Annotated in this window: 40 protein-coding genes and 3 pseudogenes; all 43 read left to right on the top strand. The window is 41.4% G+C overall.

All coding sequences use genetic code 11. From position 1 onward, the window contains the following. Positions 1-95 precede the first annotated feature (95 nt). Positions 96-221, top strand: a complete 126-nt coding sequence (locus AC1DVB_RS12495) for a hypothetical protein (protein ID WP_284145185.1) — start codon at positions 96-98, stop codon at positions 219-221. Positions 222-264: 43 nt separating this feature from the next. Next, positions 265-597 (top strand): putative DNA-binding protein, encoded by a 333-nt coding sequence (locus tag AC1DVB_RS12490; protein WP_034313718.1) that lies wholly within the window; start codon positions 265-267, stop codon positions 595-597. Between the two features lie 11 nt (positions 598-608). Continuing rightward, positions 609-1,949, top strand: coding sequence for a signal recognition particle protein (gene ffh, locus AC1DVB_RS12485; protein ID WP_477589457.1), 1,341 nt, complete (start codon positions 609-611; stop codon positions 1,947-1,949). Positions 1,950-2,101: 152 nt separating this feature from the next. Beyond that, positions 2,102-2,374 carry a 30S ribosomal protein S16 gene (gene rpsP, locus AC1DVB_RS12480; RefSeq protein WP_048684918.1) on the top strand — a complete coding sequence of 91 codons (273 nt, stop codon included), beginning with the start codon at positions 2,102-2,104 and terminating at the stop codon, positions 2,372-2,374. A 13-nt stretch (positions 2,375-2,387) separates the two neighbouring features. Beyond that, positions 2,388-2,618 (top strand): KH domain-containing protein, encoded by a 231-nt coding sequence (locus AC1DVB_RS12475; protein WP_048684915.1) that lies wholly within the window; start codon positions 2,388-2,390, stop codon positions 2,616-2,618. A 220-nt stretch (positions 2,619-2,838) separates the two neighbouring features. Then, positions 2,839-3,225, top strand: coding sequence for a YlqD family protein (locus tag AC1DVB_RS12470; protein WP_034313711.1), 387 nt, complete (start codon positions 2,839-2,841; stop codon positions 3,223-3,225). A 10-nt stretch (positions 3,226-3,235) separates the two neighbouring features. Further along, entirely contained in the window at positions 3,236-3,754 is a 519-nt protein-coding gene (gene rimM, locus AC1DVB_RS12465; protein WP_034313708.1) for a ribosome maturation factor RimM, read from the top strand. Further along, entirely contained in the window at positions 3,754-4,488 is a 735-nt protein-coding gene (trmD, locus tag AC1DVB_RS12460) for a tRNA (guanosine(37)-N1)-methyltransferase TrmD (RefSeq protein ID WP_477589454.1), read from the top strand. The genes rimM and trmD overlap by 1 nt, the downstream gene beginning before the upstream one ends. A gap of 130 nt (positions 4,489-4,618) precedes the next feature. Then, positions 4,619-4,966, top strand: a complete 348-nt coding sequence (gene rplS / locus AC1DVB_RS12455; protein ID WP_034313702.1) for a 50S ribosomal protein L19 — start codon at positions 4,619-4,621, stop codon at positions 4,964-4,966. Between the two features lie 218 nt (positions 4,967-5,184). Continuing rightward, positions 5,185-5,745, top strand: coding sequence for a signal peptidase I (lepB, locus tag AC1DVB_RS12450; RefSeq protein WP_034313700.1), 561 nt, complete (start codon positions 5,185-5,187; stop codon positions 5,743-5,745). Positions 5,746-5,762: 17 nt separating this feature from the next. Then, entirely contained in the window at positions 5,763-6,635 is an 873-nt protein-coding gene (gene ylqF / locus AC1DVB_RS12445; protein WP_048684908.1) for a ribosome biogenesis GTPase YlqF, read from the top strand. Positions 6,636-6,790: 155 nt separating this feature from the next. Beyond that, on the top strand, positions 6,791-7,573 hold the full coding sequence (locus AC1DVB_RS12440) for a ribonuclease HII (protein WP_223255880.1): 783 nt from the start codon (positions 6,791-6,793) through the stop codon (positions 7,571-7,573). 240 nt (positions 7,574-7,813) lie between these two features. After that, the gene (locus AC1DVB_RS12435) at positions 7,814-9,505 is read left to right on the top strand and encodes a hypothetical protein (RefSeq protein WP_477589452.1); all 1,692 of its coding nucleotides are present in this window, start codon (positions 7,814-7,816) and stop codon (positions 9,503-9,505) included. Continuing rightward, positions 9,502-9,774, top strand: coding sequence for an EscU/YscU/HrcU family type III secretion system export apparatus switch protein (locus AC1DVB_RS12430; RefSeq protein WP_057278413.1), 273 nt, complete (start codon positions 9,502-9,504; stop codon positions 9,772-9,774). Before AC1DVB_RS12435 ends, AC1DVB_RS12430 begins: the two co-directional genes overlap by 4 nt. A 478-nt stretch (positions 9,775-10,252) precedes the next feature. Next, entirely contained in the window at positions 10,253-11,413 is a 1,161-nt protein-coding gene (gene sucC / locus AC1DVB_RS12425; RefSeq protein WP_034313681.1) for an ADP-forming succinate--CoA ligase subunit beta, read from the top strand. A gap of 18 nt (positions 11,414-11,431) precedes the next feature. Further along, positions 11,432-12,334 (top strand): succinate--CoA ligase subunit alpha, encoded by a 903-nt coding sequence (gene sucD, locus AC1DVB_RS12420; RefSeq protein ID WP_057278412.1) that lies wholly within the window; start codon positions 11,432-11,434, stop codon positions 12,332-12,334. A gap of 118 nt (positions 12,335-12,452) precedes the next feature. Further along, entirely contained in the window at positions 12,453-13,319 is an 867-nt protein-coding gene (gene dprA, locus AC1DVB_RS12415; RefSeq protein ID WP_057278411.1) for a DNA-processing protein DprA, read from the top strand. A gap of 265 nt (positions 13,320-13,584) precedes the next feature. Further along, positions 13,585-15,660 carry a type I DNA topoisomerase gene (gene topA / locus AC1DVB_RS12410; RefSeq protein WP_095678848.1) on the top strand — a complete coding sequence of 692 codons (2,076 nt, stop codon included), beginning with the start codon at positions 13,585-13,587 and terminating at the stop codon, positions 15,658-15,660. A 401-nt stretch (positions 15,661-16,061) separates the two neighbouring features. Continuing rightward, a complete protein-coding gene (gene trmFO, locus AC1DVB_RS12405; protein WP_477589448.1) occupies positions 16,062-17,369 on the top strand; it encodes an FADH(2)-oxidizing methylenetetrahydrofolate--tRNA-(uracil(54)-C(5))-methyltransferase TrmFO in 1,308 nt (435 codons plus the stop codon). A gap of 59 nt (positions 17,370-17,428) precedes the next feature. Further along, positions 17,429-18,331: a tyrosine recombinase XerC gene (xerC, locus tag AC1DVB_RS12400; RefSeq protein WP_095678847.1), complete on the top strand. Its 903-nt coding sequence runs from the start codon at positions 17,429-17,431 to the stop codon at positions 18,329-18,331. A 20-nt stretch (positions 18,332-18,351) separates the two neighbouring features. After that, complete coding sequence (gene hslV / locus AC1DVB_RS12395) at positions 18,352-18,879, top strand: HslVU peptidase proteolytic subunit (RefSeq protein WP_477589446.1); 528 nt, start codon at positions 18,352-18,354, stop codon at positions 18,877-18,879. A 12-nt stretch (positions 18,880-18,891) separates the two neighbouring features. After that, a complete protein-coding gene (hslU, locus tag AC1DVB_RS12390; RefSeq protein ID WP_048684871.1) occupies positions 18,892-20,301 on the top strand; it encodes an HslU--HslV peptidase ATPase subunit in 1,410 nt (469 codons plus the stop codon). Positions 20,302-20,408: 107 nt separating this feature from the next. Continuing rightward, the gene (gene codY, locus AC1DVB_RS12385) at positions 20,409-21,188 is read left to right on the top strand and encodes a GTP-sensing pleiotropic transcriptional regulator CodY (RefSeq protein ID WP_057278408.1); all 780 of its coding nucleotides are present in this window, start codon (positions 20,409-20,411) and stop codon (positions 21,186-21,188) included. A gap of 960 nt (positions 21,189-22,148) precedes the next feature. After that, positions 22,149-23,206: pseudogene (locus AC1DVB_RS12380) on the top strand (protein-glutamate methylesterase/protein-glutamine glutaminase). Between the two features lie 26 nt (positions 23,207-23,232). Further along, positions 23,233-23,910 (top strand): annotated as a pseudogene (locus AC1DVB_RS12375) (Hpt domain-containing protein); the annotation flags it as partial. A gap of 4 nt (positions 23,911-23,914) precedes the next feature. Beyond that, positions 23,915-24,322 (top strand): annotated as a pseudogene (locus tag AC1DVB_RS12370) (chemotaxis protein CheD); the annotation flags it as partial. A 127-nt stretch (positions 24,323-24,449) separates the two neighbouring features. Further along, positions 24,450-25,214 carry a FliA/WhiG family RNA polymerase sigma factor gene (locus tag AC1DVB_RS12365; RefSeq protein WP_134783235.1) on the top strand — a complete coding sequence of 255 codons (765 nt, stop codon included), beginning with the start codon at positions 24,450-24,452 and terminating at the stop codon, positions 25,212-25,214. 261 nt (positions 25,215-25,475) lie between these two features. Then, positions 25,476-26,105: a hypothetical protein gene (locus tag AC1DVB_RS12360; protein WP_095678843.1), complete on the top strand. Its 630-nt coding sequence runs from the start codon at positions 25,476-25,478 to the stop codon at positions 26,103-26,105. Positions 26,106-26,259: 154 nt separating this feature from the next. Next, entirely contained in the window at positions 26,260-26,973 is a 714-nt protein-coding gene (rpsB, locus tag AC1DVB_RS12355) for a 30S ribosomal protein S2 (RefSeq protein WP_095678842.1), read from the top strand. Between the two features lie 308 nt (positions 26,974-27,281). After that, positions 27,282-28,166: a translation elongation factor Ts gene (gene tsf / locus AC1DVB_RS12350; protein ID WP_034313641.1), complete on the top strand. Its 885-nt coding sequence runs from the start codon at positions 27,282-27,284 to the stop codon at positions 28,164-28,166. 125 nt (positions 28,167-28,291) lie between these two features. After that, the gene (gene pyrH, locus AC1DVB_RS12345; protein WP_034313639.1) at positions 28,292-29,014 is read left to right on the top strand and encodes a UMP kinase; all 723 of its coding nucleotides are present in this window, start codon (positions 28,292-28,294) and stop codon (positions 29,012-29,014) included. Positions 29,015-29,017: 3 nt separating this feature from the next. Next, positions 29,018-29,575, top strand: a complete 558-nt coding sequence (frr, locus tag AC1DVB_RS12340; protein ID WP_034313637.1) for a ribosome recycling factor — start codon at positions 29,018-29,020, stop codon at positions 29,573-29,575. 400 nt (positions 29,576-29,975) lie between these two features. Continuing rightward, complete coding sequence (locus tag AC1DVB_RS12335) at positions 29,976-30,749, top strand: isoprenyl transferase (RefSeq protein WP_477589441.1); 774 nt, start codon at positions 29,976-29,978, stop codon at positions 30,747-30,749. 25 nt (positions 30,750-30,774) lie between these two features. Further along, complete coding sequence (locus tag AC1DVB_RS12330; protein ID WP_034315397.1) at positions 30,775-31,572, top strand: phosphatidate cytidylyltransferase; 798 nt, start codon at positions 30,775-30,777, stop codon at positions 31,570-31,572. A 43-nt stretch (positions 31,573-31,615) separates the two neighbouring features. Next, on the top strand, positions 31,616-32,776 hold the full coding sequence (gene dxr / locus AC1DVB_RS12325) for a 1-deoxy-D-xylulose-5-phosphate reductoisomerase (RefSeq protein ID WP_034313632.1): 1,161 nt from the start codon (positions 31,616-31,618) through the stop codon (positions 32,774-32,776). Between the two features lie 7 nt (positions 32,777-32,783). Then, positions 32,784-34,052, top strand: a complete 1,269-nt coding sequence (gene rseP / locus AC1DVB_RS12320) for an RIP metalloprotease RseP (protein WP_034313629.1) — start codon at positions 32,784-32,786, stop codon at positions 34,050-34,052. A 269-nt stretch (positions 34,053-34,321) separates the two neighbouring features. Further along, positions 34,322-36,022 carry a proline--tRNA ligase gene (locus AC1DVB_RS12315; protein ID WP_239860681.1) on the top strand — a complete coding sequence of 567 codons (1,701 nt, stop codon included), beginning with the start codon at positions 34,322-34,324 and terminating at the stop codon, positions 36,020-36,022. A gap of 165 nt (positions 36,023-36,187) precedes the next feature. Continuing rightward, on the top strand, positions 36,188-40,510 hold the full coding sequence (locus AC1DVB_RS12310) for a PolC-type DNA polymerase III (RefSeq protein WP_057278400.1): 4,323 nt from the start codon (positions 36,188-36,190) through the stop codon (positions 40,508-40,510). A gap of 193 nt (positions 40,511-40,703) precedes the next feature. Then, complete coding sequence (rimP, locus tag AC1DVB_RS12305; protein ID WP_057278399.1) at positions 40,704-41,177, top strand: ribosome maturation factor RimP; 474 nt, start codon at positions 40,704-40,706, stop codon at positions 41,175-41,177. A 43-nt stretch (positions 41,178-41,220) separates the two neighbouring features. Continuing rightward, positions 41,221-42,351 (top strand): transcription termination factor NusA, encoded by a 1,131-nt coding sequence (gene nusA / locus AC1DVB_RS12300; RefSeq protein ID WP_057278398.1) that lies wholly within the window; start codon positions 41,221-41,223, stop codon positions 42,349-42,351. A gap of 16 nt (positions 42,352-42,367) precedes the next feature. Next, entirely contained in the window at positions 42,368-42,643 is a 276-nt protein-coding gene (rnpM, locus tag AC1DVB_RS12295; RefSeq protein ID WP_034313617.1) for an RNase P modulator RnpM, read from the top strand. Between the two features lie 4 nt (positions 42,644-42,647). Continuing rightward, positions 42,648-42,953 (top strand): YlxQ family RNA-binding protein, encoded by a 306-nt coding sequence (locus AC1DVB_RS12290; protein ID WP_034313614.1) that lies wholly within the window; start codon positions 42,648-42,650, stop codon positions 42,951-42,953. Between the two features lie 19 nt (positions 42,954-42,972). Beyond that, positions 42,973-44,562, top strand: a 1,590-nt coding sequence (gene infB, locus AC1DVB_RS12285) for a translation initiation factor IF-2 (protein ID WP_477589437.1), incomplete at its 3' end; no start/stop codon positions are given.

Raw genomic sequence — 44,562 nt, 5'->3', positions numbered from 1 at the left:
ATGTTTATGGCCTTTTTGCTGATATCATCGATAAAGAAGAGGTTTAAGGGAAAATTGTAAGCCGGAAGAGTTCATTCTCTTCTGGTTTTTTTACCATGAAAATTGAAGGACCTATTGAAGAAAGGTCCAAAAAAGAAGCGGAAAATGAAAAAAATAATGCTTTGCAAACACGTGGTAAGGAGTTTAACTTGACATCAAATAAACAAGGCTTTACAATATAAACTTGTAAAGGGTTTTCACTTAACAGCAGGGAGGCTTGCTAAGATGCTTGAAAAGACAACGCGGATTAATTATTTGTATGACTTTTACCAATCGTTGTTAACAGAGAAGCAGCAGAGCTACATGTCCCTCTACTATCTGGATGATTACTCTCTTGGCGAGATTGCCGATGAATACGAAGTCAGTAGGCAGGCAGTCTATGATAATATAAAAAGAACAGAAGCGATGCTTGAGGAATATGAAGCAAAGCTATTGTTATTTCAAAAATTTCAAGAGCGTAACCAGTGGATTGCGAATATGAAGGGACTCATAGAAAAGGAATCCTTTTCAAAAGAGAAGCTGCTAGACGCAATCACAACGCTTGAGAAGTTGGATTAGGAGGCGGCAATATGGCATTTGAAGGATTGGCCGACCGACTGCAGAGCACGATGCAAAAGATCCGTGGAAAAGGGAAGGTCAACGAAGCGGACGTTAAAGAAATGATGCGTGAAGTTCGATTGGCCCTGCTTGAAGCGGATGTTAACTTTAAAGTCGTGAAGGATTTTGTAAAACGTGTCAGTGAACGTTCGGTAGGTCAGGAAGTGCTGAAAAGCTTAACCCCCGGTCAACAGGTAATTAAAGTAGTTAAGGAAGAATTGACTGAGCTGATGGGCGGCGAACAGARCAAGATTGCCGTTGCCTCGAAACCACCGACTGTCATTATGATGGTAGGTCTTCAGGGTGCTGGTAAAACGACGACCACCGGAAAGCTTGCCAATCTTCTTAGAAAAAAATACAACCGCAAGCCATTGCTCGTTGCGGCTGATATTTACCGTCCGGCGGCGATTAAGCAGCTCGAAACACTTGGCAAACAATTAAGCATGCCTGTTTTCTCCCTTGGGGACCAGGTCAGCCCTGTTGAAATTGCCAAACAGGCAATTGAAAAAGCTAAGGAAGAACATCATGACTATGTGTTGATTGATACCGCAGGCCGTCTTCATGTGGATGAAAACTTGATGGGCGAACTGAAGGATATCAAAGAGTTGACAAAACCTGATGAAATCTTCCTGGTTGTCGATGCGATGACAGGTCAGGATGCGGTCAATGTAGCCCAAAGCTTCAATGAACAGCTAGGCCTGACAGGAGTCGTTTTAACGAAACTTGATGGGGATACACGTGGTGGTGCGGCACTTTCAATTCGTTCAGTCACCGACACGCCGATCAAATTCGTCGGTATGGGTGAAAAATTGGATGCACTTGAAGCGTTCCATCCAGAACGGATGGCGTCAAGGATCCTCGGCATGGGTGATGTATTGACCCTTATCGAAAAAGCACAGGCCAATGTAGATGAAGAAAAAGCGAAAGAATTAGAGAAAAAGATGCGTACCGCCACTTTTACCTTTGATGATTTCCTTGATCAGCTTGGTCAGGTGCGGAATATGGGACCGCTTGATGATATTCTGAAAATGATTCCCGGTGCGAATAAAATGAAAGGGATGGACAACCTTCAGATCGATGAGAAACAGATCGGTCATGTTGAAGCTATCATCCGTTCAATGACAACGCATGAAAAGGAACATCCGGAAACCATGAATGCATCCCGCAAGAAACGGATTGCAAAAGGAAGCGGCAGATCGATTCAAGAAGTGAACCGTCTACTGAAGCAATTCGAAGAAATGAAAAAGATGATGAAACAGGTTACGAACATGCAAAAAGGAAAGAAAAAGGGATTCAAATTCCCGTTCATGTAAGGTTTATTTCAGGTTAAAACTGAGGCGAATACGGGTCGAAGCCATGTATTTCAACACTTTTTTTACCTGTTAAGAAAAAAACCTTTACAAACATGCAAGACATTTGATATTATACTATCTTGTGTGAAACTATTCGGAGGTGCTTATTTAAAATGGCAGTAAAAATTCGCTTAAAACGTATGGGAGCTAAAAAATCTCCTTTCTATCGTATTGTAGTTGCAGATTCTCGTTCACCACGTGACGGACGTTACATTGAAGTGGTAGGAACTTATAACCCGGTTGCTCAACCAGCTAAAGTTGAAATCAACGAAGAGCTTGCTCTTAAATGGTTACAAGATGGAGCTAAACCATCTGATACAGTTCGTAACTTATTCTCTACACAAGGCATCATGGAAAAATTCCATGTTGCAAAAAACAGCAAGTAATCGACGGTAGTTGATGAAAGCACTTATTGAAACGATTGTTTCAGCACTTGTGGATTATCCGGAAGAGGTCATTGTGACCTCCAAGGAAGAATCCGACCGGATTGTTTATATCCTCTCCGTTCATAAAGAGGATATGGGCAAGGTTATCGGTAAACAAGGGCGTGTTGCTAAGGCGATTCGGACTGTGGTATATGCAGCAGGATCTTCACAGCAGAAGAAAATCTATTTGGAGATTTCCGAATAAGGAGGGTTAATACCCCTCCTTTTTTTGTACTTCAAGATAGTGAAATTTCGACTTGGATCCTAATTGAATAGACCCGGACTTTAAACTTTACGCCTTTTAAGACGCATCTTTTATCGATTTACGTTATACTTAAGAGAATGACCCCCATTTCAAAAAGATTACCCCATCATACATATTTTTTGAAGGAAATAAGAAATCATAGATAATAGGAGGTGCTGGAATGAAAATTCTCCAAAATGTAATCGTTAACCAAGTATTAACGGAATCCAGCAAGAATCAGCTCCTCGAGAAATACAAGTCAAAACGCCTTCAGCTTCAAAAAGAGAGTGAACAGCTTCGCTTTGAACTGAAAAAACTTGAAAAAACAAGAACTCTCCAACCTGCTAGTCTCCGTGCTCATTTTGAAAAAGAAATAAACCAGAGGCAAGAAAAAATTAAACTGCTTGAATTTCAAATGGAGCAGTTGGAGATCCTTCCCGCAGGTAGTGAATTGAAGGAACGGGAAGTTCAAAGTATCATTGATGTGGAAATTGGGGCAGATTGGGACGAAATCATGGCAACGAAGACCATTGTCATAAAAGATGGAATCGTCTCGGAAATTCGTTAGAGGTGAAAGAATGGAAAAATGGTTTAATGTAGGTAAAATTGTCAACACACATGGTCTTTTAGGAGAAGTCCGTGTAATTTCTTCAACAGACTTTCCAGAAAAACGATACAAAGTGGGAAATACTCTGTATCTGTTTAGGGACACGGAGAAAAAACCCTTGCCCCTCATCATCAGGTCGCATCGCACCCATAAAAACTTTAACCTATTGACGTTCGAGAACTATTATAACGTCGGACAGGTCGAGGCATTTAAAAACGGGGTCCTGAAAGTGAAGGAAGCACAGCTTGGTAAATTGGACGAAGGTGAGTTCTACTTCCATGAAATCATCGGCTGTTCGGTATTTACGGATGAAGGAATGGAAGTTGGGGAAATCGTTGAGGTTCTTACGCCTGGTGCCAATGATGTTTGGGTCATTAAGAAAGCTGGCAGTAAGGACATCCTGATCCCGTATATTGAACAAATTGTTAAAGAAGTGGATATTTCCGCTAAAAAGGTCATTATTACACCGATGGAAGGACTTTTAGACTGATGAAAATCGATGTGCTTTCGCTTTTTCCAGAAATGTTCGAAGGGGTATTTGGTTCGTCAATCTTAAAAAAGGCTGCGGAAAAGCAGGCTGTTAGCTATAAGGTGACCAATTTTCGAGATTATGCAGATAATAAGCATTCGACGGTAGACGATTATCCTTATGGAGGCGGTGCCGGAATGGTATTAAAGGCACAGCCGATCTTTGATGCTGTGGAAGCTCTTAAAGGGCAAGGTGAGCTAACCCCAAGGGTAGTCCTCCTTTGTCCCCAGGGAGAGCGTTATACGCAGAAAAAAGCCGAAGAGCTTGCTGAAGTAGAACATCTCATTTTCATTTGCGGGCATTATGAAGGGTATGATGAGCGCATCCGGGAGCATGTCGTAACGGATGAAATATCTATAGGTGACTTTGTGCTTACAGGCGGGGAATTGGGCGCAATGGTCATTATTGACAGCGTTGTTCGCTTGCTGCCGGGCGTTTTGGGGAATGTTGACTCCCCGATCCTTGATTCCTATTCTTCTGGTTTGTTAGAGCATCCCCATTATACTAGACCTGCAGATTTCCGGGGGATGAAAGTTCCCGATCCGCTAATATCCGGGAATCATAAAAAAATCGATGAATGGCGGATGAAGGAATCTCTGCGCAGAACTTGGATTCGACGTCCGGATTTACTCGATAGTTATGAACTTTCGGAAGTTGAAAAAAAATTATTGTCCGAGATTAAAAAAGAAGACTGATGTCTATTGCATCGACGTTTAGAGTATGATAGGATATACCTTGTGACTTGGGCAAAATGCTCAGTCTTATAACGATGTTCCGCTGCAAACAATAAGTATTTGCAAGAGCGTCCAGGAGGAGTTGAAATCGATGCAAAATCTTATTAACGAAATCACAAAAGAACAACTTCGCTCAGATCTTCCATCATTCAGACCTGGTGACACAGTACGTGTACACGTAAAGGTTATTGAAGGAACTCGCGAACGTATCCAGTTGTTTGAAGGCGTTGTAATCAAACGTCGTGGCGGCGGAGTTAGTGAAACTTTCACAGTACGTAAGATCTCTTACGGCGTTGGAGTTGAACGTGCTTTCCCTGTTCACACACCAAAAATTGCGAAACTAGAAGTTATCCGTCACGGTAAAGTACGTCGTGCGAAACTTTATTACCTACGCGAACTTCGTGGTAAAAAAGCACGTATTAAAGAAATTCGTCGTTAATTCTTCGAATATCTTCATGCGGGTTTACCATGATCCACATAAGGTGAATAACCAAACAGTATCATGCAAAAAAAGGGAGCTTGTTTATCAGGCTCCCTTTTTGCACTTTAAGAAACGATGAATGCACATAGGGTGAAAGCTATATAGAATCCTGCTCGCTATAGCGTCTGCAACATGTTAAAATAATTGTTGATATGCTTCAAAAAGGGTGGATAAGGATGGCGAAAAAGAAAAATGAATTGTGGGAATGGACAAAGGCGGTCATAATCGCGGTTATAGCGGCGACGCTGATTCGTTATTTCCTCCTGGCTCCTATTGTTGTGGACGGCAATTCCATGATGCCGACATTAAAGGATACGGACCGCATGATCGTTAATAAAATCTCCTATTCGATTGGTGAACCCAAAAGATTCGACATTATCGTTTTCGAAGCTCCAGAAGGCAAAGATTACATAAAGCGGGTCATCGGATTGCCAGGGGAAAAAGTTGAATATAGAAATGATACTCTTTACGTGAATGGAAAAGCTTATGATGAGCCATACTTGGATGAATATAAAGAACAATTGATTGATGGCGGGGCTTTGACGGAACCTTTTACATTAAGTGATGTCATAGAACAAGGAACGGTGCCTGAAGATCACCTATTTGTCCTGGGGGATAATCGCCGTTTCAGCAAGGATAGCCGCCATATTGGTGTAGGTGTCGTTCCTTACGATAAAGTGTTAGGAAAAACTAAATTAGTTTATTGGCCGATCGAGGACTTTCGATTGGCGGAATAGTAGGAAGGTGGATTCCATTGACAATACAGTGGTTCCCTGGCCATATGGCCAAAGCAAGACGGGAAGTAACAGAGAAATTAAAACTGATCGACATTATCTTTGAACTTGTGGATGCCCGGATTCCGGCATCTTCACGAAATCCGATGATCGACGAAATCATTCAGCATAAACCGAGGGTCATCCTTTTGAATAAAGCTGATATGGCCGATCCGGCAAAAACGAATATGTGGCTGGAACATTATAAATCGCAGGGGAAAACGGCGATTGCCATTAACTCACAGGCAGGAAACGGTTTAAACCAGATTACAGCTGCATCCAAAAATCTTTTAAAAGAAAAGTATGAGCGGATGGAATCAAGAGGAATAAAGCCGAGAGCGATCCGTGCCATGATAGTTGGCATTCCGAACGTGGGGAAATCGACTTTAATCAATCGACTTGCCAAAAAGAACATTGCCAAAACAGGAAATACACCTGGAGTCACTAAAGCGCAGCAATGGATAAAAGTGGGTAAGGAATTGGAATTGCTCGACACGCCGGGGATTCTCTGGCCTAAATTCGAGGATCAAGAAGTAGGTTTGAAGCTTGCGTTGACAGGTGCGATCAAGGATACGATTTTAAACTTGCACGAAGTTTCATTATACGGCCTTCGCTTTTTGGAAAAAGAATACCCGGAAAGACTGAAATCCCGTTATAACCTGGATGTAATTCCACAGGAAACGCTCGAATTGTTTGATGCTGTCGGAAAGTTCAGGGGCTGTTTAGCATCTGGGGGCTTCATCGATTATGACAAAACCGCAGAGTTGGTCGTACGTGAAATCCGTTCAGAAAAGATGGGCCCGCTTACGTTCGAGGTTCCTTCGGATTATGAAAAAGATGATATCCCCGAATAAGATTAACATTGACTTGAGTGTTGTAATACGGAGCTGGAGTTGGATGTCGAAAAGATTTTTTCTTTTTGATGTCTCTTTTCCGCTCCGTATTTTTGTTTGAACTGTAGAAAGGAAGCAAGACTGCCGATAATTAAAATGATGGGTGATAAAAGATGATAACTGCAATGAGCATTAAGGAAATCTCCTTAAAGTTAAAGACGATAAGAGAGCCTGAAGATTTATTTTTACAGAAATGTCGGGAGGACGGTCGGAAGGGAGTAACCGACTTAGTAAACAAATGGCAAAGAACTTATGAAAAAGAACAACAGGTAAGGGATGCTTTCACGGAAATGACAGAGTTTGAAAGGCAATTAAGGAAACAGGGGTTTTCCATTCTCGCTGGCATCGATGAAGTGGGAAGAGGACCTCTGGCAGGACCGGTTGTGACAAGTGCAGTCATCTTGCCTGATTCTTTTTATTTGCCAGGGCTTAATGATTCTAAAAAGATTCCGGAGTCAAAAAGGGAACAGTTTTATGAGATGATTTTTAAGGAAGCGATATCCGTAGGTGTAGGTGTTGTACATAGCGAAGTAATTGATGAAATCAATATATATCAAGCTACGAAAAAGGCAATGGTGGCTGCAGTGAACGATCTGTCAGAACTTCCGGATCATTTGTTGATCGATGCGATGGAACTGGATGTGCCGATTCCCCAGCTTTCGCTCATAAAGGGTGACGCAAGAAGCATTAGCATCTCTGCGGCATCCATAATAGCCAAGGTGACTCGTGATAGGATGATGAAGGAATATGGTGAAAAATATCCGGAATATGGTTTTGAAAAGCACATGGGTTACGGGACAAGCCAACATTTAGAAGCGCTCGACATACACGGGCTTACACCTTGGCATAGAAGAAGTTTTGCGCCAGTTAAGGAAATCGCTGCACGAACGAAGGAATAAGGGGGGGTGAGTGGTGCAATCCATAGCAAGCAGTCAACCCGTAGCTTCACCCATTGAAATAAAAGGAACTGCGAGTTTGAAAACCGGCAAATCCTTTTCGGGAAGGTAAATAAGGTTTTTCTTAACCAAACGGCCGAGGTACAGTTTGGCCATCAAAAAATGGTTGCCACTCTTGATATCCCGCTTCGTACAGGAGTGAAGTATTGGTTTCAAGTGCAGCAACCAATTGAGGGGTCTGTCGTGTTAAAAGCTTTAGATTCCCCCAATTTGAACGTTTCTGGCTTAAAGGGAACAGTTGCACAATTGATCGCTCACCTCGGCATAAAACCTGAACCGGCCGCAACCAAGCTTGCCGAATACCTGCTGGCAAACCGCCTTCCGATAACCAAGGAGACTTTTCGATCCGCTTTGCAATGGTTAACAGCTGCTGATGCTGCAGAAGTTGGTCTGCCTGTAATAAAAACAATGTTCATTCAGCAACTGCCTTTTGTAAAAGGGGTATTTGATGCATTATTTACGCAGTCCAAAGGTGAACCTTTCCACAAACTCCTCAGTGGCTTCAGGCAGCAGCTGCAGGATGGTGGGGCAGTAACGGGGACTGCCTCCAAACTAAAGGAGGTATTGGACTCTTTACATGTTGTCAAACAGAACCAGCTTCAACAATTCGGTTTACAAAAACTTGTGACCACTTGGCTGAATTCCGATTCAACGCCAGAAATGAAATCCGGGGCATTTTCCCTGCTTCAAAAGACGGGTTTCGTTCCAAAGGGAATGACTGAATCCGTCTTTCTGGAAAGTTTAGTGGATGGAGCTGAGGTTAGGTCCGGTATTCCTAAAAATTCAGCGATTGATAAATTACACCAAGGATTGCAGCTGCTTTCCGAGGCTAAAGGCGGAGCATTTGCACATGTTGAAGAAATCGAAATGGCTATTAACCGCATATTGAATAGTCATGATCACGAGAAGGCAAAACTGCCGATCGATATCCACTCGATGCAGAGAAAAAACATTTCTGCAGAAAAACTCACCCCTCTTGCCTTTCATTTACTCCAGAATGCTTTTGCCGAAGCGATAGCTACAAAGGCAGTAGGCGGAAAAATAGAAGTGAATGACCTTATAGGCTACTTGAATATGGACACAGAGCAAGTAGCTGAGTCGAAGGGTAAAGCAGCTGAGTTACTGTTTAAGTCGCTTAATGAGCCTCCTGAGGCCCAATATGCTAGGATTAATGAGAAGCTGGTCCTTTCACATGTATTGGCAGCTGATTTTCAATCAATCGATTTTACCAATGGACCTTCTGTCGCACACCAACTGAAAGAAATGACCAAGATCCTTGGACTCCAGCTGGAACATGCACTCATTAATCTTCCAGGAGATGATATGGCGGATTTCCCCAATGATCTAGAGACACTTAAACCGCTGCTGCTTAAATTGCTGAATGAGCAAATTCCGGCAGCTATCAAGGAGATGGCAGAACAAATCCTGAATCGGATTACAGCGCAACAGATCCTTTCACAGGAAAACGGGCCGATTCAGAATTTACTCCTTACACTTCCACTCAATCTGGGGTCTACTCAAACGGATCTGACGTTACAATGGAGCGGAAGGAAGACAAAAGAAGGCAAAATAGACCCGGATTTCTGCCGAGTCCTATTTTATTTAGAATTGGAGGGCCTTGAAGAGACGGTCATCGACATGCAGGTTCAAAACCGAATCATAAAGGTGACGGTCATCAATGGGCATGGTGCAACCCTTGAAGAGGCGGCCGGTCAATATCTTAGCATCCTGAGAGAGAATCTTGGGAAAATGGATTACAGATTATCAGGAGTTTCGTTTGTAAATCCCGTATATGAAAAAGAGCGGGACCTTAGGGGGAAAGCGATTCCTTTTTCAGAAGCGGGTTCATATAGTGGAGTGGATATTCGAATATGATAAAAGATAAACGAAAAGAAGCCATTGCTTTAAAGTATGATCAAAAGACATCCAAAGCGCCCGTCATATTGGCCAAGGGGAAAGGGAAAACGGCTGAAACTATTATGGAAAAGGCCATGAAACACGATATACCGGTCCAAAGGGACGAATCGCTTGCTGCACTTTTAGGTCAATTGGATATAAATCAAACGATTCCGGAAGAATTGTATGGAGCTGTTGCAGAGGTATTTGCATTCATTTATAAAGTTGACAAGGGCATGAATCGGTAGGAGACTAACCATTTGGTTTCACCAATGGGTTTCTGTTGGTTTATGTAGAATATTAGGGAAATCACTGACGATTTTTCATTATATTAAAAAAATACTAAACTATTAGTTAAAGGACAAGGCCATGGCTTTGTCCTTTTGCTTTTCCTTTGAATCAAGACCAGGTTTTAACAGTAGTTTTTCATGAGGATATCTTTGGATCAAAAGATTGAAAAGGCTTTCATGGAAGTGTTTTTGATAGAAATATGACTCTATTTGTACTAGAATTGCAGATCCGAAATAAATGGTATTAATAAGAAAAAAACACAACGGCGCAGAAGGTTTTTTCTATTTTATTAAAGGATAAGGAAGTATATTATAATAATATTTCAAAAATTATGTGAAAGAATATTATGCACGAGGGAGAATTTTGTTGTAATATGATAGAGAAAACACGCATTAAATTTCAAAGTTGTTTTTTAGTAGATAAGGAGGATGGGAAATGAATATCCATGAGTATCAGGGGAAAGAGATATTGCGACAATACGGGGTATCCGTTCCAAATGGCCGGGTTGCCTTTACTGTTGATGAAGCAGTTGAAGCAGCGAAGGAGTTAGGTACGGAAGTTGTTGTCGTCAAAGCTCAAATTCATGCGGGCGGCCGCGGTAAAGCCGGCGGAGTCAAGGTAGCGAAGAATCTTGATGAAGCACGTACATATGCAGAAGAGATTCTTGGCAAGACACTGGTGACCCATCAAACGGGACCTGAAGGCAAGGAAGTTAAGCGTTTACTTATTGAAGAAGGCTGCGACATTACTAAAGAGTATTATATCGGGCTTGTCCTTGACCGTGCTACGGACAGTGTCGTATTGATGGCTTCTGAAGAAGGCGGTACGGAAATTGAGGAAGTGGCCGAAAAGACACCAGAGAAAATATTCAAAGAAGTAATCGATCCGGTTGTCGGCCTGACTGGTTTCCAAGCACGGAGGATTGCATTCAATATCAATATTCCGGCTTCACTTATAAATAAAGCTTCTAAACTGATGATTAACCTATATACAGCTTTCGTTGATAAGGATTGCTCAATCGCAGAAATCAACCCATTAGTGGTAACGGGCGACGGCGATGTAATGGCGCTTGATGCTAAATTGAATTTCGATGATAATGCGATTTACCGCCATAAGGACATCGCGGAGTACCGTGATTTGGATGAAGAGGATGCGAAAGAGATTGAAGCATCAAAACATGGCCTAAGTTACATATCGCTTGACGGAAATATCGGATGCATGGTTAATGGTGCCGGGCTTGCTATGGCGACGATGGACATCATTAAACATTATATGGGAGATCCGGCTAACTTCCTTGATGTTGGTGGCGGCGCCACTGAGGAAAAAGTAAAAGAGGCTTTCAAAATCATCCTTTCCGATCAAAATGTTAAAGGCATCTTCGTTAATATCTTCGGAGGAATCATGAAATGTGACATCATCGCTACAGGCGTCGTGGCTGCTGCCAAAGAGCTTGGACTGGATGTCCCTCTTGTTGTTCGTCTTGAAGGAACGAATGTGGACCTTGGCAAAAAGATTCTAAAAGAGTCAGGTTTAAATATTACGGCTGCTGAATCAATGGCAGATGGAGCACAAAAAATAGTATCACTTGTAGGATAATAGGCAGGGGGGAACATAATGAGCGTTTATATTAATAAAGATACGAAAGTGATCGTTCAGGGAATCACTGGTTCAACAGCATTATTTCATACAAAACAAATGTTGGAATACGGCACGAAAATCGTAGGGGGAGTCACTCCGGGTAAAGGTGGAACAGAAGTGGAAGGGGTACCTGTATACAATACAGTTTCCGAAGCTGTCACTGAAACGGGCGCGAGTGCATCTGTTATCTATGTTCCGGCACCATTTGCTGCCGATGCAATTCTTGAAGCCGTAGACGCGGAACTTGATCTTGCCATTTGTATCACGGAACATATTCCTGTACTGGATATGGTCAAGGTGAAGCGCTACATGGAAGGCAAAAAAACTCGCTTGATCGGACCGAACTGCCCGGGTGTCATTACTCCTGAAGAGTGTAAGATTGGTATCATGCCAGGGTATATCCACAAAAAAGGCCATGTAGGCGTAGTTTCCCGTTCTGGAACTTTGACATATGAAGCTGTTCACCAATTATCGCAAGCAGGCATCGGGCAATCTTCAGCTGTCGGTATCGGTGGAGATCCCGTTAACGGAACGGATTTCATTGATGTTTTAAAAGCGTTCAATGAAGATCCGGAAACACATGCGGTGATCATGATCGGGGAAATCGGCGGAACGGCAGAAGAAGAAGCGGCAATCTGGGTGAAGGAAAATATGACTAAGCCAGTTGTTGGTTTCATTGGTGGCCGTACTGCTCCTGCCGGTAAACGCATGGGACATGCTGGTGCCATTATCTCAGGAGGAAAAGGGACGGCTGACGAGAAAATCCGCGTCATGAACGAATGTGGAATTAAAGTTGCCGAAACTCCATCCGTAATGGGAGAAACATTGATTTCCGTTTTAAAAGAAAAAGATATTTACGAACCTTGTAAAACACATTGATTTAAGCTGGGCCGACCTTTTTGTGGGTCGGTCTTTATTTCCTCGAATTTCCTCGGGAGAGACCAAGTACATCACTATCAACCTACCTTTAAAAATATCCGATTAGGGGCGTTTCCGATTGAATAAAAAAGAAAAGTTAATCCATCTCCATCATTGCCGCGGAGCAGGATGGAAAACAATCCAAGCAATCATGTCCAAAGACCCATCATTATCTTCCCTGTTCACGACGAATTACGTTGAATGGGCAAAAATGCTCCCTATCCCTTCAAATAAGCTTAACCTCTTTCTCAAAGATTTACATTCACTCCATTCCATCGAAAAACTTAAAAAATACGAAGATAGCCAAATCCATTGTTTGACGATCTTCGATGATGAATATCCTTTTTTGCTAAAGCAAATATTCGATCCTCCGTGGGTTCTTTATTTTAAAGGTGATAAGAAGCTTTTAACAAGGAAGAATACTCTAGGTGTTGTTGGAACACGCAAGCCAACCTCGTATGGGCTGGAGGCCTTAAAAACGATTCTATTACCGCTTGTAAAGAAAAAGTTCGTGATCATAAGCGGAATGGCGGCTGGAATCGATGCAGAGTCACATAAGATCACATTAAGGGAAGGCGGAGATACGATCGGGGTTTTAGGCGGAGGGCTTAAGCAAATATATCCGAAATCCAATTTTACCCTTGCTGAAGAAATCATGAATAAAGGCCTGCTTATATCTGAGACTCCACCGGAAGTGAAGGCGGAACCATGGATGTTTCCACTTAGGAATCGAATCATCAGCGGATTATCACAGGGCGTATTCGTGGTGGAGGCAAAAGAAAGAAGCGGTTCCCTTATTACGGCACAAGCTGCTTTGGAACACGGCAGGGAAGTATTTGCGCTTCCAGGTAATGTTACGAGCCCTGAATCAATGGGTACCAATCAATTGATTTATGATGGTGCCAAACTTGTTTTTAGCTCCAGGCAGATCGAGGAAGAGTTTTGAACAATATAATATAGAAGATAGACGGAGAATCAAACGGGAAAATTGAAAAAATAGGTGCTTTTTTTGAAGGGTGGGTTGAATTATTAGACAAAAAGGTTGAAAATATTGTAAAACTGTTATAAGTTTTGCAAATGGCACCTCTTGTCAAAAAACTAGAAATAAATGAATCAGCATGCTTTGAAAAATAAAGAGGTGTTGACAAATGATTTTTGAATGATTAATAATAGTGAAGATTTATATTACCTCTTTGAGGAGGATTTATTGGATGTCAGAATACTTAGTGATTGTGGAATCGCCCGCAAAGGCGAAAACAATAGAACGTTACTTGGGAAAAAAATATAAAGTAAAGGCTTCCATGGGGCATGTACGCGATTTGCCTAAAAGTCAAATGGGTGTCGATGTTGAACATGAATATGAACCTAAATATATAACTATCCGCGGCAAAGGCCCGGTTTTAAAAGAATTGAAAACCGCTGCAAAAAAAGCGAAAAAAATCTATCTCGCGGCTGACCCCGACAGGGAAGGGGAAGCAATTGCCTGGCATTTGGCTCACAGTCTTGATGTTGACGTTAACTCAGATTGCCGCGTGGTATTCAACGAGATCACGAAAGAGGCTATCAAGGAATCATTTAAATCGCCTAGGCCAATAAATATGAAATTGGTTGATGCTCAGCAGGCAAGAAGGGTCTTGGACCGTTTGGTCGGATACAATATAAGCCCGTTATTGTGGAAAAAGGTGAAAAAAGGCTTAAGCGCGGGACGGGTCCAATCGGTTGCTGTACGGATGATCATTGACCGGGAGAAGGAAATCAAAGATTTTATTCCGGAAGAGTATTGGACAATCAAGGCTGATTTTGTAAAAGGGAAAGAACAGTTTGAAGGTTCTTTCTTCAGCCTTGGCGGCGAGAAGAAGGAATTAAATACCGAAGAGGACGTCAAAAAAGTGCTCGCTTCTTTAAATGGCGGCGAATTTACGATAGGAGCTGTGGCTAAAAAGGAAAGAAGGCGCAATCCAGCAGCACCTTTTACAACTTCTTCCCTGCAACAGGAAGCGGCACGTAAATTGAATTTCCGTGCGAAGAAAACCATGATGCTTGCTCAGCAGCTTTATGAAGGAATAGAGCTTGGCAAGGAAGGTACAGTCGGGTTAATCACTTATATGAGAACCGATTCGACCCGTATTTCAGATAGTGCCAAAGAGGAAGTCCATGCGTTCATTCAAAATAATTATGGTAAAGAATATGTTCAGGTCGAGCAGCGCAAGGAGAAAAAACAAACTAATGCCCAGGACGCGCATGAAGCGGTCAGGCCAACAAGCACATTACGTGAACCGGGTGTAGTCAAGGAGTTCTTATCCAGAGATCAATTCCGTCTTTATAAATTGATTTGGGAACGATTCGTTTCCAGTCAAATGTCTTCGGCGGTCATGGATACGATGAGCATCGACCTGCATAACGGGGATGTCATCTTCAGGGCAAATGGTTCTAAAATTAAATTTCCGGGTTTCATGAAGGTATATGTTGAAGGATCCGATGACTCGGTGGAAGAAAAGGAAAATGCACTTCCGGATGTGAAAAAAGGAGATCAATTCTTTTCAAAAGATATCGAGCCGAAGCAGCATTTTACACAGCCTCCGCCCCGATATACTGAAGCCCGTCTGGTCAAGACCCTAGAGGAACTGGGAATAGGCCGTCCTTCTACATATGCGCCTACCTTGGATACGATCCAAAAACGGGGCTATGTTACCTTGGATAATAAACGGTTCATCCCGACAGAGCTTGGTGAGATCGTTCTCGAATTGATACGCGAATTCTTCCCGGATATTCTCGATGCAGAGTTCACTGCCAAGATGGAACAGGAATTTGACAGCGTTGAGGAAGGCAATATTGAATGGATTAAGGTCATCGATGAATTTTATAAAGAATTTGCCGTTCATTTGGCCAAGGCCGAAGTCGAGATGGAGAAAATTGAAATCAAAGATGAACCTGCAGGTGAAGATTGCGTGGAGTGCGGACATGGGATGGTCTTTAAGATGGGACGTTATGGAAAGTTCATGGCATGCAGTAATTTCCCGGATTGCCGTAACACCAAACCAATCGTCAAGGAAATCGGGGTCAAATGCCCAAAATGTAAAGAAGGAAATATCATTGAAAGGAAGAGTAAAAAACGACGCATATTTTACGGGTGTGATACCTACCCTGGATGTGACTTCATATCTTGGGATAAACCGCTGCCGCGGAGTTGTCCAAAATGTGAAGGCACACTTGTTGAGAAAAAACTCAAAAAAGGAGTCCAGGTCCAGTGCATGGATTGTGATTTTAAAGAAATGCCCCAAGCATAGAAAAGGCCGTGAAATCGTTTACTTTCCTTGTGAACTATCGAAAAACCCTAAATATAAATGGACTCGGCATTTGCCGGGTTTCTTTATGTTCAGGGAAGTATGATATCATGGTGATATGTGGATTTACTTCCAAGAAGAAAATGGATAACACTTGAAACTTTTTTATTTAGGCCATGTGATGTAAAATTCAGTGGACAAGTACATTCTTTTAAAGATATAATTCCTATTTGCGTCCGTTACCCTTTTAGTGAATAAGGATGGCATATCTTTAAAATAATCGTTAGCAGGAATGAGTATTTCGGGTATAAATACATAGATATCGTTAAAAATGAAACTTCTGGAAAGCAGTTTTAATGATAAATGATCCTGTCTTATCATATCTATACATGGAGGTTCGAAAAATGAAAGAAACAAAAGTAAGTGTAATCGGTGCTGGGCTTGCTGGAAGTGAAGCGGCGTGGCAGTTAGCTAAAAGAGGAATTAAAGTCGATCTATACGAAATGCGCCCTGTAAAACAAACGCCAGCCCATCATACCGATAAATTCGCTGAACTTGTTTGTTCCAATTCACTTCGGGCAAATACGTTAACAAATGCAGTTGGTGTATTAAAAGAAGAAATGCGTATACTGGATTCGGTCATCATGTCCGCAGCGGATGCTTGTGCTGTACCGGCTGGCGGTGCATTAGCTGTTGATCGTCATGAATTTGCCGGTCTTGTTACGGAAAGGGTCAAAAATCATCCAAATGTGACGGTCATTAATGAAGAAGTGACGGAAATTCCGGAAGGTCCTACCGTCATTGCAACCGGTCCGCTTACAAGTCAGTCACTATCTGATAGCTTAAAGCAAATCATGGATGAAGAATACTTGTACTTTTATGATGCTGCCGCACCAATTCTTGAAAAAGACAGCATCAATATGGATAAAGTATATTTGAAATCCCGTTATGATAAAGGGGAAGCGGCTTATTTGAACTGTCCGATGACGGAAGAAGAGTTTGACCGCTTTTATGATGCATTGATTGCTGCTGAAACAGTTCCGCTTAAAGAATTCGAAAAAGAAATCTTTTTTGAAGGCTGCATGCCGATTGAAGTGATGGCATCACGTGGGAAGAAAACGATGTTATTTGGTCCATTGAAGCCTGTTGGCCTAGAAGATCCAAAAACGGGAAAACGCCCTTTTGCTGTAGTTCRATTGCGTCAGGATGATGCGGCAGGAACACTTTACAATATTGTTGGTTTTCAGACACATTTGAAATGGGGGCCGCAAAAAGAAGTATTGCAGCTCATACCTGGATTGGAAAATGCGGAAATTGTACGTTATGGGGTCATGCATAGAAACACTTTCATAAACTCACCTAATGTTTTGAAGCCAACGTACCAATTCAAGAATCGCGATGATTTATTCTTTGCCGGTCAGATGACTGGAGTTGAAGGGTATGTTGAATCGGCTGCGTCGGGACTTGTAGCGGGTATCAATGCTGCAAGGATCGTCGAAGGTTTGGAGCCTATCATTTTCCCTGCGGAGACGACGATGGGCAGCATGGCAAGGTACATAACGTCGACTAATGGTAAGAGCTTCCAGCCGATGAATGCCAACTTTGGATTGCTTCCAGACCTTGAAGTGAGAATCAAATCCAAAAAAGAGCGGAACGAAACACATGCTAAACGCGCTTTGGACACAATTCAGAACTTTGTGAAAAATTTGTAAAATATTTGCCTGCTGTTTTAAAGTATGATACTATTTATTAGCCTTTGCGAGGTGTTTCCATGATTAATCAAAAAAAGGCATTATCATCCTTCATCGAATATTTACAAATTGAAAAGAACAGTTCACATTACACCATTGAAAATTACAAACGTGATATTCACGAATTTTTTCTGTTCCTTAATGAACAGGGGATTGAGGACATCACGTCCGTTGAATATCTTGATGTCCGGTTATATTTAACGAATTTATATGAGAAAAAACTTTCTAAGCGTACTGTTGCAAGAAAAACTTCTTGCTTGCGGAGCCTTTATAAATTTTTACTGCGTGAAGGTGATGTGAAAGATAACCCTTTTTCCCTTGCTTCTTTACCTAAAAAGGATCAAAGACTGCCACGGTTTCTTTATGAGAAGGAAATGGATCAGTTGTTTTCTTCTTTAAAGAAAGATTCACCGATAGGAATAAGGAACAATGCCTTACTGGAATTATTGTATGCTACAGGCATTCGCGTAAGTGAATGTTGTGATATTAAACTGCAGGATATCGATCTTTCCTTGGGGACGGTACTGATCCATGGAAAAGGAAAAAAGGATCGCTACGTTCCGGTTGGTAGATATGCACAGGAAGCGATAGATTTATACATACGTACAGCCAGGATGGAATTGACTTCGTCTGACGCCAAGGCGCATGTTTATTTATTTGTTAATTTTCGTGGAGACCCTCTGACACCTAGGGGAGTTCGCTATATATTGAATGAATTGATTAAAAAGTCAGCCACAGATGGAAGTCTTCATCCCCACATGCTAAGGCATTCGTTTGCTACACACCTATTGAATAATGGGGCGGACATTCGCACGGTTCAGGAATTGCTTGGTCATTCTAAAATTTCATCAACGCAAGTGTATACGCATGTTACAAAAGACCAATTGAAAAAAGTCTACAATGCATCACATCCGCGGCCTTAAATGTTGAAAGGGGACACTTTATGACAACGATATTTGCAGTGCATCATAAAGGTGAATGTGCCATGTCCGGTGATGGGCAGGTTACTTTAGGAAATTCAGTAGTGATGAAGCATACAGCGAGGAAAGTGAGAAAAATCTTTAATGGTAATGTTCTTGCAGGTTTTGCTGGTTCCGTTGCAGATGCATTCACTTTATTTGAGATGTTCGAAGCCAAACTTGAAGAGTATAATGGCAATCTTCAGCGTGCTGCCGTCGAAATGGCAAAGCAATGGAGAAGTGACAATGTTTTGAGAAAGCTGGAAGCAATGCTAGTCGTGATGKATAAGAACCATTTGCTGCTCGTTTCTGGTACCGGGGAAGTAATTGAACCGGATGACGGGATTCTCGCCATAGGATCGGGAGGGAATTATGCACTGGCTGCCGGCAGGGCGTTGATGCGGTTTTCCAGTGACCAATTATCGGCAAAGGAAATCGCTCAATCATCTTTACAAATTGCAGCGGAAATTTGTGTATTTACGAATACGAATATAATCGTGGAAGAGTTGTAAGGAGGAGCGCAAATGTCAAAAAAAGCTAATTTAACACCGAGGCAAATCGTTGAAAAACTGGATCAGTATATCGTTGGGCAGCGTGAGGCAAAACGGGCAGTGGCAGTGGCTCTTCGGAATCGCTACCGACGTTCCCTTCTCTCGGATCAACTTCGTGATGAAGTCGTTCCGAAGAATATATTAATGATTGGACCGACAGGTGTTGGGAAAACAGAAATAGCTCGGAGAATGGCTAAATTGGTAGGTGCTCCTTTTGTAAAAGTTGAAGCAACAAAATTTACGGAAGTCGGGTATGTCGGCCGTGATGTAGAGTCCATGGTTCGTGATTTGGTTGAGACTTCCGTCCGCCTCGTGAAGGAAGAAAAGATGGCCAGCGTAAAGGAACGGGCAGAAGAAAATGCAAATCGCCGCCTAATAGAGTTATTAGTGCCATCAACAAAAAAACAGAGTAATTTCAAGAATCCTCTTGAAGTCTTTTTTGGAGGCAATAACAATCAAGACGAACAGGATCCGGAAGAAAATTCCGAAGATTTAAGTTTGCAGGAAAAAAGAAAAATCGTCGCTGAAAAGCTGGCTAATGGTGAGCTGGAAAGTGAAATGATAACGGTCGAAGTGGAAGAACAGGCTGCTTCGATGTTTGATATGCTCCAAGGTTCGGGAATGGAACAAATGGGGATGAACATGCAGGATGCTTTAGGAAGCTTGATGCCGAAAAAAAGCAAGAAGCGCAAATTGAAAGTAAGTGAAGCGAGAACCGTTTTAACGAATGAAGAAGCGGCAAAATTGATTGATATGGATGAAGTCACTTCAGATGCAGTATACGGGGCTGAGCAAAATGGGATCATCTTCATAGATGAAATAGACAAAATTGCGAGTAAGCAATCTGGAAGTTCATCAGCGGATGTATCAAGAGAGGGTGTCCAAAGGGATATCCTGCCAATAGTTGAAGGTTCAACAGTAGTGACTAAATATGGTTCCGTTAAAACGGATCATGTCCTATTCATTGCTGCAGGGGCCTTTCATATGGCTAAGCCATCCGACCTAATCCCGGAATTACAAGGTAGATTCCCAATTCGTGTAGAATTGAACAAACTGACTGTAGACGACTTTGTACGAATTCTGCATGAACCGGATAATGCCTTGTTAAAACAATATGTTGCTTTATTGGAAACTGAAGGTATAGAAATTGAATTTTCTGACGATGCTGTTCGTAAGATAGCAGAAGTGGCCTTCGAAGTAAATCAAAACACAGACAATATTGGTGCTAGAAGACTTCATACCATTTTGGAACGGTTGCTTGAAGACTTATCTTTTGAAGCTCCGGAAATAACGATGGAGAAGATTACAATTACACCCCAATATGTCGAAGGTAAGCTTGGTTCTATCGCCCGGAACAAAGATTTAAGCCAGTTTATCCTTTAATTAGAAACAATTTTGGCAATAATTTGCCTACGCAATGAACATAAAATTACGGAAATACAACTTCATAGTTATTGTGAACCATGGTATTTTTAGGAGGAACAAATCAAATGAACTTATTAGCAAAAACAAGAAAAATCAATGCAATGCTCCAAAAAGCAGCAGGTAAAGCAGTTAACTTCAAGGAAATGGCTGAGAGTCTAAGTGAAGTTATCGAAGCAAATGTATTCGTCGTCAGCCGCCGCGGGAAATTACTTGGCATCGCGGTAAGTCAGCAAATTGAAAACGAACGCATGTACAAAATGTTGGAAGATAAACAATTCCCTGAAGAGTACACAAAAAACCTGTTCAATATTCCTGAAACCTCTTCGAACCTTGATATCGAAAGTGAATATACTGCTTTCCCAGTCGAAAACAAGGAACTTTTCGCAACTGGATTAACAACGATCGTACCGATTATGGGTGGTGGAGAACGTTTAGGAACATTGGTTCTTGCCCGTTTACAAGAAAAATTTCACGATGATGATTTAATTTTAGCTGAATATGGTGCGACTGTAGTCGGCATGGAAATCCTTCGAGAAAAATCAGAAGAGATAGAAGAGGAAGCTCGTAGTAAAGCTGTCGTTCAAATGGCGATTTCCTCGTTATCTTACAGTGAATTGGAAGCAATAGAGCACATCTTTGAGGAACTTAAAGGTAATGAAGGTCTGCTTGTAGCATCAAAAATTGCGGACCGTGTCGGCATCACCCGTTCCGTTATCGTAAATGCCCTAAGGAAACTGGAAAGTGCAGGGGTCATTGAATCACGCTCTCTTGGAATGAAAGGTACTTATATCAAGGTATTGAACGATAAATTCCTTCTTGAATTAGAGAAGCTTAAAAATAATTAACATATAGAAAGGCAGTCCTTGAAAAAGGGCTGCCTTTTTTTTGATATTTGGATGTGTTACTTGTCCCGGACAAGCAGGCAAATGCGGTGAAGGGCAGGGGGAGGAAGGGAAAAGAGGTAATTCAGGTAAAATGGAAATGTGAATATGGGCATGTTTTCTATTAGAAGCAAAATATAGTTAAGTATTTCTTATAAAGGGAATTATATTATTATAACTGTCAAAATGGTGTAAATGAACGATAGGATAACTTTTTGATTCTTAAAAGACTATCGATAACGGTTTTCAGTCATTAGGGAAATTTGTCGAATGGTTCAACACTTTGATAAAAAGAATTTTTTTCAAAAAAGAAAAAATGCTGTAATCTGTTTCTTTCTTATAAATCCTTTATTTAAAAGGGTGAAATCAACTAAAATAAAATAATTATTTGCAAGTAAATGTGAAAATTAGTTCTAAAGTATCAGGTATATGGGTTGGTTTTTCGATATGATATAAAAGTTAACAGAAGTAAAATTTGGTTAAAATGTAGAATATCATATTATAATGTAAGATTACGTAATATAATAATATAATAATACTAAGAAAAAAAGACAAATTTGAGCAATTTGTGACAATTTTCGACGATGATAGGTCTAAAGTCTATGTATTGTTTATGGACATAGTTATAATGTTTCTTTAAAATTAAAACGTAAATCCGCTGGGTTAATTTTATTGGTAAAGTGATTATCTGTTAATTATAGAAAGAGGTGATCGATGTGGAATTATTTTCGAATACTTTTCAATCACTAGAAAATGCCAAATGCCCTTTCTCCTTTTCGATTCTGAAGCCGATGTATCCAAAGCCATTGTGGACATTACTTCGAGATATGCAAATCATTCATTTGGGGTAGAATTGACTTTGCAAAAAAGCCATTTCCTCCAAAATATGAAGAGATATTTTTTGGGAAAGTAGGCCTCCTTTTTATGGGTAAAGTAAAAGTGCTGATAGTGGACGATTCTGCATTTATGAGAAAGTTAATTTCAGTGTTTTTAGTAGAAGATAGCAGGGGGGAAGTCATCGGGACTGCCAGGAATGGAAGAGATGTCATTGACAAAATAAAGGCTTTAAAACCCGATGTCGTGACTTTGGATGTGGAAAAGCCAATTATGGACGTGTTGGAAGCATTAAACCGGATAATGAATGAATGTCCAACCGCTGTAGTCATGTTATCAAGCACATGAACAGCGGAGCCTTTGACTTTGTAGCTAAACCTTCGGGAGCCGTTTCATTGGATTTACTTAAAATCAAGAAAGAACTCCATGAAAAAGTTATGGCTGCCAGAAGGCAAATGTTCACAAACTAGAAAAAAATGCGAAAAATATTGAAAAAAGCCCATCCGTTTGGGGAAAATATAGTAAAATAGATTCAACTGAATTGTCAAAAAGCGAAAAAAACCAAAAAAAATGGTCCTATAGATTCAAGAAGTTAATAGTCATCGGTACATCATTAGGAGGCCCGAGAGCTCTGCAGACTGTCTTGACAGGACTCTCAGAAATTGATGCTCCCATACATTGTCCAGCATATGCCCCCGGTTTCACGAAATCTTTGGCAACACGCCTGAATTCATTATGCAAGATTAAAGTGAAGGAAGCTGAAGAGGAAGAACTGATTCAAAAAGTTGTCGCTTACATCGCACCTGGAGGTTTTCACTTGAAGATGAGGAAGGTCGGGATGAGTTGGGCAATCCTTTTGGATTAATCCGAAGTGCGTCATGGACATCGCCCGTCGGTTGATGTGCTATTTGAATCGGGTAAGTGAAATGAATGATTCTGCGAAAATAGCCGTTATCATGACCGGGATGGGGATGGACGGGTCGAGTGGACTTACCAATCTTAAACAAAAGGGTCCTTTAAAAGCGATAGCCGAATCACAGGAGACATCAATCGTTTTTGGTATGCCTAAGGCGGCAATCAATACCGAGTTAATAGATAGCGTAGAGGATGTAGAAAAAATAGCTAAAGCGATAATACGCTATTGTTAACACGTGGAGGTGTGAGATTGTATGAAATGAATCAATATTTAGAGGTATTTATAGAAGGAAGTAAAGAACATCTTCAAACGTGCAGCGAACAGTTGCTGGTACTCGAAAAGCACCCGGAAGACCTCTCGATCGTAAACGAAATCTTTCGTTCCGCCCATACCTTAAAAGGGATGTCAGCAACTATGGGATATGAGGGTCTAGCCAATTTAACTCATAAAATGGAGAATGTGCTGGATGCGATCCGAAACAGTCATATCGCCCTTTCTCCTGAATTGTTTGATGTGATATTTTTAGCGGTTGATGATTTAGAAGCAATGGTCATGTCCATTGCTGAAGGTGGAGATGGAAAAAGAAATGTGAAGGATGTTGTCCATCAGCTGGAAATGATTGAAAAAAGGGAGTCGCCCTATTCTTCCACCATTGCAGAGATTGCAGCAGCTTCTGCCGTCCTAGAAAAGAAGGAAATGATTGCGGGAGAGTACGATGAATTTGAATGAACAGTAATTCAACAGTCCAAAGATCAAGGTTTCAACAGCTTCGAAATTTCGATAGGATTGCGTGAGGACTGTCTTTTAAAAGCGGCCAGGGTGTTTATGGTTTTCGAAGTGCTTGAAAAGTTAGGTGAAGTAATCAAGCTGCGCCCACCCGTCGAACTTTTGGAAGGAGAGCAATTCGATCAGCAATTTATGATAACTATGGTAACAACTGTCGTGTGTCGGTGTTGTGATTTATGATGAAAAAAAAGAAATTGCAGGTTTGGCCCATATCATGCTTCCAGACTCTTCACTCGCTAAATCGGGACAGATCAACATTGCCAAATTTGCAGATACGGCGATAAAGGAATTAGTGCAGGTATTAGTCAAAGAAGGCGCAAGAATGCCATTCCTCAAAGCGAAGCTGGCTGGAGGAGCACAAATGTTTCAATTTGCCTCCGGAGGGGATTTAATGAGAATCGGACCCCGGAATGTGGAAGCTGTCCGGAAAGAGTTATCTGACTTGCGGATTAGAATCGTTGCCGAAGATGTTGGTGGGAATAGCGGAAGAACGATTGAATTMAATCTAAATGATTGTCTGCTAAATATACGGACCGTTACAAAAGGGACTAAAAACATATAGGATCGGATTTGGCTTTTGAAAAAACCAAAAATATGACAGGTACATTTGCAACCGAATCATTATTGCATGTATGGCTTTAAGGGCCGTATTGATCACAAATCGTATAACAATGTTAGGAGGATGTCCAATGTCTCATCTGACCATCGAAGAAGAGCAGTTATGTTGGAAAAATTGGGTGGATTGCAGAGATCCGCTAGCCGGGGACATTTTGGTAAAGAAATACATACCTCTCGTATCGTACCATGTTCAACGTATTTCAGTAAGTCTTCCTAAAAATGTGAGCCGGGATGATATAAGGAGTTTAGGGATGATGGGGTTATTCGATGCCCTGGAACGTTTTGATACGAAGCGTGACCTCAAGTTTGACACATATGCATCATTTAGAATTCGTGGTGCCATTTTAGATGGATTAAGAAAAGAGGATTGGCTTCCACGGAGTGCAAGAGATAAAGCCAAGAAAATTGAATCTGCAATAGAGAAGCTGGAGCAGCAATACATGAGGAACCTTTCGCCAACTGAGATTGCCGCTGAATTGAATATTCCGGAAGATGAAGTATATGCTGCATTAAATGAGAATTTCTTTGCCAATGTACTATCGATGGATGAAAATCCCCAAGAGGACGATAAAGAAAGCGCGAATTTTCATATTAAAGATGAAAAGGCGGATTTACCTGAGGAACATGTGTTAAGGGACGAACTGTATGAGGAATTAGCCAAAGTCATTGAAACCCTAAATGAAAAAGAACAGTTGGTTTTACAGCTTTTTTATAAAGAAGAACTGACGTTAACCGAAATCGGACAAGTGATGAGCCTATCTACGTCACGGATATCCCAAATTCACTCGAAAGCGATCTATAAATTAAGAAACACGATGCAAGATCAAAAGATTTAATGAAGATACTTCCATTGAAGAGGGCTATGGAGTCTGGAAGGCATAAGGGATTCCTATTGAACGAAGAAAGCCCTGTAAATCAACTTGATAGAATTTTTACGGATACCTGCATCAATAAATGTTTCGAAATCACAGAATGTTCGAACTGTACTTTGTCAAGAAGAGAATAGGGAAAGTAATCAAGTAAAAACAACAGTGAAAAAAGATCCCCATCCGTTTAAAGGTAACAGGATTGACTATTCCGGTTAATTAGGAGGCAGTATGTCAGCATTTTTTATATTTCTGTTGTTTGTATTGAACATATTCACCATTTTTGCCATCATCGTTTTATATCTTCGCCAAAATCGTTTAAGCATGTTGGAAAAAGACCAAAAAGCCGTCATTGGAGAAATGGAACAACTTTTGTCTGGTTATTTAATGGAGATGAAAGAGGATAACGAGACACTGGTAAAGGCAATTAACAATTCGGTGGCAATGAATCCTGAGCATGGACAAAAAGGACAAGAACATAGTTCAATCAAAGAAACAAAGAAAGAAAAACAAGAACAAAACATTCTGCTAGAGTATAAAGCGGGAAGTCGTGCCGCCGCTAAAAAGCAGGCAATTAACGCTTATAAAATAATGCCTGAAAAAAATGAGGCTAATGCTTTACCCGTAAAAGTCGAGGACAAATTGGAACTTGCATCGGCTGCCACTTCCCCTCAAAATCAAGGGAAGCCGGCTGCCAAGGAATTTTCGGACATGCTGCAGGCTTCGTTAAATGAACGGTCATTAAATGAAAAAGTGGATATGTTAGCGGATCAAGGACATTCAATAGAGGAAATCGCCAAAAAGTTAGGTCGCGGTCGAACGGAGATAGAGCTATTACTAAAGTTTCGCATGAATAGATAAACTTATCTCTTGATTGTGCAGAGTCATTATGATATATTATGAAATGGTGTTAATACACACGCCCCGTGATTCTTGCAGATGGTGCTGTTACGACAGTTTCTGTATGAAAATGATCGGTGCGGAGGAAAAACAAAACCATTTAGGAGGAACTAAAATGTCAGTCATTTCTATGAAACAATTGCTTGAAGCTGGTGTGCATTTCGGACACCAAACACGTCGCTGGAACCCAAAAATGAAGAAATATATCTTCACTGAGCGTAACGGCATCTACATCATCGACCTTCAAAAAACAGTTAAAAAGGTTGAAGAAGCTTATAACTTCGTGAAGGAACTAGCTGCTAACGGCGGTACTGTTCTATTCGTCGGAACTAAAAAACAAGCACAAGAATCTGTTAAAGAAGAAGCTATCCGTTCTGGTATGTACTATGTAAACCAACGTTGGTTAGGCGGAACTTTAACAAACTTTGAAACAATCCAAAAACGTATCACTCGTCTTAAAAATATCGAAAAAATGGAAGAAAACGGAACTTTCGAAGTTCTTCCTAAAAAAGAAGTTATCCAACTTAAAAAAGAATGGGATCGCTTAGAGAAATTCTTAGGCGGTATTAAAGATATGAAGACTCTTCCAGATGCGATCTTCGTTATCGACCCACGCAAAGAGCGTATTGCTGTTGCGGAAGCACACAAATTACACATTCCACTTGTTGGTATCGTTGATACAAACTGTGATCCGGATGAAATCGATGTAGTTATTCCTGCGAATGACGATGCAATCCGTGCTGTTAAATTATTAACAGGTAAAATGGCAGATGCTATCTTAGAAGCTAAACAAGGCGAAGAAACAGCAACTGAAACAACTACTGCTTAATAAGTAAAAAAGGTTGCTTATTCAGTAAGAAAAAAGGTGATAAGAGGATAATGCCTTTTATCCCTTTTTTTTGCACTAAATAAACATACATAAAATCACTGTACGGAATGTCTTTTTTAAAAGGTATGGGCGATTTTTAAGGGATGAAAATCATCAGCTGGTTTAGTTCCGTCATATTGACTGAAAAAGTGGATGTTTTTCGGAAATATTGTCAAAGCTCGTTATTTTCTTTGATGATAACAAGTATTTTTTGGTAATAATGGGTAAAGATTGAATAAACTGCACTTAATTTGAGGAGGATATATATTATGGCAATCACTGCACAATTAGTTAAAGAATTGCGTGAAAAAACTGGTGCCGGTATGATGGACTGTAAAAAGGCACTTGTACAAACAGAAGGCGATATGGAAAAGGCAATCGATTTCCTACGTGAAAAAGGAATTGCAAAAGCTGCTAATAAAGGCGACCGTATCGCTGCTGAAGGTTTAACTTCAATCGTTGTTGAAGGAAACCAAGCGGTTATTCTTGAAGTGAACTCTGAAACTGATTTCGTTGCTAAAAACGAAGGCTTCCAAATTCTTGTTAAGGAATTGGCTGGGTTCCTTCTTGCGAACAAACCTGAAAGCGTTGAAGCTGCTCTTGAGCAAACAATGGAAAATGGAGCAAAAGTTGCAGATCATATCAATGCTGCTGTTGCTAAAATTGGGGAAAAATTAACTCTTCGCCGTTTCCAAGTCGTTTCTAAAACAGATAACGACGCATTTGGTGCATACCTTCACATGGGTGGACGCATCAGCGTACTATCAGTTCTTGAAGGTACAACTGACGAAGAGGCAGCTAAAAGCGTTTCAATGCATATTGCTGCAATTAACCCTAAATATATCTCTCGCGACCAAGTGGATGCTAGCGAATTAGAACGCGAACGCGAAGTTCTTACGCAGCAAGCTCTTAATGAAGGAAAACCTGAAAAAATCGTTGCGAAAATGGTTGAAGGACGTATCAATAAATTCTACGAAGAAATCTGTGTTAACGAACAAGCTTTCGTTAAGAACCCTGATCAAAAAGTGGGACAATTCGTTGAATCAAAAGGCGGAAAAATCCAATCATTCGTTCGTTATGAAGTAGGGGAAGGTCTTGAAAAACGTCAAGAAAACTTTGCTGAAGAAGTAATGAACCAAGTTAAAAAAGACTAATTGTCAGATAATTAATAATGGGGAACACTCTTGTGTTCCCTATTTTTTGAAATGTCATGATTTTTTGGCAGTACTGCAAGAAAGCATGRTGAACGAATGAAAAGATTACATAGTTGGAGGTTCTCATGAGTAACGCTAAATATAAACGTGTCGTTCTAAAACTAAGTGGTGAAGCATTAGCCGGTGAAGAAGGATTTGGAATTAACCCTGCAGTAATTAAATCCATTGCTGAACAAGTCAAGGAAGTGGCTGAGCTTGATGTGGAAGTAGCTGTTGTTGTCGGTGGCGGAAACATCTGGCGCGGGAAAATAGGCAGTGAAATGGGCATGGATCGTGCTAATGCCGATTATATGGGGATGTTGGCTACAGTCATGAACTCATTGGCATTACAAGACAGCCTTGATCAGCTTGGAATTGAAACACGCGTGCAAACTTCCATTGAGATGAGACAAGTAGCAGAACCATACATTAGACGCCGTGCAATCAGGCATCTAGAGAAAAAGAGAGTGGTGATTTTTGCAGCTGGTACAGGTAATCCATACTTCTCAACGGATACCACTGCCGCCCTGCGTGCTGCAGAAATTGAAGCTGATGTCATCTTGATGGCGAAGAATAATGTGGATGGCGTATACAATGCAGATCCGGTTAAAGACAAAAATGCAGTGAAGTATGATAAACTTTCCTATCTTGATGTGATTAAAGAAGGGTTAGAAGTAATGGATTCAACTGCGTCCTCACTATGCATGGACAATGATATTCCATTGATCGTCTTCTCGATCATGGAAAAAGGCAATATTAAACGGGCCGTTTTAGGCGAAACGCTTGGAACTATTGTAAGGGGGAAATAAAAGATGCCGAAACAAGTTATTTCGAATGCGAAAACGAAAATGGAAAAAGCCATTGGAGCGTACACACGTGAATTAGCAAGCATCCGTGCCGGAAGGGCAAATGCCTCATTGCTTGATAGAATCTCGATTGATTATTATGGTTCGCCGACACCAGTTAATCAGGTGGCTGGTATTTCTGTCCCGGAAGCTAGACTATTAGTCATTCAACCATATGATAAAACGGTATTGGGTGAAATCGAAAAGGCGATTTTGAAATCAGACTTAGGCTTAAATCCTTCTAATGACGGATCGATCATCAGGATAGCCATCCCGGCGTTAACTGAAGAGCGCAGAAAAGAGCTTGTGAAAGTTGTGAAAAAAGAAGCGGAAGAGGCAAAAATAGCTGTCCGTAATGTGCGTCGCGATGCTAATGATGATTTGAAAAAGCTTGAAAAAAGTGGTGAAATCACTGAAGATGATTTGCGTGGCTATGCTGATGACATCCAAAAGATGACAGATGGCAATATCACGAAAATCGATGAAATTACAAAAGATAAAGAAAAAGAAATTTTGGAAGTATAATTTCCATTGAAGAATTGATTAAATAAAGAGGGCCGAATCCATACTGGGTCATGTCTTGGTGCTAACATATAGGTGTGCTTAAAGGAGAAAACTGTTATAATAAGGTTTCTCCGATAATGATTACTCCTTGAGTTAGTATGTTGCATGCAAACGTTGGAGGTGGCCTTTTTTTTGCATTTTTCATGTCAGTCATAATCGGTTTCAGAAAAAAAGAAGGAATGATTTCTCCCTTTCAAGCTTCTAATGAAGAAATAATTTTCATAATAATAATATGAGAACCAGTTTTTTTTTGATATTATAATATAGATTCTTTTTAAGCGGCAGAAAGCTTGATATACATAGTGCACGAAAAACTTTGCCTTTGTAGAGAGATAAGTACAACCTGATGGGGGACTAACATATGTATTCACTTTGGAAGCGTTTCGTTAAAAAAGATGCTTCTTCCGATGTAACAAATAGGATTCAGCATATTAAACAGTTTGATGTTCCTCAGCATATCGCCATCATTATGGATGGGAACGGCCGTTGGGCCAAAAAGCGTGCATTGCCACGTGTGGCGGGTCATCATGAAGGTATGAAAACCGTTCGTAGAATTACGAAAGTTGCCAATAAATTAGGGGTCAAAACTTTAACGGTCTATGCGTTTTCCACTGAAAATTGGAAACGCCCGAAAAGTGAAGTCGACTTTTTGATGAAGCTGCCCCAGGAATTTCTTGGGACTTTTTTGCCCGAGCTCATTTCGGAAAATGTTAGAGTTGATACGATTGGGGACTTGTCACTCATTCCGTCACATACTCAAAGTGCCGTTAAACGGGCAATGGAAGACACGAAAGACAATGATGGGATGATTCTGAATTTTGCCCTGAACTATGGAAGCCGTGGGGAGATTGTATCTGCAGTGAATAGCATCATTCAAGATGCTAAGAATGGTATAATAAAGGAAAATGTAACGGAGGAAATGGTATCCAGTTACCTGATGRCCAAACATTTGTCGGATCCCGATTTACTGATCCGTACTAGCGGTGAAATCCGTTTAAGTAATTTCATGCTTTGGCAGTCTGCTTATACGGAGCTTTGGTTTACTGAAGTGCTGTGGCCGGATTTTAGTGAAGAGCATTTATTGCAGGCAGTTGAGGAGTATCAAAAGCGTTCACGAAGATTCGGTGGCGTTTAATGTAGAAGGCGAGGAAAATGGAATAATGAAACAACGAATTATTACGGCGGTCGTAGTTGCCGCTATCTTCATTCCACTAGTCATTTTAGGGGGCACTCCCTTTTTACTGACGGTTTATCTGTTAGGTTCAATTGGTTTGTACGAACTGATGAAAATGAAAAAGTTACGTGTACTTTCTTTTGAAGCATTTCTTTCTCACATATTATTGTGGGTGCTTTTATTGCCTAATGAGCATACCGCTTTTTTGGCAGAAATTAATTATGATAAAGTTCAAGTATTCTTGATCGGGGTTTTGCTGCTGTTACTTTATACAGTCGTTTCAAAAAACCGTTTTACCTTTGATGACGCAGGCTTTCTAGTGATTTCAATCCTATACTTGGGGATAGGTTTCTACTTCCTATTTGAAACACGTGACTCTTTGGGGTTGGGGCTGATCTATATCCTGCTTACCCTATTTACGATCTGGGCAACTGATTCCGGAGCCTACTTCATTGGTAAATCGCTTGGTAAAAGAAAGCTATGGCCAGAAATAAGTCCAAACAAGACGGTGGAAGGATTTATCGGCGGGTTAATATCCGCGATGGTGGTGGGTGTTTTATTTTACGCCTTCTCCAGCCTTGATTACACGTTATTACAATTATTATTGATTTCATTAATCATTGGGGTATTCGGCCAATTGGGTGATCTCGTCCAATCCGCGTATAAACGTCATTATGGCGTTAAGGATTCAGGGAATCTTCTCCCGGGACATGGTGGAATTTTGGACAGGCTAGATAGTGTGATCTTCATTTTACCGATTTTGCATTTATTGCATGTTTTATAATATAAATATAGGCAAGCGTTATATGAATTAGGAGATGAACAATTTGAAAAATATCAGCCTTTTGGGCGCGACAGGATCGATTGGTCAACAAACGGCGGATGTAGTCAGGTCCCATCCAGATCAATTCAAGATCGTGGCGCTTTCTGCTGGAAAGAATATAGAATTGGTCAGGACTTATATACAAGAGTTTGAACCGAAACTGGTTTCAGTCCAGACGGAAGAAGATTATCATGTTTTGAAAAGTGAATTCTCCAACCGCAAAGATATCGAGTTCATGTATGGGGATGAGGGATTGACTGCTGTTGCTGTTTATGGTCAGGCGACGATATTGGTCAATGCCGTCATCGGAAGCGTGGGTCTTTATCCGACACTTCAAGCAATAAAGGCAAAAAAGGATATTGCTATCGCCAACAAGGAGACGTTGGTGACGGCGGGTCATTTGGTCATGAGTGAAGCAAAAAAAGCGGGGGTCAGATTGCTGCCGGTTGACAGTGAGCATTCAGCTATTTTTCAGGCACTGCAAGGTGAAAAGGAAAAAAATATAGAACGTCTTGTCATTACTGCTTCAGGAGGCAGTTTTCGAGATCGGACCAGGGAAGAATTGAAGGATGTAACGGTGGAAGAGGCACTGAACCATCCGAACTGGTCAATGGGAGCTAAAATCACGATCGATTCAGCATCAATGATGAATAAAGGGTTGGAAGTGATTGAGGCCCATTGGCTATTCGATCTTCCCTACGATAAAATTGATGTATTGCTACATAAGGAGAGCATCATCCATTCCATGGTTGAGTTTCATGACTCCAGCGTGATAGCACAACTGGGGACACCGGATATGCGGGTGCCGATACAATATGCACTTACTTATCCAGACCGTATTCCGCTGGCAGGCCGCAAACGATTGAACCTTGCTGAAGCAGGCAAACTGCATTTCAGGGATATGGATTTCACCAGATATCCTTGTTTGCAATTCGCTTATAAAGCAGGTAAAATGGGCGGAACGATGACTACTGTATTGAATGCCGCCAATGAAGCTGCAGTCTCTGCATTCTTATCTGGAAAGGTAACCTTCCTTGAAATTGAGACGTTAATTGAAAAAGCGCTGAATCAGCATTCCGTCATAGCCCTTCCAGATTTAGAAACGATTCAGGAAGTCGATAATATGACAAGGCAGTATATAGAATCTTTAGTGAAAGATAGGTGACCGGAACATGCAGACTTTAGAAACGATTATAGCGTTCATCATCATTTTTGGAGCTCTAGTTTTTTTCCATGAGCTTGGGCACTTAGTGTTTGCAAAGCGAGCAGGAATCTTATGCCGTGAGTTCGCAATCGGTTTCGGGCCAAAAGTATTCACATATAAAAAGAAGGAAACCGTTTATACCATCCGATTGCTTCCTCTTGGCGGTTACGTGCGTATGGCCGGTGAAGACGCAGAAAATATAGAATTGAAACCCGGCTATCGGGTGGGGTTAATGTTCGATAATGATGAGAATGTTACAAAGATCATTTTGAACAATAAAGATAAATATCCTGATATTCGACTTGTGGAAGTTGAAGTGATCGACCTTGATCATAAACTGATCCTTACTGGTTATGAAGAGGGAGAGGAAGATACACTAAAAACGTTTGCCATCCATAAAGAGGCTGTGATCGTTGAAAATGGTGTAGAGAACCAGATTGCTCCTTTTGACCGGCAATTTGCCTCAAAGTCGCTTGGGCATCGTTTTCTGACGATTGTAGCTGGTCCGGCAATGAATTTCGTTTTGGCTTTTGTCATTTTTGTGCTGATCGGCCTGTTTCAAGGTGTCGTGGTGGATGAAGCGAAACTAGGTGAGTTGACTCCGGATGGTTCGGCTGTAAATGCCGGTTTAAAATCGGGAGATGTCATTCAATCCATAGAAGGTACGGAAGTCTCGACTTGGGGAGATGTTCAGGAAAGCATTCAAAAGAACCCTGGGCAAGAGATCGAGTTTGTCGTTGACAGGGACGGGAAAACACTAGAAGTACCGGTTGTTCCACAAGAAGTGGAAAGGGAAGGGAAGAAAATCGGGATTATCGGTGTTTACCCTCCGGTTGAAAAAGCACCGATTAAAGCTATACAATATGGTTTTACAGAAACGTATTTTTGGACAAAACAAATCTTCATTATCCTTGGTGATCTTGTTACGGGCGGATTTACGATCGACAGTTTATCTGGTCCTGTAGGCATATATAAATCAACTGAGGAAGTGGCAAAACAAGGTTTATTCACGTTAATGAAATGGGCAGGGCTGCTCAGCATTAACCTGGGAATCATGAACCTGCTTCCGCTGCCGGCATTGGATGGAGGAAGACTGTTATTCTTTGTGGTCGAATTCTTAAGAGGGAAACCAATTGACCGTCAAAAAGAAGGGATGGTCCACTTCATCGGCTTTGCTTTGCTGATGTTATTGATGATTGTCGTTACCTGGAATGACATCCAGCGATTCTTCCTGTAAGACATGTTTGGATATTGCAAAAACTGGCCAGCAGAATTATCTGTTGGCCGTTTTCTTATCTGAAGGGATTTCCTAGTTTTTTAATCGTTTTGGGGAAATTGTTTGTTTTCTAGGGAAATCGTAAGTATAATCGAGAATGAGTATATTAAATTAGCTTTTCTGAATGACCGGAAAGTCTTTTTTGTATGAAATGACCGTATTAAAATGTTGCGGTATCAAATTTACCGAAGCTGCAAGTAATTTAAAGGAAATATTGAAGAGGTGCAAATATGAAACAAAGTATGACGTTGATCCCTACATTGAGGGAAGTGCCTGCAGATGCTGAAATCAAAAGTCATCAGCTGCTATTGCGTGCAGGATTTATGAGACAAAATTCCAGCGGGGTTTATAGTTTTATGCCGCTTGGAAAAAAGGTGCTTCAAAAGGTTGAGGCGATCGTTAGGGAAGAACTGGAAAATGCAGGTGCAGTGGAACTGTTGATGCCGGCTTTACAACAAGCTGAATTCTGGCAGGAATCTGGACGCTGGTATACTTATGGTCCAGAGTTGATGCGGCTTAAGGATCGCAACAACCGTGAATTTGCGCTTGGTGCCACGCATGAAGAAGTGATAACCAGTTTAGTTCGCGATGAGGTTAAATCCTATAAGCGTCTTCCATTGACGGTTTACCAAATCCAAACCAAATTCCGTGATGAAAAAAGACCGCGTTTCGGATTGTTGCGTGGACGTGAGTTCATCATGAAGGATGCTTATTCTTTCCATGCTAATCAAGAAAGCCTGGATGCTGTATATAAAAATTTATTTGCGGCATATTCGAATATATTTAGCCGTTGTGGGTTGAACTTCCGTGCGGTCATTGCCGATTCTGGGGCAATGGGTGGTAAGGATACACATGAATTCATGGTCCTGTCTGAAATAGGGGAGGATACCATCGCTTATTCGGATACTTCCGATTATGCAGCCAATATTGAAATGGCACCTGTGAATGTAAAATATGAAAAAAGCAGCGAAGAACAAATTGCACTTGAAAAAATTCATACACCGGGTCAAAAGTCGATAGAAGAAGTTGCTGCATTCCTGAATACCGATGCAGCGAAACTAATAAAATCATTATTGTTTAAAGTGGATGAAAAGTATGTGCTAGTTTTGGTACGAGGAGATCATGAAGTCAATGATATCAAGCTGAAGAACTTCTATAACGCTTCAATCGTTGATTTGGTCGATCCAAATGAGACGAAGGAAGTCTTGGGATGTGCAATTGGATCTCTTGGACCAATAAATGTCACTTCTGATGTGGAAGTGATTGCGGATCTTGCCGTCGAAGCCATGGTTAATGGAGTTTGTGGTGCAAATGAGGAAGACCACCATTATGTGAACGTCAATCCCGCTCGTGATTTTAACGTGGCCAATTATATAGATCTTCGTTTCATCCAAGAGGGTGACCTATCGCCCGACGGAAACGGAAAAATTAAATTTGCCAAAGGAATTGAGGTAGGCCACGTATTCAAGCTGGGAACAAAATATTCCGAAGCTATGAATGCGACATTCCTGGATGAGAATGGACGGTCGCAGCCAATGATCATGGGATGTTATGGTATTGGGGTTTCCCGTACACTTGCAGCTGTCGCTGAACAATTCAACGATGAAAAAGGATTGGTCTGGCCAAAGAATTTAGCTCCATACCAAGTCCATTTGATTCCAATCAATATGAAGGATGAGGCTCAGGCTGCCCTGGCAGAAGATTTATATAAAGATTTAAAGGCACAAGGCATGGAAGTTCTAATGGATGATCGTCAAGAACGTGCAGGCGTAAAATTCGCAGACTCCGACTTGATCGGTCTCCCTGTCAGGGTGACTGTTGGTAAAAAGGCATCCGACGGAATTGTCGAAGTGAAAATTCGCAAAACGGGTGAGGTTCTTGAACTTGAAAGAGCTGAACTAACTCAAAAGCTTCACGAAATACTGGGATAATTTAAAAATGGGGGAACTAGGCATCATTCAATCGGATGATGCCTTTCCTTTTCATGGATTTGGATACTAGTGAAACATTCATGATATGTTATAATAGCCTCTGATATCAAAACGAAAATGCTAGTGAATAATATCTAAAGAGATAGTAGATAGGGGAGAGAGGGAATGGATCAAAATCCAAATAGCGGTAGAGAGAGATTTCAACTCTTGCTCCAGCAAATGGACTTGACCGAGGATGCCTTTGTGAATTATTTCATAGGTGCCGAAATTGATAAACTCTCAATCGAGAGGGAGTCCAAAACATGGCATTTTGCCTTTAATATACCTGCATTGATTCCTTGCAGTGTTCATACAAGACTTGCTACTCATCTAGCAAGTACGTTTTCCCATATTGCAAAGGTCACATTCAACTTGAACGTGGCCAATCCGCAAGTGACCGAGCAATTGGTAAAAGAGTATTGGAAAAACTGCATTGGCGAGCTTGAAGGCATGTCTCCAGCACTGTTATCGCTCCTGAATGAACAAGTGCCAACGGTAAATGGATATAAGCTTATCGTAAGCGCCCGAAATGATACGGAAGCTGGTCAGCTGAAACGAAAATACTCCGGCATCATTTCGAATATCTACCAAACATTCGGTTTTCCTCCGTTGACACTTGAAGCGGAAGTGAAGGAAACGGTGTCGAATCCTGATTACCAAAAGTTTTTGGAAGAGAAACAAAAGGAAGACGCGGAAAAGGGACTTGCTGCGCTAGTGGAAATGCAGAAGAAAGAATCGGAAAAAGGCGGCGACGATGGCGTCTACGAAGGACCGGTTAAAATTGGCTACACGATTAAAGAAGATGCGGATTTCCGCAGAATCGAACAAATTATCGATGAAGAGCGCAGGATTGCTATCGAAGGATTCGTATTTGATGCAGAAGTGCGTGAGTTGCGAAGCGGACGAAGCCTGTTGACATTTAAAGTCACGGATTATACGAGCTCGATATTGGTCAAAATGTTTTCGCGTGATAAAGAAGATGCTGCCATACTTGCCCGAGTGAAAAAAGGGATGTGGGTACGTGCCCAAGGCAGCATTCAAAATGATACATTCGTACGTGACCTTGTAATGATCGCAAATGATATAAATGAAATTTCTAAACAAGGACGGCAGGATAAGGCACCGGAAGGAGAAAAGCGTGTAGAACTGCATATGCATACCCCAATGAGCTCGATGGATGCAGTGACACCTACTTCAGCGCTTGTTGCCCAAGCTGCAAAGTGGGGGCATAAGGCTGTTGCCATTACAGATCATGCGGGAGCACAATCATTCCCTGAAGCTTATAGTGCCGGGAAAAAGAATGGTATCAAAATCCTTTATGGCGTCGAAGTGAATCTTGTAAATGATGGTGTACCCATCGTTTATAATGAGGCGCATATCGCTTTGGCAGATGCAACCTATGTTGTGTTTGACGTAGAGACGACGGGTCTGTCAGCCGTTTATGATACGATCATTGAATTTGCTGCAGTCAAAATCCGTGACGGGGACATCATTGATCGATTCGAGTCATTTGCTAATCCGCATCACCCACTATCCAATACGACGATAGAATTGACTGGAATCACTGATGATCTTGTAGAAAATGCTCCAGAAGTCTCGGAAGTGCTGGAAAAGTTCAAGGAATGGGCGGGCGATGCGATCCTGGTTGCCCACAACGCAGCCTTCGATATGGGGTTTTTGAATATAGGTTATAAAAACTTGGGTTATCCTAAAGCTTCCAATCCTGTGCTTGATACATTGGAACTTGCCCGTTTCTTATATCCGGAGTTTAAAAATCACCGGTTAAATACACTATGTAAAAAGTTCGATATTGATTTGACCCAGCATCATAGGGCCATTTATGACGCCGAAGCTACAGGTTACCTTATGCTGAAGATGCTGAAGGATGCAATGGAAAAGGAGATTACCCATCATGATCAACTTAATGACAATATGGGTAAAGGAAATGCTTACCAGCGTTCCCGGCCGTCCCATTGTACGTTGATCGCGCAAACACAGGCGGGGTTAAAAAACCTTTTTAAATTAATTTCAATATCACACATCGATTATTTCTATCGTGTGCCCCGATTACCGCGCTCACAACTTAAAAAGTATCGTGAAGGAATCCTGGTCGGATCGGGATGTGATAAAGGGGAAGTTTTTGAAGGGATGATGCAGAAGGGTTTTGAGGAAGTCGTCGATATCGCCGAATTCTACGATTATCTTGAAATCCATCCGAAGGAAGTGTATCAGCATTTGATTGAGCTTGAATATGTACGGGATGATAAATCATTAGAAACGATCATCTCCAATATCGTCAAGCTTGGTGAAAAGCTGGACAAGCCAGTCGTAGCCACGGGAAATGTGCATTATTTGGATCCGAATGATAAAATTTACCGTAAAATCCTTGTGAATTCACAAGGCGGCGCGAACCCGTTGAATCGTCATAAGCTTCCTGACGTACATTTTCGGACAACAGATGAAATGCTGCGGGAATTCTCCTTCCTCGGTTCCGAGAAAGCCAAAGAGGTCGTGGTAACCAACACGAATAAAATCGCTGATATGATTGAAGAAATCAAGCCAATCAAGGATGAGTTATACACACCTAAAATTGAAGGTGCAGATGAAGAGATGCGTGAAATGAGTTATGGCATGGCAAGGAAGATTTATGGGGAAAACCTGCCGGAAATCGTGGAAGCCCGTCTTGAGAAAGAATTGAAAAGCATCATCGGCCACGGTTTTGCCGTTATTTATTTAATTTCCCACAAGCTTGTTAAAAAATCATTGAATGATGGTTATCTAGTTGGCTCAAGGGGGTCGGTTGGATCATCTTTCGTTGCCACCATGACTGAAATTACAGAGGTGAACCCTCTTCCGCCGCATTATGTATGTCCTGAGTGCAAGAAATCCGAATTCTTCAATGACGGTTCTGTAGGTTCCGGGTTTGACCTGCCCGATAAAGACTGTCCCGATTGTGGCATCGCTTATACAAAAGACGGGCATGATATCCCGTTTGAAACTTTCCTTGGATTTAAAGGGGATAAGGTTCCGGATATCGACTTGAACTTCTCCGGTGAATATCAGCCGAAGGCCCATAACTATACGAAGGTCTTATTCGGTGAAGAATATGTATATCGTGCCGGAACGATTGGTACGGTCGCTGAAAAAACGGCTTATGGATATGTAAAAGGGTATTCCTCTGATAATAACATCCATATGCGCGGAGCCGAGACCGATCGCCTTGTTGCCGGTTGCACTGGTGTGAAAAGGACGACTGGACAGCACCCGGGCGGAATCATCGTCGTTCCGGATTATATGGATATCTATGATTTCACACCAATTCAGTTCCCTGCGGATGACCGGAATTCAGAGTGGAAAACAACTCACTTTGATTTCCATTCCATTCACGATAATATTTTGAAACTTGATATACTTGGACACGATGATCCGACAGTAATCCGGATGCTTCAAGATTTAAGTGGCATCGATCCAAAGACCGTTCCTACCGATGATCCGGAAGTAATGAAAATATTCAGCAGTACTGAATCTCTAGGAGTTACCGAAGAACAGATCATGTGTAAAACGGGTACGCTTGGCATCCCGGAATTTGGTACGCGTTTTGTCCGGCAGATGCTTGAAGATACGAAACCTACGACTTTTTCCGAGCTTGTTCAGATTTCAGGCCTTTCCCACGGTACGGATGTATGGCTGAGCAATGCACAGGAACTGATCCACAACCGGATCTGCACACTAAGTGAGGTTATAGGCTGCCGGGATGATATTATGGTCTATCTGATCTATCAAGGTCTCGATCCTTCCCTGGCGTTTAAAATCATGGAATCTGTACGTAAAGGGAAAGGGCTCTCGGAGGAATTCGAAGAGGAAATGAGGAAAAATGAGGTGCCGGAATGGTATATCGATTCATGTAAGAAGATTAAATACATGTTCCCGAAAGCCCATGCTGCAGCTTACGTCTTAATGGCTGTCCGGATTGCCTATTTTAAAGTGCATCTGCCCTTATTATACTATGCGGCCTATTTCACAGTACGTGCCGATGATTTTGAAATCGACGCCATGACACGGGGATCGCAAGCGATCAAAGCAAAAATGGAAGAAATCATGGTAAAGGGATTGGATGCATCCACAAAGGAAAAGAATACATTGACGGTTCTTGAACTAGCTTTGGAAATGTGTGAACGAGGATATTCATTCGCTAAAGTGGACTTGTACAAATCCAGTGCAGATCAATTCCTAATTGAAGGAAATACTTTGATTCCGCCTTTCAATTCGATACCTGGTCTTGGAACGAATGCGGCGATCAATATTGTCAACGCACGGGGAAATGGTGAATTCCTCTCCAAAGAAGACCTTCAACAGCGGGGGAAGGTTTCGAAGACCATCCTTGAATACCTTGATAAACAAGGCTGTCTGGAGTCATTGCCTGAACAAAATCAGTTATCTTTATTTTAAAAGAGGAAACGGATTTCAAAAAGGAAGAAACAGACATGATATTTGCAAAAATATCTTGATTATGGTATATTTTTATTGGAAATACTAAGAGGAACCAATGGCAAGAGTGGGGAAACCCACTCTTTCGTGTTGTAATGACCATTTATTTTGAATCCGAAACCAAGCGCATACAACGCACGTATGGAGGAAACAAATGAGTAAAAAGGTAACGGAAGTCGTAGAGGAATTAGCATTACCAATTCTTGAAGAATTGCAGCTTGAATTAGTCGAAGTGGAGTATGTGAAGGAAGGTAAAAGCTGGTTCCTTCGAGTGTACATTGATAAAGAAACAGGCGTAGATATTGATGATTGCGGAAATGTGAGTGAAAAACTCAGTGAAAAGCTTGATGAGGTTGATCCGATTCCACAAAATTATTTTCTCGAAGTTTCATCACCCGGAGCTGAAAGGCCTCTGAAAAAAGAGAAGGATTTCCTTAATGCTATCGGTAAAAATGTTTACATAAAAACATACGAGCCCATTTTAGATGAAAAAGAATTCGAAGGAATCTTAACCAGTTTCGATGGTGAAGAAGTGACAATCGAAGTCAGAATCAAGACAAGAAAGAAAACGATCGTCATACCATTCGAAAAGGTAGCCAAAGCAAGATTGGCGATTACCTTCGCTTAAGTCAAGCAAATCATTAATTTAAATATCCGTAAGGGGGATCACCATGGGCAATGAGTTATTGGATGCTCTCTATATTTTAGAAAACGAAAAAGGAATTTCCAGGGAGGTTTTGATCGACGCGATTGAATCTGCCCTTATATCGGCATATCGCCGTAACTTTAACCAAGCACAAAATGTACGTATCGACTTGAATCTTGGTAAAGGAACAATGCGTGTATTTGCCAGAAAAGACGTTGTTGACGAAGTGTTCGATTCGCGTCTGGAAATTTCTGTTGAAGAAGCAAGAGCAATTGATCCCAACTATCAGTTAGATGATGTTGTCGAAATGGAAGTAACACCTAAGGATTTCGGCCGTATTGCTGCACAAACAGCAAAACAAGTTGTCACTCAAAGGGTGCGTGAAGCGGAACGGGGCATCATTTATGCCGAATTCATCGATCGTGAAGAGGATATCATGACTGGTATCGTTCAACGCCAGGATTCCCGATTCATTTATGTGAGCTTAGGTAAAATCGAGGCTTTGCTCCCGGTGAATGAGCAAATGCCGAATGAACAATATAAACCGCATGACCGCATTAAAGTTTTCATCACTAAAGTTGAAAAGACTTCCAAGGGTCCGCAAATTTTTGTATCCCGTTCACATCCTGGCCTTTTAAAACGTTTATTCGAAATCGAAGTGCCTGAAATTTTCGATGGAACAGTCGAGATCAAGTCAGTTGCCCGCGAAGCAGGCGACCGTTCAAAAATCTCCGTGCACTCCGATAACGAAGAAGTCGATCCTGTCGGTTCCTGTGTAGGCCAAAAAGGCCAGCGTGTTCAGGCCATAGTCAACGAATTGAAAGGTGAAAAGATCGATATCGTCAAATGGTCGGAGAATCCGGTCATTTTCGTTGCGAATGCTTTAAGCCCTTCAAAAGTACTTGAGGTCATTGTTAAAGAAGAGGAAAAGGCGACGACTGTAATCGTACCGGATTATCAACTCTCCCTGGCAATTGGTAAGCGTGGACAAAATGCCCGTTTAGCTGCCAAGCTTACAGGCTGGAAAATTGATATCAAGAGTGAAACGGAAGCCCGCGAAGCTGGTATATATCCTGTGGAAGAACAGGAATTCCTTTTGAGCAGAGATAGTTATGTTACTGAAGAGGAAACAGATTTCGAAGAGGATAACGAGTAATTCGAGGTGAAAAAAGATGAATAACCGAAAAAAAATCCCGATGCGTAAATGTGTGGCGACAGGCGAAATGAAGCCGAAGAAAGAACTCATTCGCATCGTTCGATCTAAAGAAGGGGAAGTCAGCCTGGATCCGACCGGTAAGAAATCTGGAAGGGGAGCTTATTTGACTCTTGATCGGGATGTTATCGAGCTGGCCAAAAAGAAAAATGTGCTGGCTAATCACCTTAGTACCCAAATCGATTCTTCCCTTTATGAACAATTGCTCGAATTAGTGAATAAGGAGAAAAACTAACACCATGACCCAACAACAACAATGGATGTCTCTATTAGGTTTGGCCAATCGAGCACGCAAGCTAATTTCGGGTGAAGAATTAGTGGTTAAAGAGATTAGAAGCGGTAATGCCAAAGTTGTTATTTTATCCGCGGACGCTTCAAAAAACACTGAAAAAAAAATATCTGATAAGTGCGCATTTTATCAGGTTCCTTTAAAAAGAGTCGAAAGCAGGTCATTGCTCGGCCATGCGATAGGTAAGGATGCTAGAGTTGCCGTCGCAGTTCTGGATGAAGGTTTTGCACAAAAACTCCGAACGCTGCTCGATTAAATTTTACGGGGGTGAACGTATGACAAAATTGCGTGTATATGAATATGCAAAACAAAAGAACGTTTCAAGCAAGGATGTAATAAATAAACTTAAAGAAATGAATATAGAGGTAACAAACCATATGACAGCATTAGACGATTCAACTGTAAATAAATTAAACGATTCAATCAAACCTAAAAACGAAGATAAAAGCCAAGAGCCAAAAGCTAACGCTACGGTTGCGAAGTACGAAGCCGAAGCGGATGAAAAGAGCACTGTCAATAAAGAAAAACTGAAGAAGAAACCACCAGTTAAACCTGTAGGGACGAAAAAACCAACTGGCGGCCAGTTCAACAAGGGTCGCAATAACAAGAATAAAAATAATAAACAAAGACAACAAGCGCCTCAGGCACCTGTTACAAAACGTAAAGAAAGAGAACTTCCAGAGAAAATTACGTTTTATGAGTCTTTGACGGTTATGGAACTTGGAAAAAAACTTCACCGTGAACCTTCTGAAATCATTAAAAAGCTCTTTATGCTTGGTGTTATGGCAACTATCAACCAAACTTTGGATAAAGATGCAATTGAATTGATTTGTGCGGAATACGGTGTAGTGGCCGAAGAAGAGATTCGTGTCGATCTAACAGACCTTGAATCACTTGTCACTGAGGATGCTTCTGAAGATTTGATTGAACGTCCGGCTGTCGTGACGATCATGGGTCACGTTGACCATGGTAAAACGACATTGCTTGATTCTATACGCCATACAAAAGTCACTGAAGGCGAAGCGGGCGGAATCACTCAGCATATCGGTGCTTATCAAGTTAAAGTTAACGATAAGAAAATAACATTCCTTGATACACCAGGTCATGCTGCGTTTACAACAATGCGTGCCCGCGGTGCACAAGTTACCGATATCACCATTCTTGTCGTCGCTGCGGATGATGGCGTCATGCCTCAAACGATTGAAGCGATCAACCATGCTAAAGCGGCAGAAGTTCCAATTATCGTTGCTGTAAATAAGATGGATAAAGAAGCTGCCAATCCGGACCGTGTCATGCAAGAATTGACAGAACATGGTTTAGTTTCTGAAGCATGGGGCGGAGACACAATTTTCGTACCAATTTCAGCTAAGAACGGTGAGGGTATCGATAGCTTGCTTGAAATGATTCTTCTTGTCAGTGAAGTGGAGGAGTATAAAGCGAATCCATCTCGTAAAGCAAATGGAACGGTTATCGAAGCACGTTTGGATAAAGGGCGCGGATCGGTTGCCACATTGCTTGTTCAAAACGGAACGTTGAAAATTGGGGATCCGATCGTTATCGGTAATACATTCGGACGTGTTCGTGCGATGGTCAACGATCTTGGACGCCGTGTTAAGGATGCAGGTCCTTCAACACCGGTTGAAATCACTGGATTGAACGAAGTGCCGCAAGCCGGCGATCGTTTCATCGTCTTTGAAGATGAGAAAACGGCCCGTCAAGTTGGGGAAGTGCGTGCACAGAGACAACTTGCTTCACAACGTAATGAGAAATCCCGTGTAACCCTAGATACTTTGTTCGAACAAATGAAAGAAGGGGAAATAAAAGAATTGAACATCATTCTAAAAGCTGATGTTCAGGGTTCTGCG

It is taken from the genome of Peribacillus sp. P4_D6, assembly GCF_056401795.1.
This window is presented reverse-complemented; position numbering and strand designations above follow the sequence as displayed.

Coding starts and splice junctions, on each gene's coding strand:
- rimP (WP_057278399.1), top strand. CDS start 40,704: ATGAGTAAAAAGGTAACGGAAGTCGTAGAGGAATTAGCATTACCAATT.
- sucC (WP_034313681.1), top strand. CDS start 10,253: ATGAATATCCATGAGTATCAGGGGAAAGAGATATTGCGACAATACGGG.
- codY (WP_057278408.1), top strand. CDS start 20,409: ATGAACTTATTAGCAAAAACAAGAAAAATCAATGCAATGCTCCAAAAA.
- tsf (WP_034313641.1), top strand. CDS start 27,282: ATGGCAATCACTGCACAATTAGTTAAAGAATTGCGTGAAAAAACTGGT.
- AC1DVB_RS12470 (WP_034313711.1), top strand. CDS start 2,839: ATGAAAATTCTCCAAAATGTAATCGTTAACCAAGTATTAACGGAATCC.
- rnpM (WP_034313617.1), top strand. CDS start 42,368: ATGAATAACCGAAAAAAAATCCCGATGCGTAAATGTGTGGCGACAGGC.
- lepB (WP_034313700.1), top strand. CDS start 5,185: ATGGCGAAAAAGAAAAATGAATTGTGGGAATGGACAAAGGCGGTCATA.
- AC1DVB_RS12475 (WP_048684915.1), top strand. CDS start 2,388: ATGAAAGCACTTATTGAAACGATTGTTTCAGCACTTGTGGATTATCCG.
- rimM (WP_034313708.1), top strand. CDS start 3,236: ATGGAAAAATGGTTTAATGTAGGTAAAATTGTCAACACACATGGTCTT.
- xerC (WP_095678847.1), top strand. CDS start 17,429: ATGATTAATCAAAAAAAGGCATTATCATCCTTCATCGAATATTTACAA.
- trmD (WP_477589454.1), top strand. CDS start 3,754: ATGAAAATCGATGTGCTTTCGCTTTTTCCAGAAATGTTCGAAGGGGTA.
- rseP (WP_034313629.1), top strand. CDS start 32,784: ATGCAGACTTTAGAAACGATTATAGCGTTCATCATCATTTTTGGAGCT.
- AC1DVB_RS12315 (WP_239860681.1), top strand. CDS start 34,322: ATGAAACAAAGTATGACGTTGATCCCTACATTGAGGGAAGTGCCTGCA.
- pyrH (WP_034313639.1), top strand. CDS start 28,292: ATGAGTAACGCTAAATATAAACGTGTCGTTCTAAAACTAAGTGGTGAA.
- nusA (WP_057278398.1), top strand. CDS start 41,221: ATGGGCAATGAGTTATTGGATGCTCTCTATATTTTAGAAAACGAAAAA.
- AC1DVB_RS12290 (WP_034313614.1), top strand. CDS start 42,648: ATGACCCAACAACAACAATGGATGTCTCTATTAGGTTTGGCCAATCGA.
- frr (WP_034313637.1), top strand. CDS start 29,018: ATGCCGAAACAAGTTATTTCGAATGCGAAAACGAAAATGGAAAAAGCC.
- sucD (WP_057278412.1), top strand. CDS start 11,432: ATGAGCGTTTATATTAATAAAGATACGAAAGTGATCGTTCAGGGAATC.
- rpsB (WP_095678842.1), top strand. CDS start 26,260: ATGTCAGTCATTTCTATGAAACAATTGCTTGAAGCTGGTGTGCATTTC.
- AC1DVB_RS12490 (WP_034313718.1), top strand. CDS start 265: ATGCTTGAAAAGACAACGCGGATTAATTATTTGTATGACTTTTACCAA.
- AC1DVB_RS12365 (WP_134783235.1), top strand. CDS start 24,450: ATGTCTCATCTGACCATCGAAGAAGAGCAGTTATGTTGGAAAAATTGG.
- AC1DVB_RS12310 (WP_057278400.1), top strand. CDS start 36,188: ATGGATCAAAATCCAAATAGCGGTAGAGAGAGATTTCAACTCTTGCTC.
- hslU (WP_048684871.1), top strand. CDS start 18,892: ATGTCAAAAAAAGCTAATTTAACACCGAGGCAAATCGTTGAAAAACTG.
- rpsP (WP_048684918.1), top strand. CDS start 2,102: ATGGCAGTAAAAATTCGCTTAAAACGTATGGGAGCTAAAAAATCTCCT.
- topA (WP_095678848.1), top strand. CDS start 13,585: ATGTCAGAATACTTAGTGATTGTGGAATCGCCCGCAAAGGCGAAAACA.
- AC1DVB_RS12430 (WP_057278413.1), top strand. CDS start 9,502: ATGATAAAAGATAAACGAAAAGAAGCCATTGCTTTAAAGTATGATCAA.
- rplS (WP_034313702.1), top strand. CDS start 4,619: ATGCAAAATCTTATTAACGAAATCACAAAAGAACAACTTCGCTCAGAT.
- AC1DVB_RS12360 (WP_095678843.1), top strand. CDS start 25,476: ATGTCAGCATTTTTTATATTTCTGTTGTTTGTATTGAACATATTCACC.
- AC1DVB_RS12495 (WP_284145185.1), top strand. CDS start 96: ATGAAAATTGAAGGACCTATTGAAGAAAGGTCCAAAAAAGAAGCGGAA.
- AC1DVB_RS12330 (WP_034315397.1), top strand. CDS start 30,775: ATGAAACAACGAATTATTACGGCGGTCGTAGTTGCCGCTATCTTCATT.